Origin of the sequence: Cellulomonas chitinilytica, from assembly GCF_016862675.1 — a bacterium.
In the GTDB taxonomy this organism is placed as follows: domain Bacteria; phylum Actinomycetota; class Actinomycetes; order Actinomycetales; family Cellulomonadaceae; genus Cellulomonas; species Cellulomonas chitinilytica.
On the sequence record NZ_BONK01000002.1, the window covers coordinates 398,356 to 455,694 of the forward strand.

The window sequence follows — 57,339 nt, forward strand, 5'->3', positions numbered from 1 at the left end:
CTCGCGCGTCTCCTCGAACTGCGAGATCTCGTCGGCGTGCTGCAGCGTCAGGCCGATGTCGTCGAGCCCCTCGAGCAGGCGCCAGCGCGTGTAGTCGTCGACCTGGAACGGCACGACCACGTCGTCGCACGTGATCGTGCGCGCCTCGAGGTCGACCGTGACCTCGGTGCCCGGCCGGGTCTCGAGGATCTTCCAGATGAGCTCGATGTCCTCCTGCGACGCCTGCGCGGCGAGCAGCCCCTGCTTGCCGGAGTTGCCGCGGAAGATGTCCGCGAACCGCGCCGAGATGACGACCTTGAACCCGTAGTCCTTGAGCGCCCACACGGCGTGCTCGCGCGACGAGCCGGTGCCGAAGTCGGGGCCGGCCACGAGGACGGAGCCCGCCGAGTACGCCTCCTGGTTGAGGACGAACGTCGGGTCACCGCGCCAGGCGGCGAACAGCGCGTCCTCGAACCCGGTGCGCGTCACGCGCTTGAGGTAGACGGCCGGGATGATCTGGTCCGTGTCGACGTTGCTGCGCCGCAGCGGGACGCCGACGCCGGTGTGCTGGGTGAACTTCTCCATCAGTCTTCTCGCTTCCTTGGTCAGACCGTCTGGAGGTCGGTGAGCGGGCTGCCGTCGGGGGCGACGACGTCGGGGCCCAGGTCGGCGACCGACGAGAGCGTGCCGCGGATGGCCGTCGCGGCCGCGACGAGCGGCGAGACGAGGTGCGTGCGTCCGCCCTTGCCCTGCCGGCCCTCGAAGTTGCGGTTCGACGTCGAGGCGGACCGCTCCCCCGGCGCGAGCTGGTCGGGGTTCATGCCCAGACACATCGAGCAGCCGGCGTTGCGCCACTCGGCACCGAAGTCGAGGAAGATCTTGTCGAGCCCCTCGGCCTCGGCCTGCAGGCGGACCCGCGCGGACGCGGGCACCACGAGCACGCGCACCTCGTCGGCCTTGTGCTTGCCCTGGACGAGCTTGGCGACCGAGCGCAGGTCCTCGATGCGGCCGTTGGTGCACGAGCCGATGAAGACCGTGTCGACCTTGATCTCGCGCAGCGGCTGGCCGGGCGTGAGGCCCATGTACTCGATGGCGCGCTCGGCGGCGACGCGCTCGTTCGCGTCGGCGATCTCCTCGGGCACCGGGACGGACCCGGACAGCGGCAGGCCCTGGCCCGGGTTGGTGCCCCACGTGACGAACGGCTCGAGGTCCGACGCCTCGAGGACGACCTCGACGTCGAACTGCGCGTCGTCGTCGGAGCGCAGCGTCTTCCAGTACTCGACGGCGGCGTCCCAGTCGGCACCCTCGGGCGCGTGCGGGCGGCCCTTCAGGTAGTCGAACGTGGTCTGGTCCGGCGCGATCATGCCGGCGCGCGCGCCCGCCTCGATCGACATGTTGCAGACCGTCATGCGGGCTTCCATGGACAGCGCCCGGATGGCCTCGCCGCGGTACTCGAGCACGTAGCCCTGGCCGCCCCCGGTGCCGATCTTGGCGATGATCGCCAGGATGATGTCCTTGCTGGTCGCACCCGAGGGCAGCTCGCCGTCCACGGTGATCGCCATCGTCTTGAACGGCGCGAGCGGCAGCGTCTGGGTGGCGAGCACGTGCTCGACCTCGCTGGTGCCGATGCCGAACGCGAGCGCACCGAACGCGCCGTGGGTCGACGTGTGCGAGTCGCCGCAGACGACCGTCAGGCCCGGCTGGGTCAGGCCGAGCTGCGGGCCGACCTGGTGGACGATGCCCTGGTCGGCGTCGCCGAGCGAGTGGATCCGGACGCCGAACTCCGCGGCGTTGCGGCGCAGCGTCTCGATCTGGGTGCGGCTCGTCGTGTCGGCGATCGGCCGGTCGATGTCGAGCGTGGGGGTGTTGTGGTCCTCGGTCGCGAGCGTGAGGTCCGGGCGGCGCACGGGGCGGCCCGCGAGCCGCAGACCCTCGAACGCCTGCGGGCTCGTCACCTCGTGGACGAGGTGGAGATCGATGTAGAGAAGGTCCGGCACACCGTCCGTGCCACGGCGCACGACATGTGCGTCCCAGACCTTCTCCGCCAACGTGCCGGCCATGTTCTCGGTCCTGTTCTCCTAGTCCGGGAGGGGGTAGTTCCCGGGTTCGTAGGCCGACCTGCTTGCATCTCAGCCTTCGAGACGCCAATATCGACCTATGGACAACTCTAGCGGAGTCGGCGTCCTGGACAAGGCCGCGTCGGTTCTCAGTGCGCTCGAGGCCGGTCCGGCCACGCTTGCGCAGCTCGTCACCGCCACCCATCTTGCTCGCCCGACAGCCCATCGGCTGGCGGTCGCGCTCGAGCACCACCGTCTCGTCGCCCGCGACATGCAGGGCCGGTTCGTGCTCGGGCCCCGCCTGTCGGAGCTCGCGACCGCCGCCGGCGAGGACCGTCTCCTCGCCGCCGCCGGGCCCGTGCTCGCGGCGCTGCGCGACCACACCGGCGAGAGCGCCCAGCTCTACCGCCGCCAGGGTGACCTGCGCATCTGTGTGGCCGCGGCGGAGCGGCCGATCGGTCTGCGCGACTCCATCCCGGTGGGCGCGACCCTGACCATGCAGGCCGGCTCCGCCGCGCAGATCCTGCTCGCCTGGGAGGAGCCCGACCGGCTCCACCGCGGCCTGCAGGGCGCCAAGTTCACGGCGACGATCCTGTCCGGCGTCCGTCGCCGGGGCTGGGCGCAGTCCGTGTCGGAGCGCGAGGTCGGCGTCGCGTCCGTGTCCGCGCCCGTGCGTGGGCCGTCGGGACGCGTCGTCGCCGCCGTCTCGGTCTCCGGACCGCTCGAGCGCCTCTCGCGGCAGCCCGGCCGCCTGCACGCGTCCGCCGTCGTGTCCGCCGCGAACCGGCTCACCGAGGTCCTGCGCCGCACCGCGGACTGATCTCGTCCCGCGCCGCGGTCGCCTGCCGGTCCAGTCGGCGGCGACCGCGGCGGCGGCGGGCCGTCGTCTCGCCGTGGGCGCCGGTCGACACGCTTCACCCGTCCGGCCTACGGGCCGGCCTCCGCGCCGGCCCGTGGTTCACCCGGGGCATGGGGCCCGGAACCGGCGCGGCACCGGGCACATCGGCACGGGCCGCGCGGGCGGCATGGAACGCACTGGCCGCACGACATGCACGGAGGAACGACGAAGGCCCGGTCACCGTGGTGACCGGGCCTTCTTCTGTACCCCCGACCGGATTCGAACCGGCGCTACCGCCGTGAGAGGGCGGCGTGCTAGGCCGCTACACAACGGGGGCCTATCAGCCGCGAGACCCGTAGGCCTCGCTTACCGAGTGAACACTTTACCCGATGCTCCGAGGGACTCGGACCGCGGGTCAGCGGTGCTCGCGCTGGGGTACCAGGACTCGAACCTAGACTAACTGAACCAGAATCAGTCGTGCTGCCAATTACACCATACCCCATGGGGGTATGACCTCCGGTGCTCGTCGGACGCCTCACGAGGCCATCCGCCGCCCACCCGGACGTCGTACCGGCGGTGAACACTACCCGAGCGTGACGGCAGCGGTCCAACTGGGAGCGCCCACGGCCGCCATTCGTGACGAACACCACCCGCTCCCGCACGTCCCCGAGCAGCCGGGCACCCGTGCGGCGCTCACGTCAGCGCGGGATCCGGCCGAGCTCCGACGCGTCGTACCAGAGCAGGTCACGCTCGTCGAGAGCGTCCAGGGCCGCCTCGTCGCCGTCCGCGGCACGGCGCACGTCCTCCCGAGCCGCGGGCTCGTCGACGTGCACGCACGCCACGTCGTCGCGGCCGAGATCGTCGAGCAGGTCCACCGCACTCGGGACCACGTCCTCGTCCACGACCGTGACCACCGCGCGCTCGGGCACGTCCACCGAGACGACGACCCGCAGTCGCGGTGCGTCCGGGCGGTCCGCGAGCAGCACCAGCGAGTCGTCCGCCGCCGCCAGCTGCGCGAGGAACTCCAGGCCCTCGTCGTCCTCGTCGGGTATCGCCGCACGCAAGGCGGGTGTCACGGCGTGCGCACGACGGGCAGCCAGCGTGAACGTCGCGGACCCGAGCTCGTCGAGCGTGGCGGGGAGGTAGATGCGCACGGTCCCCAGTCTGCCCGGTCGAGCACGCCCGCGACGTCGGGACCCCGCCGGACGCGCCGCGCAGCCGGTCGGAGCCGCACCGTGGCGGCCGTCGTCATCCTGCCGGCGCACCCACCGGTGCCAGCGCATGCTCGACACGCGCCGCCACGACGGCCAGTGCACGCCGCGCCGGCGACCCGGGGACCGCCTCACGCAGCGTCCGCGCCTCCAGCAGGGCCGCGTCCAGCGCTGGGCGGTCCTCGGCCACCAGGCACGCGTCCGTCACCCCCGCGTACCGGGCGAGCGCCTGCGCGACGGCCTCCGCGGGGCGCGGTCCCGCGACCGACGCACGGACCCGGTTGACGACCACGAGCCGCGACGTGCCGAGCCCCAGGTCGGTGAGCTCCCCCAGGCCGCGGACGAGCCGCTGGATCCCGACGGGATCGCCCGTCCCGACCACCACGACCAGGTCCGCCGCCTCCAGGGCGCTGAGGGTCGCGGCGTTCCGCCGGGGCGCGCGGGTGTCGTAGCTGAGGACCTCGTCCTGCTCCAGGCAGAAGCCGCAGTCGACGACCGTCCACCGGGCGAGCGACCGGGCCACCGACCACACGGGCTCGAGCGACGACGACGGCAGCTCCGGCCAGCGGTCGGCACGCGAGATGCCCGACAGGACGCGCAGCCCGGGTGCGATCGACGGCGAGAGCCGGGCCAGGGTCGTCAGGTCGAGCGTGCCCTGACCGGCGGCGCGGGCGGCCGCCGCGAGCCCGGGAGCCTCGTCGAGCATCCCCACCACCTGGGCGACGCAGCCGCCGTACGTGTCGGCGTCCACAAGGAGCGTCGGCGCCCCCGCCGCGAGCTCCGTCGCCACGTTCACCGCGACGGTCGTCCGGCCCGGCGCTCCCGTGGGACCCCACACGGCGACGACCGAGCCCCGCTCCGGCAAGGGCACGGGGGCGGCGGCCGGGCCTGCAGCCTGCAGCACCGGCAGCTCACGGGTGCGGTCGTCGACGGCCGCGTCCAGGACCCGCAGGGCGTCGCGGACGACCCCCGACGCACCCACCTCGTCACCCGGCGCATCGACGACGAGGTCCGCGCCGAACGACGTCAGCCGCTCGGCGAGCCACGGCCTGGCCGGGTCCGCCACGCCCACGACCCGCACGCCGGCACGGTGCAGCAGCTCGACCGACTCGCGGTCGAGCTCGTCGAGGTCCACGGAGACGACCGCCAGCGTGCCGAGACCGGCCTCCGCCGCCGCAAGGAGCTCGGTGAGGTCGGCGCAGCGTCGCGTGACGCTCAGCCGCCCTCCCGAGCCTTCCATCGCCTGGACCAGGATCGACTCCGCGACGCCCTGGACGGCGCACAGCACCCCGACGGCCACGTCAGCCGCCCGACCCGGGCAGCGGGACGACGTCGACGGTACCGTCCGCGGACAGCGCCGCGAGCACCCCGGGCAGCGCGTCCGTCGGGACCAGGACCTGCACCGTCGCGGCACCGGTCGCGGCGAAGCCTCCGTCGGGACGCGTGACCTCGGCGACCGTGAGCCCTGTCGCGAGCGGGTGCGGTCGTGCGCTGTCGGCCGCCTCGGCGTCGGCGGCGTCCACCGCTGCGTCGTCCACCGGCTCGTCGCCCGCCCCGGCGGAGTCCGACGGCGTGAACCACAGGTCGACGAGCGCCCCCACCGTCACCGCCTTCGCCGGGGGCCGCACGAGACCGATCGCGACCGGCCTGACGTCGACGTCCGCCGCGTCACCGATCGCCGCCCGCGGGACGAGCTCCCCCGCGCCGACCGTCCGCAGGGCGGTGCCGTCGGTGGGCAGGGGCTCCTCGGCGGACAGGTAGCGCCCGACGTCGACCGAGCCCAGCCGCACGTCGACGACCGCGAGCGCACCGGCCTCGACCCGCTGGCCCGCCACGATCGCGTCGCGGGCCACGTACACCGGTACCGTCCGCTGCGCCGTCCGTACCGCCCAGGAACCCAGCACCACCGACGCGGCCACCATGGCGACGCCCGCGAGCAGGCGCGGGTCTCGCCAGCCGGGTCGGCGCAGCCGGGGCGCGACCGGCGCCGGCAGGTCGAGCACGCTGGTGTTCATCTGGTCCCCCGTCGTCCCGAGCACCGCCGCAGAGTCCCGCGACGTGCGCCATCCTGCCCGGACGAACCGGGGCGCTGCGGAAGCATTGTGGACAACCCGGGCACCGCGCCATCGCGTGCCACACTGCGGGCATGGCCTCGAGGTTCCTCACGCTCGCCGACGTCACCGAGATCCTCAACATCTCGGCACCGCAGGCGTACGCGCTCGTGCGCTCGGGCGAGCTGCCCGCGATCCAGATCGGCGGCCGCGGCATCTGGCGCGTCGAGTCGGCCGAGCTGGAGAACTACATCCAGCGGATGTACGAGCAGACCCGGGAGCGCGCGGCGTCGCAGACGGACGCACGGGACCACGCGTCCTGAGGCGCGTCGCATGATCCGGCGCGATGCGGCGCGGGTCAGCCTGAGCGGACGGCGGCGAGCGTCGCGAACGGCATCGTCCACAGCCGCCCGGCGTGCTCCTGCGTCGCGCCGACCTCCAGGTGGTCCGACCAGACGCGCTCGATCCGGCCGACGACCTCGGCCCCCCGCGCGCTGACGCGCACCGTCACCCGGTCCCGCGCGAGCGCCCGGAGCGCGTGACCGAGCCCGAGCCTGCGCTCCGCGGCGCCCACCGGTGGTGCCCCGTGCGCGACGAGGCCGCTCACGGCAGCGACCGCGCCGACCGGCACCAGCACCTGCTGGACAGGCGAGGGAGCGACCAGCAGCCACTCGGTTGCGCTGTCGACGAGCTCGCCCTCGATGCCCTCGCCCGTCTGCACGAGCAGCCGGACCCGGGATCCGCGTGAGGCCCGGACGCGATCGGCGAGCCCGACCGTCGCTCGCTCGGCCCGCGTGAGCTCGGCGACCTGGACGTGCCGCTCCGCGGCGCGAGCCGCGTCGAGCTGGGCCTCCATGTCCGCGAACACCGCCTCCCACCGCACCCCGACACCGTAGGGGCTGGCAGGGCCGGAGGCGGAGGCGTCCACAGACGCCCCGTGGGGCGCCGGCGCGTGCCGGGTCTCCCTCCACGGCTGGGACGGGGTGGACATCGAACCGGACATTCCGGTACACCTAGCAACGCCAAGTTTCATCAAACTGCATCAAACGACACAGGGGGCCATCGAAATGCGCCAACAGCACCACGAGGCGGTTCGGACGCCAGCGAGGTCCTCCTGGCGATCCGTGGGCCTCCTCACCACCGCGGTCGGCCTGTGCGGCGCCCTCGCGGTCGTGCTCGTGGCGCACCTGACCGAGGTCCTGTCCGCGGCCCGCGGGCCCTGGCGCGTCGACACGCTCGTCGACCTGGGCGTGTCCGCGACAGGGGCCGTCGTGGTCGTCTGGCTCGGGGGATCCACGCTCCTCGCGCTGGCGTGCCTCACGGCGCGGGCAGCGGGTGCGACGTGGCGCTCCGGCGAGCGGGTCGTCCTGCGGTGCGCGCCGACCGTCGTCCGCCGTGCGCTCGTCCTCGCGGTCGGCGCAGGTCTCGGGCTCGGCGTCAGCACGACCGCCATGGCGGCCGAGCCGACCTCGGGGCCCCCGACCGCGACATCCGTCTCGGCGTCCGCAGGGACCGATCTCGACCTCGGCTGGACCGTCACCGCCCCGGACGGCGCAGCCGGGCCGACCGCCACGGGCTCCTCCGAGCCTGCCGGGGCCCGGTCCGGGGCCGCGCCGGCCGCCGTCGACAGCGGCACCGCTGCTCCCTCGCCGACCGGCGCGCCCGACCAGCCCTCTCCCGAGCCCGCCCGCGACGTCGAGCCGCCCTCGGCCCCGTCGGCATCGGCCGCCGCCGGCGCACCGGCGCCCGCGCCGACCCCCACCACGCACCTGCTCACGACGCCCGTCCGCCCGACCGCCGACGCGGGGCCCGGCACGGTCGTCGTCGTCCGGGGGGACAGCCTCTGGCGGATCGCCGCACGGCACCTGTCGCCCGGAGCGGACGACGCGCAGGTCGCCGCCGCCTGGCCCACGTGGTACGCGGCCAACGCCGACGTCATCGGCCCCGACCCCGGGGCGCTGCTCCCCGGCCAGGTCCTCGTCGTGCCGGCGACCCCCACGGCGGACGGGGCGCACGCATGACCGCCCTCGTGCTCGAGCCCGAGACCGCCGCCGAGGAGCTCTTCGCCAGGGTCGGCCTGCTCGCGCCCGTCGCCGTCGACGCGGTCGACGACGTCTGCACCGCCACGCGCCCCGCCCCGGTCCCCAGCCCGACGGTCCGGCTCGTGCCGCTCCCGCCCGCGGCGTCCGGGCTCGAGGCGGACGGCCCGGCGCACACCGTCCCGCCGTCGCTCGGCCGACGTCTGCGGATCCTCCGCGCGACCGACCGGTCACCCGTGCTCGACGCGGCCGACGAGGAACGCGGCGCGAGCCCGCGCGGCGACGTCACGGCCCTCGCCGGACTGATCGCGCAGGCCACCGTCGAGGTCCTGGGCGGTCGCCGCTCCCCCGGGCAGCTCGCACGCTGGGTCACACCGGGCGTCTACGAGTCCGTGCACCAGCGCGCCGCGCTGACGGTCCGCGTCCTCGGACCCCGGGGGGCCGCTCGACCTCCGGTGGTGCGGCGCGTGCGGGTCTGCACGATCGACCCGCACGTCCACGAGGCGTCCGTCGTCGTCGAGGACGGCGCGCAGGTCCGCGCCGTCGCGCTGCGCATCGAGTCGCACCGTGGCGCCTGGCGCGCCACCGCCGTCGAGGTCGGCTGATCGGCGACCTCGACGGCGGGGCGGGGCGTCAGTGCTTGCGCTGCTGCTTGGCTGCCCTGCGGCGGGCCTCACGGTTCGCACCGTCGACAGGCGCGTCCTCGGCCGCCCCGTCCGCCGGACCCGTCACGCGGGACGCATCCCCGTCGACGGACGGTGCCGAGTACTGGAGCGGCACGCGCTCCTGCGGCCCGTCGATGCCCTTGGCCACCAGCCGCGGTCCGTCCTGGACCCCGCGCGGCGCGGCTGCCGTGGCACCCGCGCTCGCCGCGGCCGCGGCGGCCGAGTCGGCCGTGACCGCAGGCGCCTCGGGCTCCGCGACCTGGACCTCGAGGTTGTACAGGTAGCCGACCGTCTCCTCCTTGATGGCGTCGGTCATGGCGTTGAACAGCTGGTAGCCCTCGCGCTGGTACTCGATGAGCGGGTCACGCTGGGCCATCGCCCGCAGACCGATGCCCTCCTTGAGGTAGTCCATCTCGTAGAGGTGCTCACGCCACTTGCGGTCCAGCACCGAGAGCGTGACGCGCCGCTCGAGCTGGCGCATGTTGTCCGACCCGATCGTCTCCTCGCGCTCCGCGTACGCGTGCTCGGCGTCGGAGAGGATCTCGCGCTCGATCAGCTCCGCCGACAGCCGCGTCGCGCCGCCGGCCTGCTCGACGACCTCGTCGGGCGTGATCGTCACCGGGTACACCGCCTTGAGCGCGGTCCACAGGGCGTCGAGGTCCCAGTCCTCCGGGCGCCCCTCGGCGGCCGCACCCGTGATGTACGCGGTCAGCACGTCCCGGCGGAAGTGGCCGACCTGCTCGTGCAGGTCCTCCCCCTCCAGGACGCGGCGCCGCTGCTCGTAGATGACCTCGCGCTGACGGGACATCACGTCGTCGTACTTCAGGACGTTCTTGCGGATCTCGAAGTTGCGGGACTCGACCTGCGCCTGCGCCGACTGGATGCCGCGCGTGACGATCTTCGACTCGAGCGGCATGTCCTCCGGGAACCCGGCGCGCGTCATCATCGACTCGGCCAGGCCGGAGTTGAACAGGCGCATGAGGTCGTCCTGCATCGACAGGTAGAAACGGGACTCGCCCGGGTCACCCTGCCGGCCGGACCGACCGCGCAGCTGGTTGTCGATGCGCCGCGACTCGTGACGCTCCGTGCCGAGCACGTACAGGCCGCCCAGCTCGGTCACCTCGTCGTGCTCGGCCGCCACCGCGGCCTTGGCCTTGTCGAGCGCCGACGGCCATGCGGCCTCGTACTCCTCGGCGTTCTCCGCGGGGTCCAGGCCCCGCGCGGCGAGGTCGGCGACCGCCATGAACTCGGCGTTGCCGCCGAGCATGATGTCCGTGCCACGGCCGGCCATGTTCGTCGCGACCGTGACCGCACCCTTGCGTCCGGCCTGCGCGACGATCGACGCCTCACGCGCGTGCTGCTTGGCGTTCAGGACCTCGTGCGGGACGCCCTGCTTCTTGAGCTTCGAGCTGAGCAGCTCGCTCTTCTCGACGCTGGTGGTGCCGACCAGGACGGGCTGGCCCTTCGCGTGCCGCTCGACGATGTCGGCGACGACCGCGTCGAACTTGCCGTCCTCGCTCTTGTAGACGAAGTCGCGCTGGTCGATGCGCTGCATCGGCCGGTTGGTGGGGATCGGGACGACGCCGAGCTTGTACGTGCCCTGGAACTCGGCGGCCTCGGTCTCGGCCGTACCCGTCATCCCGGCGAGCTTCTCGTAGAGGCGGAAGTAGTTCTGCAGCGTGATCGTGGCGAGCGTCTGATTCTCCGCCTTGATCGCGACACCCTCCTTCGCCTCGATCGCCTGGTGCATGCCCTCGTTGTAGCGACGGCCCGGCAGGATGCGGCCGGTGTGCTCGTCGACGATGAGGACCTCGCCCTGCATCACGACGTAGTCCTTGTCCCGCTTGAACAGCTCCTTCGCCTTGATGGCGTTGTTGAGGAACCCGATGAGCGGGGTGTTGAGGGACTCGTACAGGTTGTCGATGCCGAGGTAGTCCTCGACCCGCTCGATGCCCGGCTCCAGGACGCCGACGGTGCGCTTCTTCTCGTCGACCTCGTAGTCACGCTCGGGCTGCAGCCGGCGGACGACCTTCGCGAACTCGGCGTACCACCGGTTCGTGTCACCCGACGCGGGGCCGGAGATGATGAGCGGCGTGCGCGCCTCGTCGATGAGGATCGAGTCGACCTCGTCGACGATCGCGAAGTTGTGGCCCCGCTGGACGAGCTCGTCGGTGCTCCACGCCATGTTGTCGCGCAGGTAGTCGAACCCGAACTCGTTGTTCGTGCCGTACGTGATGTCGGCGGCGTACTGCTGCCGCCGCTCGGCGGGGGTCTGGTTGCTCAGGATGACGCCGCTCGACAGACCGAGGAACCGGTAGACCCGGCCCATCAGCTCGGCCTGGTACCCGGCCAGGTAGTCGTTGACCGTGACGACGTGCACGCCCTTGCCGGACAGCGCGTTGAGGTAGGCCGGTGCCGTGGCGACGAGGGTCTTGCCCTCACCGGTCTTCATCTCGGCGATGTTGCCGAGGTGCAGCGCGGCGCCGCCCATGAGCTGCACGTCGAAGTGCCGCTGCCCGAGGGTGCGGCGGGACGCCTCGCGGACGGCGGCGAACGCCTCCGGCAGCAGGTCGTCGAGCGACTCCCCGTCGGCCAGCCGGGCGCGGAACCGGTCGGTCTCCTCCCGCAGCTCCGCGTCGGACAGCGACTCGAAGCTGTCCTCCAGGGCGTTGACCTGCTGGGCGATGCCCGACAGCTTCTTGACGATCCGGCCTTCACCGAGGCGCAGGACCTTCTCGAGGATCGCTGGCACGCATGACTCCCGACGTGTTCGCACCCCGGGCGCGCACGGCGTCGGAGCGGCTGGTGTCACCGGCCGCGCGGCCGGGCCCGACCATCGTAGGCGAGCGGCGGGTGCGTGGGCGAAGAACGACCACGGCAGCTGCGAGCAGCACCGCCCCCACCAGCCCGGCCAGGCCGAGCCGCTCGTCGAGCAGCAGCACCGCGCCGACCGTCGCGGTGAGCGGCTCGAGGAGCGCGAGGAGAGCAGCGCTGGTCGCGGGAACGGTGTGCAGACCGCGGAAGTACGCCCCGTACGCGGCCGCGGTGGGGACGAGCGCCAGGTACGTGACCAACGCCCAGCCGCGGGTCGTGCCGGGGACCTGGACCCCCGGGCCGACGACCGCGGACACCGCCACGAGCACGATTCCGCCGAGCGTGAACGCGAGCGCCGTCAGCGGCAGCGCACCCAGCCCGGGCGTGCCGCCGCGGTTGATCGCGGTCATCGTCGCGAACGCCCCGGCGGCCACCAGGGCGAGGAGGACGCCACCCGTGCGGCCCGAGCCCGAGCCCGTCCCCGCGGCCGTCGAGGTGCCCACGAGACACACCAGACCCGTCAGGGCGAGCACCAGCGCGAGGACGGTCCGGCCCGACGGGAGCCGGCGGCCCAGCACCGCGGCGCCCACCGCCACGAGCACGGGCGCCGCACCGAGCGCGACGAGCGTCGCGGTCGCGACCCCGGCGCGCGCCACCGCGGAGAAGTAGGCGGCCTGGTACGCCGCGGCCAGCAGCCCGGTCACCACGACCCGACCGAGCACGACGCGCGTCCGAGGCACCCGTCGCAGCGCACCGGTCAGCACCAGCGCGACGAGCAGCAGGCCGCCACCACCCAGCAGGCGCCACGCGGCGACCGCCGAGGCGGGCAGGTGCTCGGCATCGGCCAGCGCCGCCCCGGCGAGCCCGCCGGTGCCCCACAGCACCCCGGCGAGGGCGACGAGCGCGAAGTCGCGTCGTGCGGTCACGCGGCGGCCGTCGCAGCCTGCAGCGGCGACGCCAGGTCCCCGCGCAGCGACCCGTCGGCCGCCCCCACGGCCACCTTGTCGAGACCCAGCCACCGGGCCAGCAGGTCGAGCTCGGCGGTGAGCGCGGGGAGCAGGACGTCGTCCGCCGGCACGCCCGGGACCGCCGTCCGGTGCGCCGCGTGCACCCGCAGCACCCCGGCGCGTCGGTCCGCCTTGAGGTCCAGCAGCGCCGGGACCGACTCCCCCAGCAGGAACGGCAGCACGTAGTAGCCCCATACGCGCTTCGGCTCGGGCACGTAGATCTCGATCCGGTAGCGCAGCCCGAACACCGCCTCGAGCCGTTGCCGCTCGAACACCAGCGGGTCGAACGGGCTGAGCAGGGCGGCGCCCGTCGCCCACCGGGGCATCGTCGCGTCGCGGTGCCGGTACGCGGGCCGACCACCCCACCCCTCGACGTCGACGGGCACCAGCACGCCGTCCTCGACGAGCGAGGCGATCGCGGGCAGCACCCGGCGCTGCGGGATGCGGAAGTAGTCGGCGAGGCCGCGCACGGTGCCGACGCCGTGCGCGCGTGCCGAGATCTCGACGAGCGCGCGCACCGCGTCCTCGTCGGACTGCGCCGGCTGCGCCAGGACGTCCGCCGGGAGCACCCGCGACGTGAGGTCGTACCGGCGCTCGAACGCCGGGTTGCGTCCCGCGGAGGTGACCTCGCCGGTGAAGAAGAGGAACTCCAGGACGCGCTTCGCGACCGTCCAGTTCCAGCCCCACTCGGTCCGCGTCGTCGGGTGCTCGGCCTCGAACCGGACCTGCACCTCGCGCGCGGTGAGCGGACCCTGCTCGGCGATGAGCTGGCGCACCTCGTCGACCACGGGCGCGTGCTGCAGCGGCACCTCGGCGATCGCGCCCCACGCCTCGTTGAGGTAGTCGCGCTGGCGCCACTCGAGCAGCCGGAACGTCTCCGGCGGGACGAACGACGCCATGTGCGCCCACGCCTCGACCAGCCGACGGGGACGCTGCCCCGCCGCACGGTCCAGGAGCGTCGTGTCGTACGGCCCGACCCTGCTGAACACGGGCATGAGGTGCGCGCGCGCCAGGACGTTCACGGAGTCGATCTGCAGCAGCCCCAACCGGTCGACGACCTGCTGGAGCCCGCGGGCGTCGACGGGACCGCGCACCTCCCGGCGGGGACGGTCCAGGCCCTGGGCGCGCAGCGCGACACGGCGTGCCTGCGACAGGGAGAGCTGCTCGGGAGCACTGGCCATGACGACATCCTGCCGTGCACCGCCGACACGACGACGCCCGACCCCGAGGGGCCGGGCGTCGTCGTGCGTGCCGGTCGGTGCCTGTCAGCCGGCGACGGCCGCTCCCTGGCCGACCGCGGCGCCCGCGACGGGCATGTCGAGCTTGATCACGCCGTAGCTCCAGCCCCGTCGCCGGTACGCGACCGCCGGCTGCGCCGTCTCCACGTCGACGAACAGGTAGAAGTCGTGGCCGACGAGCTCCATCTCGTAGAGCGCGTCGTCCACCGTCATCGGCGACGCCTCGTGGACCTTCTCGCGGATCACGACGGGCGAGTCACCCAGCGTGGTCTCGACGGCACCGTCCTCGCCGACCGTCGGTACGTCGGCGACGGTGTCGGACAGGTCGTCGGGCGGACGCACGTCCACGGGCGCGATCGGAGTGTGGTTGCGGTGGTCCTTGCGCCGGTCACGGGTGCGACGCAGGCGCTCGAGCAGCTTCGCCAGTGCGAGGTCGAGCGCGGCGTACCGGTCGTCGGCACACGCCTCTGCGCGGATCACGGGACCCTTGTCGACGACCGTGAGCTCGACGCGCTCACGGCTGCCCGACTGGCGAGGGTTCGTCTCGTGCGACACGAGGACGTCGATCCGCTGGGCGCGGGGGGCCAGCTGCTCGACCTTCGCGAGCTTCTGCTCGAGATGGACCCGGTACTTCGGGAGCACCTCGGTGTGCCGGCCTGCAACCACGATCTCCATGTGAGCCTCCTGGGGAGGTCAGGGGCGGCGTCAGCGCCGCCCGGACGACATGCACTGTGTATTGCCCCGACGGGGCAATCAGGCGGCACCACCTCCTCCGCAGGCCGGGCCGTGCGACCCCCGGAGGGGCGCTGCCCGACACCGTCGGCTCTGACCACCACGGTAAGCCCGGCCGTCGCACAGAATCCAATCAACGCGGCGGAGTCACCCGGCCGCATCGTCACCGGGACGTCCCCCCGGCCCCGGCGCGGGGGTCGAGGAGAGCGTCAGGCACCCGACGACCTCGGCACCGGCGTCCTCCAGGGCCGTCCGGCACGCGGCGACGGTCGCCCCGGTGGTCAGCACGTCGTCGACGAGCAGCACCGTGGCGCCGTCGACCCTCGGGCGGTCGCGCGTGCGCACGACGACCTGACCGTGCAGGTTCCGGGCACGCTCCCGGACACCGAGCCCCACCTGGTCGCCGCCGCGACGTCGGGCGAGGACAGCCGCGAGCCGGACGTCCGCACCGGCGGCTCCCGTCCCGTCGACGACGCCCCTGGCCAGGTCGGCGACGAGGTCCGCGCCACGGTGGCGCCGTGCGGCCGCGGTCGACGGAGCGGGCACGACCAGCAGCGGCGTCCCCGGTCGCCGAGGCCAGGTCGGGCCGGTCGAGAACGCCGCGGCCGCCAGGGCCGACCGGAACCACGGCGTCAGGTCCGTCCGCCCCCGGTCCTTCCAGGCCACGACCGCGCGCCGCACCGGACCCGCGAAGTCCGCGAGCGTCCAGACCGGGAGCACTGCCCGCCCGTCGAGCCGGTCGAGGCGCCCGGCGCGGTGCTCGCACCGCCACGGCGTACCGGCGACGAGGTGTGCGCACGCGGCGCACCACGGCACGTCGTCGGTGCCGCAGCCGGCGCACTCGACCGGCAGGACGAGCGCGAGCAGCGCCCGGGCGAGGTCAGGTCCCATCCGCGGATCCTCCACCCGGCCTGCCCGCCCGTCGGACGATCGTCGGCCGGATGGTGGACAGCGTCGCGTGCCGCGCAGTCTGTGGGCGGCTCGTCAGCCCGGGTAGGACGGGTCGGAGACGCCCTCGACGCCCGGGACGCGCACCCACGACGACTGCCCGACGAGGCGCCACAGCTCACCGTCGGCCGTGCTCACGTACGGCACCTTCCCGCCCGCGACGTCGACGAGGTCGCCCACCACCTCGGGGAGCGCCTCCGTCGGCCCGGCGACCGGAACCAGGTGCAGAGCCGTGGTCCCCGCGCTCGAACCCAGGACACCGAGCGTCGACTCGTCGAGCCACACCACCGCCGACGCGTCGACGAGCGGCACACCGACCCGCACCGGTGCCCCCACCCGCTGCGGGATGCCCGACGCGTCGCGGTTGACGGCCACGACCTCGACCGCCACGCCGTCCGCGCCGTGCGACACGACCGCGACCCGGGCGCCGTCGCGCGACACCCGCACCGCGGTGAGCGCACGCCCCTCCGCCCACTCGGGCGACAGCCTGACGGCCTGCTCGCCGGCCTTGCCCGCGAGCAGCTCACCGGCCGCGTCGCCGGTCCACGCCCAGCCGAACCGGTCGACGGACGGCGCCGCGAGGTTCGCCCCGGTCAGGAGCGTCTCGGCCGGGGTCTCGCCGGTCGGCATCGTCACCAGCGCGCCGCTCCCCGAGAGCAGCACCCGCACGGAGCCGTCGTCGTTGCGCGCCGGGCTGCGCGGGTCGAGGTCGGTGAGCGGGGCGACGCCCTGCACCGGGACCACGTCGTTGGTGCCGAGCTGCACGAGCCGGCCGGCCTGCAGCATCTCGACGGCACCGCCCGGCGGCGCGGCCCTCTGCAGGGTCGCCGCACCCTCGTCGGCGTCGAGCGGCACACCGCCCACCTGCAGCTGCACCTTGCCGACCTCCGGCACCTGCCGCAGCGTCGCCTCGATCTGGGCGAGGAGCAGGGGCCGGTCGGCGTCGAGCACCGCCGACGCCCTCGCCGCGTCGAGCCCGACCGTCGCCACCCCGCTGTCGTCGACGGTCACCGACTGCGGCTTCAGCTGGACGCCCTCGGGCACCGCCGTGCGGACCGCGTCGCGCAGCCACGGCGACGGGCCGGCGAGCAGCGCCCGCACCGCCGACGTTGCGAGGTTCCACGCCGGGAGCCAGCGCACCTCGGGCACGAGGTACTGGCTGTCCGGCGACAGGAAGTACAACGACGTCGCCCGGAACAGGCTCGCGAAGTCGAGCTCGGACACGATCAGCCCGGGCGGCGCGCTCGAGATGCGCCACTGGCCCTCGTCGTCCTGCACGAGCTGGAACGTCATCGACTCCCGCGCGCCCGCGGCCGACTCCGAGTACCGGCCGTCCGCGTCGACGCGGGCGACCACCGGGACGTCGACCTGGACCGTGGAGTCGCCGATCGCGGTGATGGCCGGCGACCCGGCGACGACGACACCCGCGAGCGGGTTCCACGAGTCGCTGGCCTCCCCCGCGAGGTAGAGCCGGCCGACCGCGAACTGCTCACGGAAGTCCAGCGGCGCGTTGATGAGGAAGCTCTCGACGAGCTCGACGGGCTTCGCGCCGGGACGCGGGCCCTCCGCGAGCGCGACGATCCCCGCCGGTTCGACGACCTCCGAGTGGCCCTCCTGCACGGGGCCCGAGGTCGGGATCGCGACGCACCCCGCGAGCGCGAGCACCGTCAGCGCGCCGACGAGGAGGGCGCGCGCGCGACCACGGACGGTCGTCATCGGACCTCCTGCGGCTGGTCGGCGGGCGTGCGGGGCTGCTCGTCCGGGTCGGTGTCGTGGTCGTCGTGCCCTCCCTCGAGGTCGGGCAGCGCCGCGGGATCCGTCCGCGGGCGGGTCACGGGGAAGCGGACGGGGTCGGGCGGCGGGGGCTCGTCGGGGACGAGCGGCAGGGGTGAGCCGGTGAGCCTGATGCCCGCGCGGCGCGGCAGCGTCAGGCGGAAGCTCGCGCCCCGTCCCGGGCGGCCCCACGCCTCGAGCCACCCACCGTGCAGGTGCGCGTCCTCGAGCGAGATCGCCAGGCCGAGACCCGTGCCGCCCGTGGTCCGGGCGCGCGCCGGGTCGGCACGCCAGAAGCGGTCGAACACGTGCGCGACCTCGTCGGGCGTCATGCCCACGCCGTAGTCCCGGACGGTCACCGCGACGGCCTGGTCGTCGGCGGCGACGGTCACCTCGACGGCGCTGCCGTCGGCGTGCTCCACCGCGTTGACCAGCAGGTTGCGCAGCACGCGCTCGACCCGGCGCGGGTCCACGTCGGCGACGCACCGGGTCTCCGGCAGCCGCACGCTCAGCCAGGAGCCCCGGCGCTCGGCGAGCGGCGCGGTGTGGTCGACGGCGTTCGTGACGACGTCGCGCAGGTCGCGCCCCTCGGCGTCGAGCACCGCGGCCCCCGCGTCGAACCGGCTGATCTCGAGCAGGTCCGCGAGCAGGTCCTCGAACCGGTCGAGCTGGGTCTGCAGGAGCTCCGCCGAGCGCTTCGCGGCCGGGTCGAAGTCCTCCCGTGACGCGTGGATGACCTCGCCGGCCATCCGGATCGTGGTGAGCGGGGTGCGCAGCTCGTGCGACACGTCGGAGACGAACCGGCGCTGCACGGCCGAGAGCTCCTCCATGCGCCGGATCTGGTCCTGCAGGCTCGCGGCCATCTCGTTGAACGAGCGTGCCAGCGTGGCCATCTCGTCCTCGCCGCGCTCCGGCATGCGCTCGGCGAGGTGCCCGTCCGCGAGCCGCTCCGCCACCTCGGCGGCCCGGCGGACCGGGTTGACGGTCTGCCGCGTCACGAGCCACGTCATGCTGCCGAGCAGGATCACGAGCGCCACCCCCGCGAGCGCGAGCGTGCGCTGGAGGAAGTCGAGACGGTCCTGCTCGGACTGCAAGGTGTAGAGGAAGAAGAGCTGGAACGTGCCGACGACGGGCACCTCGACGTCCTGGCCGACGAGCACCGCGGGGACGACGCCGCCCCCGTCCAGCGGGAGCGCCACGGACTGCCAGTGCTGGCCGCCGTCCACCGTCGCGTTCCGCAGCTCGGCGCTGACGAGCGGGACGAGCGACGGGTCGGACGCGGGCGGCGCGACGGAGACGGCCGACTTCTGGCCGGGAGCCCGGAGCAGGAACACCTCCCGCTCGCCGAGGCCCCCGGTGCGCTGCGCGGACACGACGTCCTTCAGCAGCTGCTGGACCTGGTTGCCCGTCGACGCGTCCGACGACTTGAACGTGTCCTGGGCCTGGCGTGTGCTGCGGGCGCTCTCCTGGAGCACCTGCTCGATGCGGGCGTTGAACAGGCCGTCCCGCATCCGCTCGCCCACGTAGAGCCCGACGACCCCGAGGGCGACCAGACCGATCGCGAGGGTCGACGCGATGACACGGACCTGCAGGGAGGAGCGCCACAGCCGCGGCCACTCCCGCAGCCGTCGCCGGGTCCGCGCCCGGACCAGCCGCCAGGCGCTGCTCACCCGCACCACGGCACGGTCCCGTCGTCCGTCACGTCGAGGTCACGCCCGCCTTGTAGCCGACGCCACGCACGGTCACGACGATCTCGGGCTGCTCCGGGTCGTTCTCGATCTTCGACCGCAGCCGCTGCACGTGGACGTTGACGAGGCGGGTGTCGGCGGCGTGCCGGTAGCCCCAGACCTTCTCGAGCAGGACCTCGCGGGTGAACACCTGCCACGGCTTGCGGGCGAGGGCGACGAGCAGGTCGAACTCGAGCGGCGTCAGCGAGACGGGTCGGCCGGCCCGGGCGACCCGGTGCCCGGGCACGTCGATCGTGACGTCGCCGATGGACAGGTGCTCGGGCGCGGGCTCGTCGCTGCGGCGCAGCCGGGCGCGGACGCGCGCGACGAGCTCCTTCGGCTTGAACGGCTTGGAGATGTAGTCGTCGGCGCCGGACTCGAGGCCCAGCACGACGTCGACCGTGTCGCTCTTGGCGGTGAGCATCACGATGGGCACGCCCGACTCGGCGCGGATCTGCCGGCACACCTCGGTGCCGTCCCTGCCGGGCAGCATGAGGTCGAGCAGCACGAGGTCGGGCTGCGTCGCCCGGAACGCCCCGAGCGCCTCGTCGCCGTCCTCGCAGAACACCGGGTCGAAGCCCTCGGACCGCAGCACGATCCCGATCATCTCGGCCAGCGCGGTGTCGTCGTCGACCACCAGCACGCGTCCTCTCATGGGCGCATTCTCGCACCGTCACCCTGGCAGTCCGTCCAGGTTCGGCCCCCTCGTCCACAGATCACCCGGCGGAGCCTGCGACGCGTCCCGCGTCTGTGGACGGACGGCGCCTCCGGCGCGAGGCCCCGTGGCACGATGGGCATCTCCCCGGCCGAGCACGCTGGCAGCACGATGGCAGCACGGTGACGTGCGCGCGGACCTGGGACGACAGGCACGACGACAGCACGACGACAGCCGAGGGAGCCGCGCTCGCATGACGAGCCCGCACGACGACGCGCCCCGCCCACCCGCGTGGGTGTCCCCGACGGGGGCGCCGCCCGCCGCCCCGCCACCCCCCACCGGCCCTGTGCCGCCCAGCTCGTGGGGCCAGCCCGTGGGTCCGCCCGTCGGTCAGTCGGGCACCGGGTGGGGGCCGGCCGTGCCGCCGCCCGTCGCCCCGTCCGGGGGCCCGTGGCGACCGCCCGCCCTCCAGCCGGGCATCATCCCGCTGCGCCCGCTCGGCCTCGGCGAGATCCTCGACGGCGCGTTCCGCGCGGTCCGGGCGAACCCGCGCGTCATGTTCGGGCTGGCCGCCGCGGTCGTGACGGTCGCCGTCGCCCTCCAGCAGGTCACCCGGTGGTACGTGCAGGGGCTGCTCACCGACTCCATGAACCGCCTGCTCCAGGAGTCCGACCCGACCGGTGAGCTCGGGATGGCCGACCAGATGGGCGCGCTCGTCGGCAGCGTCGTGAGCCTGCCCTTCACGCAGATCGCGACGACCGTCCTCACGGGTCTGGTGATCCTGTCGGTGAGCCGGTCGGTGCTCGGGCAGAGCATCACGATCGGCCAGGCGCTGCGCACGTCCCGCGTCTGGTGGGTCCTGGGCTTCACCGTGCTCGCGGGAGCGGCTCAGCTGGCCGTCGCCGCGGCCCTGGCCGGCGGTGTCGTGCTGCTGGTGTCGCAGGACCAGGTCGCCGCCGCCGTCGTCGTGGGTCTGCTGGGCGCCGTCGCGCTGTTCGTGGCTCTCGTGTGGTTCGCGGTGCGGACGCTGCTGGTGCCGCCCGCGCTGATGCTCGAGGGGAAGGCCTTCTGGCGGTCGGTCGGCCGCGCCTGGCGCCTCACGCGGGGAAGCTTCTGGCGGCTGCTCGGCACGTACCTCCTGGTCAGCTTCATCGTGGGCTTCGTCAGCAACGTGATCGTGTTCCCGGTCTCGATGTTCACCGCGCTGGTCCTGCAGGACCCGGCCGGGACGTCGTTCGCGAGCATCGTGCTCGTCGGCATCGCCAACGTCGTCGCGCTCACTCTCGCGACCACCTACCTCGCCGCCGTCGTCGCGCTCCTCTACATCGACGTCCGCATGCGCCGCGAAGGACTCGACATCGAGCTTGCTCGGGCCGCCCAGGCCGACGGGTGACCCACGCGGTGTGGGCGGCGCACCTCGGCGCCCGGACGAGCGGGCTCCGGCTCGAGGTCCCTGTCGAGCCCGACGCGGCGACCGCCCGGCGCTGGGCGGAGCAGGAGCTGGCCGACCCGGTCTACCACCAGTCGCGCTCGCTCCTCGACCGGCTGCTGGACTGGGTGCTCGACCTGCTGGACGGCATCCCCGCGCCCGTCGTCTCCCCCGGCGTCTCCCTCGCCGTCGTGATCGGCGTGGTCGTCCTGGTCGCAGCCGTCGTGCTGTGGGCCGCGGGGCCGATCCGGCGGTCGCGTGCCGCCGCCGGTCGGGACGGACGGTCGGTGCTGGGTGACGACGACCAACGGACCGCCGACCAGCTGCGGTCCGCGGCCGACGCCGCCGCGTCGACGGGTGACTGGTCGCTGGCCGTCGTCGAGCGGTTCCGCGCCGTCGTGCGGGGGCTGGAGGAGCGGACCGTCCTCGACGCGCGCCTCGGCCGCACCGCGCACGAGGCGACGGTCGACGCGAGCGTCCGCCTGCCGTCCCTGGGCGCCGCGCTCGGCGTCGGCGGACGGCTCTTCGACGACGTCGCGTACGGGCACGTCACCGCGACGAGCGACGACGACCGCGCGCTGCGGGACCTCGACCGGCGTGTGCGCGAGACGCGCCCGGTCGCCCCCGGTGACCGCTCCGAGCAGGCCGTGGCGGCCCCCCGATGACCGCGACCACCGCGCCCACCGTGGCCGCCCAGCCCGTCGTCGGCGACGGCACGTCGACCCGCACCCGCGCGTCAGCGCGGTGGCGCCGGTTCCGGGCGCCGCTCGCGATCCTCGGGCTGCTCGCGCTCGTCGGGCTCCTCGCGGCCCTGCCCGAGCCCCGCACGTCGACCACCGCGGTGGCGCCCGACAACCCCGGACCGACCGGTGCGCGGGCCGCGGCGCGGATCCTCGAGGACCAGGGCGTCGACGTCCGGTACGTGCGGCGGGTCGCCGACGCCGTCGCACAGGCGGCGCCGGACAGCACGCTGCTCGTGGTCGGGGGGATGTTCCTCGACGGCGAGCAGCTCGACGCCCTCGACGGCACCGGCGCGGACCTCGTGCTGGTCGGCTACACCGGGATCGCCGAGCAGCTCAGCGACGGCCTGCTGGTGGGCGGCACCGACGGGGGGCCCGCCGTGCGGGACGCGGGGTGCGACGACCCCGACGCCGTCGCGGCGGGCACGGCCACCGTGTCGGGATCGCTGCGTGCGACCGGCCCCGGTGCGACCGTCTGCTTCGCGGGCGACGACCCCGAGAGCGGCGCGTACGCCGTGGTCGGTGGGCAACGGCCGCTGACCGCGCTGACCGACACCGCGCCCCTGACGAACGAGCACCTCGCCGAGGAGGGCAACGCCGCGCTCGTGCTGCGGATGCTCGGCAAGAACGAGCGGCTCGTCTGGTTCGTCCCGTCGCTCGACGACCTCAGCACGACCGGCGGCGACGGCGGGCCCGCGCTCGGCGACCTGGTGCCGCCACGCGTCCGGCTCGTCGGCCTCATGCTCGTCCTCGTCGTCGTGGTCGCCGCGCTCTGGCGCGGGCGACGCCTCGGACGTCTCGTGACCGAGCCGCTGCCCGTCGTGGTCCGGGCCGGCGAGACCACCCGTGGTCGCGGACGCCTGTACCGACGCTCCCGCGCCTACGGGCACGCCGCCGCAGCCCTGCGCGCCGGTGCGGCGAGCCGGTGCGCGACCCGGCTCGGCCTGCCCCGGTCCGCCGGCGCGGTCCAGCTCGTCGACGCCGTGTCGCGTGCCACCGGACGGGACGCCGCTGCCGTCGAGCACCTGTTGTACGGTCCCCCACCGCGGGACGACGCCGGCCTGGCACGGCTGGCCCTGGACCTGGACCACCTGGAGAGCGAGGTTCACCGAACGTGACCGAGGAGACCCCCGGCATGCCCACGCCCGAGCACGTCCCCGCACCGGCGACCCCGCCCGGCGGCGCACCGGCACCCGCCCCCGCGCCCTCCGCGCCCCCTGCGCCCTCCGCGCCCACGGCACCGGCCTGGCCCGGGGTCCCTGCTGCTGCGCCCGCGCCCACCGGCTCCCCGGCTCCTGCCGGACCGCCCGCGCCGCCCACGAGCTCCCCTGCGCCGGCCTGGCCTGCCGCGCCGCCGAACGCCCCCGCGCCCGCCGGTCCACCCGCACCCGCCGGTCCGCCCGCGCCCGCCGGACCGCCCGCACCCCAGCACGCCGCGCCGCCGCAGGTGCCCGCCCCTGCACCCGCACCGCCCGTCGGAGCCGCCCCCGCGCCGTTCCCGGCGCCCGCCCACCAGCCGTCCGCGCCCTCGCACGAGCTGCGCGCGGCGCTCGCCGGCGTGCGGAGCGAGGTCGCCAAGGCCGTCGTCGGGCAGGACGCCGCCGTGAGCGGTCTCGTCATCGCGCTCCTGTGCCGGGGCCACGTGCTCCTCGAGGGCGTCCCGGGCGTCGCGAAGACCCTCCTCGTCCGCTCGCTGTCGGCCGCGCTGGACCTCGGCACCAAGCGGGTCCAGTTCACGCCGGACCTGATGCCCGGCGACATCACCGGCTCGCTCGTGTACGACGCCCGGACGGCCGAGTTCTCCTTCCGCGAGGGACCGGTGTTCACGAACCTCCTGCTCGCCGACGAGATCAACCGGACGCCCCCCAAGACGCAGGCGTCCCTGCTCGAGGCGATGGAGGAGCGGCAGGTGTCGGTCGACGGGACCCCGCGCCCGCTGCCGGACCCGTTCCTCGTGATCGCGACGCAGAACCCCGTCGAGTACGAGGGCACCTACCCGCTGCCGGAGGCGCAGCTCGACCGGTTCCTGCTCAAGCTGACGCTGCCGCTGCCGGAGCGGGACGACGAGGTCGAGGTGCTCGCGAGGCACGCGGCAGGCTTCGACCCGCGCGACCTGGCCGCGGCAGGCATCCGGCCCGTCGCGGACGCGGCGCTGCTCGCCCGCGCACGTGCCGAGGTCGCGCAGGTGCAGGTGTCGCGGGAGGTGCTCGGGTACGCGGTCGACGTGTGCCGTGCGACGCGACGCTCGCCGTCCCTGTCGCTCGGCGTCTCGCCCCGTGGTGCGACGGCGCTGCTCGCGACGTCCCGCGCCTGGGCGTGGCTGTCCGGGCGTGGGTACGTGACGCCCGACGACGTCAAGGCGCTCGCGCACCCGACGCTGCGGCACCGCGTGCAGCTGCGGCCCGAGGCCGAGCTCGAGGGCGTGAACGCGGAGGTCGTCCTCGACACGGTGCTGGGGTCCGTCCCCGTCCCCCGCTGAGCGCGTCGTGACCTTCACGTGGCGGGCGGTGGTGCTCGCGGCGCTCGGCGTCCCGGTGGTCCTCGTGCTGCCGGCGGCGGGCACGGTCCTCGTCTGGACGCTCGTCGTCGCCGCGGTGTGCGTCGTGGACGCCGCGCTCGCCGCGTCACCCCGGCAGGTCGCCGTCGAGCGGGACGTGCCGGTCTCGGTCCGGCTGACGGAGCCGGCCGACTCGACGCTCGTCGTGACGAACGTCGGTCGCCGCCGGCTGCGCGCGGTCGTGCGGGACGCGTGGCCTCCCTCGGCCTCGGCGCAGACCGACCGGCACGCGGTGGACGTGCCACCCGGTGAGGGCCGTCGGCTACGGACGACGCTCGTGCCGACCCGACGCGGCGACGCGCACGCGGACCGGGTGACGATCCGGACGTCCGGTCCGCTCGGGGTGTCCGGCCGGCAGGCGTCCCTGACGGTGCCCGGGCGGCTGCGCGTGCTCCCCGAGTTCGCGTCGCGCCGGCACCTGCCGAGCAGGCTCGCCCGGCTGCGGGAGCTCGACGGGCGCGCGGCGGTGCAGGTGCGCGGGCCGGGCACGGAGTTCGACTCGTTGCGCGAGTACGTGATCGGCGACGACGTGCGGGCCATCGACTGGCGCGCCACCGCCCGCCGCGGCGACGTCGTCGTGCGGACGTGGCGCCCCGAACGGGACCGTCGCGTGATGATCGTGCTCGACTCCGCGCGGACCTCGGCGGTCCGCGTGCTCGACGCGCCCCGGATCGACGCGTCGATCGAGGCGGCGCTGCTGCTCTCGGCGCTCGCGGGCCGGGCGGGCGACCGGGTGGAGCTCCTCGCCTTCGACCGGCGGGTCCGTGCCCGGGCGGCGGGGGTGTCGGGCGCGCGTCTCATGCCGGCGCTCGCGGACGCGCTCGCGAACGTCCATCCCGAGCTCGTCGAGACGGACTGGGCGGGTGTGGTGGGCGACGTGCGCCGCCGGATGAGCCAGCGTGCTCTCGTCGTGCTGCTCACCGCGCTCGAGCCGGCGGCGGTGGAGCAGGGCCTGCTCGGCGTGGTCGGCCAGCTCACGGAGCGTCACCAGGTGGTCCTCGCGTCGGTGCAGGACCCCGAGGTGGACGCCCTGCGCGCGGGCCGCGGCGACGCCGCGGCGGTCTTCGACGCCGCGGCGGCGGAGCGGGCCGGTCTCGAACGTGCCGCGGTCGCCCAGCGGCTGCGGCAGCGCGGCGTCGAGGTGCTCGAGGCGCTGCCCGACGAGCTCGCGCCGCGGCTGGCCGACACGTACCTGGCGCTCAAGGCGGCCGGTCGCCTCTGACGGCGGACCGGTGCGCCGGGTCGCCCGCGGCTTCGGGACGCCCCGACGCACCTGCCGGCCGGGTGTGCCCGGCGGCACGCCCGCGGCCTGCGACGATCGCCCGCCCACCGCGTGTCGGCCAGTGCCGATACCGTGCGAGCGTGCCCGTGGACCCGCCGCTGACCACCGCCGAGCTCAACCGTGCGCTCCTCGCACGTCAGCACCTCCTGGACCGGGCGGACGTCCCGGTGACCGCGATGGTGGACCACCTGGTCGGCCTGCAGGCGCAGAACGCGTGGTCGCCGTACGTCGGCCTGTGGAGCCGCGTGTCGTCGTTCTCCCACGGCGACCTCGGCGGGACGCTCCTGGAGCGTTCCACGGCACGCATCGCCGTCATGCGCGGCACGATCCACCTCGTCACGGCACCGGACGCGCTGCTGCTGCCGGCCCTGATCGCGCCGCTGTTCCGCAAGGACCTGCTCGTCAACGCGGCGCACGCCGCGGCCCTGCGCACGCTCGACGTCGACGAGCTGACCGCGCGGGCCCGCGCACTTGTCGAGGAGCGGCCGCGGGTGACGACGGACCTGGGCGCCCTGCTCGGCGAACGCTGGCCGGACGTCGCACCGGCGACGCTCGCGTACGGCGCGCGGGGCACGCTCCCGCTGGTCCAGGTGCCTCCCCGGGGCGTCTGGGGGCGGTCCGGTGCGACGACGTGGACGACGGCCTGGTCCTGGCTCGGACCGCAGGCCACGGCGGCCGCTCCCGACGTCACCGACCCCGACGTGCTCGCCGCCGAGCTCGAGCGACTGGTGCTGCGCTACCTCGCGGCGTTCGGGCCGGCGACGGTCGCCGACCTGCAGGCGTGGTCGGGGCTGACGGGTCTGCGGCCGGTCGTCGACGGGCTCGGCGACCGGGTGCTGCGGTTCTCGGCACCACCCCCGCCCGGCGGGGTCCGCCCCCGCACCGTCGTCGACGTGCCCGACGCGCCACGCCCGGCCGGTGACGTGCCGGCCCCGGTGCGGTTCCTGCCCGACCTCGACAACGTGCTGCTCAGCCACGCGGACCGCAGCCGCATCGTGAGCGACGAGCGCCGACGCAGCCTGCAGACCCGCAACGGCGTCATCCCGGGAACTGTCCTGGTCGACGGCCGGGTCGGGGCGACGTGGGTCGTCCGGCGCACGCGACTCGACGACGGTGGTCGCAGCCGGCGTGAGCTGGCGACGCTCGAGGTCACGTCCCTCGACCCGCTCGACACCGCCCGGCGTCGCGCGCTCGAGGACGAGGGGTCGCGATTCGTGCGCTTCTTCGCCGACGACGCGGCCGAGCATGCGGTCGTCGTCGCCGCGACCTGAGATCAGCCCGCGGTCGCGAGCGTGTAACCACCGCGGTCGGCCGTCACGTCGCCGGTCTCGCCCGCCCGCACGGCCCGGCGACCCAGGACGAGCGTGTACGCCCAGAACGCGGAGACGGCGATCACCCCGGCAGCGATCTTCACGGCCCACGGCAGGTCGGACCCGTTGAGGAACCCCTCGATCACCCCGGAGATCGCGAGCGTGCCGACGAGCCCGATCGCGACGGTGAACAGGGCGCGAGCCTCCTCCGCGAGCGCCCGGCCCCGGGGGCGGGGCCCCGGGTCGATCCACGTCCAGAAGATCCGCAGACCGGCCGCTCCCGCGACGAACACCGACGTGAGCTCCAGGAGCCCGTGGGGTGCGATGAGCTGGAAGAACACGTCCAGACGACCGTGCGCCGCCATGAGCCCGCCCGCCGCACCGGCGCCGATGGCGTTCGCCACGAGGAAGTAGACGGGGAGGAAGCCGGTGATGCCGGACCCGATGCAGACCGCGGTCAGCCACGCGTTGTTCGTCCACACGTGCAGCGCGAAGCCGGCGCCCGGGTCGTAGTAGTCGGAGAACTCGTGCTCCACGTACTGCTGCTGCTGGCTGGGCGTGCCCATCGCCGCCTGGGCGTCCGGCTGCGTCGCGACCCAGACGCCGCTCGCCACGGCGACGAGCACGAACCCCACCGTGACGGCGACCGTCCACCACCGGATCCGGTAGAGCGCGGCAGGCAGGGACACGCCGAGGAAGACCGCGACGTCCCGCCAGCTCGGCTCGTGCGCCCCGGCGATCGCGGCACGGGACCGGCCGAGCTGCTGCGACAGCCGGCTCACCAGCTCGGGGTCCGGCGCCGCGGAGCGGATCACGGAGAGGTCGGTGGCGGTCGCCTGGTAGAGGCGCACGAGCTCGTCCGCCTCCGCACCCGTCCGCCGTCGGGTGCGGGTCAGGCGGTCCAGCCGCTGCCACGCGCCGGCGCGGGCCGCCTGGTAGGCGTCGAGATCCATGCGCACAGCCTGCCATCCCGCCGGGCCGCTCAGCGGCTAGTCTCCCCAGGCAGGGCGCGCGCCCCGCGCGGAGACGGGAGGAGGGCACATGGCCGGCGTCGTCATCGGCGAGGGGGTGCTGCTCGACTCGCAGCCCGCGTCGCCGATCTCCCGGGTCCTGGCCGCTCTCCTGGACCTGCTGGTCATCGTGGTCGGGGTGTTCGTGCTGCTCTTCCTCGTGGGGCTCACGGGAGCGGCCGACTCCGAGGACGGCGCGGCGATCCTGGGCGTCGTGATCGTCGCGACGATCACCGTCGTCGTCCCCACGACGGTCGAGACCCTGACCCGCGGACGCTCGGTCGGCAAGCTCGCGGTGGGGATCCGGGTGGTCCGCGACGACGGCGGTCCGCTCGTGCTCCGTCAGGCGCTCGTCCGTGCTCTCGTGGGGTTCGTCGAGCTGTGGGCCACGTTCGGCTCGGTGGCGCTCATCTGCTCGATCGTGCACCCGCAGGGCAAGCGCGTCGGCGACATCCTGGCCGGCACGTACGCGCTGCGCGTCCGGGGCGCGACGGCGCTGCGCACGGCCGCGCCGATGCCGCCGTGGCTCGCCGGCTGGGCCGCGCGGGCCGACGTCGCCCGCCTGCCAGACGGGCTCGCCCTGTCGGTGCGCCAGTTCCTCGTCCGGGCTGCGAAGCTGCACCCGGCCTCCCGGGTGCAGCTCGGCGAGCAGCTCACCTCCGAGGTGCAGCGCTACGTGCACCCCCTGCCACCGCCGGGCACCCACCCGGAGGCGTTCCTCGCCGCCGTGCTCGCCGAGCGGCGCGAGCGGGAGCTGCGGACCCGCCTCGCGGCCGCCCACCGGGACGCCGTCGAGGCCGACCTGCTGCACCGGCTCCCCTACGGGGTCCCCGACCCCGCCCAGTGAGCCCGCGCCCGCCGCACCCGACGGGCCCAGCACCTCAGTAGCGGTAGTGGTCCGGCTTGTACGGACCGTCGACGTCGACCCCGAGGTACTCCGCCTGGCTCTTCGTGAGCTCGGTGAGCCGCACGCCGAGCGCGTCGAGGTGCAGGCGGGCGACCTTCTCGTCGAGCACCTTCGGCAGCCGGTACACCTGCCGCTCGTAGGCGTCCTGCCGGGTGAACAGCTCGACCTGCGCGATCACCTGGTTCGAGAACGAGTTGCTCATGACGAACGACGGGTGCCCGGTCGCGTTGCCGAGGTTCAGCAGCCGCCCTTCCGAGAGGACGATGATCGACCGCCCCGGCCTGTCGTCGGCCGCCGGGAACGTCCACTCGTGCACCTGCGGCTTGATCTCGGTCCGCACGACACCCGGCACCGCGGCGAGACCGGCCATGTCGATCTCGTTGTCGAAGTGCCCGATGTTCCCGACGACCGCCTTGTCCTTGAGCGCGACGAGGTCGGCGACCGTCACGACGTCCTTGTTGCCCGTCGTCGTGATCACGAAGTCGACCTCGCCGACGACGTCCGCGAGCCGGGTCACCTGGAACCCGTCCATCGCCGCCTGCAGCGCGCAGATCGGGTCGACCTCGGAGACGATCACCCGGGCCCCCTGCCCGCGGAACGCCTCGGCGGCTCCCTTGCCGACGTCGCCGTACCCGCACACGAACGCGACCTTGCCGCCCATGAGCACGTCGGTCGCACGGTTGATGCCGTCGGGAAGCGAGTGCCGGATGCCGTACTTGTTGTCGAACTTCGACTTGGTGACCGAGTCGTTCACGTTGATCGCGGGGAACAGCAGGCGGCCGGCGTCGGCGAGCTGGTAGAGCCGGTGCACACCCGTGGTCGTCTCCTCGCTCACGCCGACGATCCCCTTGGCGACACGCGTCCACCGCTGCGGGTCGGCGTCCAGCGACCGGCGCAGCACCCCGAGGACGACCGTGAGCTCCTCGGACCACCCGGGGTCGCCGGGCTTCGGGTCGTCCGGGACCGCACCCGCCGCCTCGTGCTGCACGCCCTGGTGGACGAGCAGCGTCGCGTCGCCGCCGTCGTCGAGGATGAGGTTCGGGCCTTCGTCGTCCGGCCAGAGCAGGACCTGCTCGGTGCACTCCCAGTACTCCTCGAGCGACTCGCCCTTCCACGCGAACACCGGGACCCCCGCGGGTGCGTCGACGGTGCCGTGCGGTCCGACGGCGACCGCGGCCGCGGCCTCGTCCTGCGTGGAGAAGATGTTGCACGACGCCCACCGCACCTGGGCGCCGAGCGCCACGAGCGTCTCGATGAGCACCGCGGTCTGCACGGTCATGTGCAGCGAGCCGGCGATCCGGGCGCCGGCGAGCGGCTGCTGCGGGCCGAGCTCCGCCCGCAGCGCCATGAGTCCAGGCATCTCGTGCTCCGCGAGCCGGATCTGATGCCGCCCGGCCTCCGCCAGGCTCAGGTCGCGCACCTTGAGACGGCCGGGGATCTCGCTGAACACGCTCATGTCACTCCTCGCTCACGGTCGGGTGTGCCTCGTTCGTGGTGCGTCGTGCGTCGTGCGGGTCGGGCCCGTGCCCGGGCGGTCGATGGGGTCAGGTGTGCCGTCGCAGGTCCGGCTCCAGGTAGATGACGGTGGCGATCGGGACGGCGGCCCGGACGCGCCGCTCGGCGGCGTCGATCGCGGCGGCGACCTCGGCGGCGCTCTCGGTCGCCGAGACCTCGATCTTCGCGCCGACCAGGAGCTCGTCCGGCCCGAGGTGCATGGTGCGCAGGTGGATCACGGACGGCACGCCGTCGCCGACGAGCGCCGTCTCGATGCGGGCGACGTCGGCCCCGGTCGCCGACTCCCCCAGCAGGAGCGACTTCGTCTCGACGGCCAGCACGGCGGCGATGAGCACCAGGAGCACGCCGATCCCGGCGGTCCCCGCGGCGTCCCACCGGCCGTCGCCCGTCAGGAGCGTGAGCCCGACGCCGAACATCGCCAGGACGAGGCCGATGAGGGCCCCGAAGTCCTCGAGCAGCACGACCGGGATCTCGGGCGCCTTGGCGGTCCGCACGTACTGCGCCCACGACTGCCCGCCGCGCGTGTGGTTCGCCTCCCCGACGGCGGTCCGGAAGGAGAGACCCTCCATGACCATCGACGCAGCGAGCACGGCGAGCGGCACCCACCACCAGCGCCCCTCGATCGGGTGCGGCTCCTGCCACTTGTGCCACGCCTCGTACAGCGCGAACAGGCCGCCGAGGGAGAACAGCACGATCGAGACGATGAACGCGTAGACGTACCGTTCCCGCCCGTAGCCGAACGGGTGGCTCGGGTCGGCGTCACGCCGTGCGCGCCGGCCGCCGAGGAGCAGGAGCAGCTGGTTGCCGGAGTCGGCGAGCGAGTGGACGGACTCCGCGAGCATCGAGCTCGACAGCGTCAGCAGGTACGCGACGAACTTCGTCACCGCGATCCCGAGGTTCGCCGCGAGGGCCGCGAGGATCGTGCGCGTCCCGCCGCCGTGCGCCATCCGCAGGTCCCCCGTCCGTGAGGCTGCGCCCGGCACCACCGGGCAGCCGCAGCCTAGGCGACGGCGGCGACCGGCGGGACGAATCGCCCGCAGCGCGTCAGCGGGAGGTCAGGCCGAGACCGTGCGCGCCTCGTCGGCGAGGAGCACCGGGATGCCGTCCCGCACCGGGTACGCGAGCGGGTTCTCCGGGTCCGTCGAGACGAGCTCCGGGGTCCCGTCGGGCCCGACGCCGTCGACGAGCGTCGCACCCGTGACCGGGCAGCGCAGCAGGTCGCGTGCCCACTGCTCGAGCGGGTGTGCCGGTGTGGTCTCGTCGTCCATCACGCCTCCTGACGCACGAGCGCGAGCACGTCGTCGCGCACCTTCTCCATGATGTCCTGGTCGGCCGCCTCGACGTTGAGCCGCAGCAGCGGCTCGGTGTTCGAGGCCCGCAGGTTGAACCACCACTGGGGCTGGCCGTCCCAGTGCGACACGGTCAGCCCGTCGAGCTCGTCGACGGTCACCGGACCGGCGCCCTGCTGCGTGACGTACGCCTCGACGACGCGGGCGCGCGCCTCCTCGACGGACGTGACGCGCGAGTTGATCTCCCCGCTCGCGACGTACGGCTGGTACTGCTCGGCGAGCGCCGACAGCGGGTGCGGCTGACCCCCGAGCGCGGCGAGGACGTGCAGCGCAGCGAGCATGCCGGTGTCCGCGAAGAAGAACTCGCGGAAGTAGTAGTGCGCGCTGTGCTCGCCGCCGAACACGGCCTCATGCTCGGCCATCTGGGCCTTGATGAACGAGTGCCCCACACGGGTGCGCACCGTGCGGGCGCCCGCAGCCGTCAGCAGGTCGGGCACGACCTGCGACGTGATGAGGTTGTGGATCACCGTCGGCGTGCGCCCGGCGGCCTGCTCGCGGGCCACCTCGCGCAGGCCGACGAGCGCGGTGATCGCCGACGGCGACACCGGGTCGCCGTTCTCGTCCACCACGAAGCACCGGTCGGCGTCGCCGTCGAACGCGAGACCGATGTCCGCGCCGTGCTCGACGACCGCGCGCTGCAGGTCGCGCAGGTTCTCCGGCTCGAGCGGGTTCGCCTCGTGGTTGGGGAACGTCCCGTCGAGCTCGAAGTACAGCGGGACGACGTCGAGCGGCAGCGCCGGCAGGCCCGCCTCGGTGCCGAGGACGGCGGGCGCGGTGTACCCGCCCATGCCGTTGCCCGCGTCCACGACGACCTTGAGCGGGCGGATCGCCGAGAGGTCGACCAGCGAGCGCAGGAACCCGGCGTAGTCGCCCAGCATGTCCGCGTCGCTGATCGTCCCCCGCTCGTCCTGCGCCACGTCCTGCGGCAGCCCGCCGGCGAGGTAGTCACCCGCGAGCTCACGGACACGCGTGAGGCCAGAGTCCTGCCCGACGGGGCGCGCGCCGGCCCGGCTCAGCTTGATGCCGTTGTACTGGGCGGGGTTGTGGCTGGCGGTGAACATCGCCCCCGGGATGTCCAGGGCGCCGGACGCGTAGTAGAGCCCGTCCGTCGAGGCGAGGCCGATGCGGAGCACGTCGACGCCGCGACCCGTGAGCCCCTCGGCGAACGCCGCGACGAGCTCCGGACCCGACGGGCGCATGTCGTGCGCGACGACGACGCGCGGCCGGCCCTGCGCCTCGGGCACGACGACGACCTCGGCGAACGCGGCGCCGATGGCGCGCGCGACCTCCGGGTTCAGCTCCTGCGGCACGACGCCGCGGACGTCGTAGGCCTTGATGAGGGCGGACAGGTCGACCCGGTCGGGAGAAGGTGAGGTCACCCGGGCATCGTAGTGGGATCGGCCCGCGCCACCTCGACCGCGCCCGGCCGGTGGTCGAGCCCACGATCGGTCCACCCGGCGGTCCGGCGTCGCGCGAGGGTCACCCGCCGGTGTCGCCGCCGATGTCCCCGCGGCCGAGCGGTGAGCCGTCACCGTCCACGGCGAACCAGTTCGTCTGCTCGCACGACGGGCACGACACGAACACGGCGAGCCGGCCACCGACCAGCGTCATGCGGATCCGCGTGAGGTCCCGCTCGCCGCACCGCTGGCACGCCTCGGTGCCGGGGATGACCGGACCCGAGGCCTGGCTGAGCGAGCCGAGCGGCTCGGCATTCTGCGCCGCGCGGGCCCGCGCGGCGTCCCCCCGCCGGCGTGCCACGGTCTCAGCCGCCCTCTCCGCGCAGCACCCGCAGGTGACCGCGTCGCGGCGCCTCGGCGAGTGCCGCTCCGACCGCGTCCGGGACCGGTGCCGGCTCCGGTGCGCGTCCCCGGCCCGCCTCCCGCACCGCGTCGGCCAGCGCGAGCAGGTCGTCGCGGCTGGGGGTGGCCGGTCCCAGGTCGGGGGTCAGCCGTACGACCTCCCAGCCCCGGGGGGCGGTGAGGCGCTCGGCGTGCTGGACGCACAGGTCGTACGAGTGAGGCTCGGCGTGCTGCGCGAGCGGACCGAGCACCGCCGTCGAGTCGGCGTACACGTAGGTCAGGGTGGCGACGGCGGCACGGCCGCACGCGGTGCGCGAGCACTGCCGGACGGATCTCACGGGGCGACCGTACCCCGGGGTGCCGACGCCGCGCGTCGGCCACGCCGGATTACAGTGCTGAGGTGACCTCGAACCCCTCCCCGCACGGCCACCGGCCGGTGCTGGGCCGGCGGATGGGCGCTGCGGCGGCCCGCACGGCCGGCGGCGCGGTGGTGCAGCCGATCCGCCGGCGCGACCGTCGCGGACGCGGTCCGCGGGGCCCGCTCATGCCGACGACGATGCCCGCCTACCGGACCCGCGCGGAGCGGTTCGACGACCTCGTGCTCGACGCCGTGGAGCGGCTCGAGCGCCGCTGGGCACGCCAGCTCGACGGCACCGAGTTCGCGGTCGAGGACGTCCCGCCGTCGAACCCCGCACCGTGGGAGCGCGGCGGCGTGCCCCTCGGCCGGTACTTCCCCGCGGACGCGGGCCTGCCCGCACGGATCGTCGTGTACCGCCGGCCGGTGGAGTCCCGGGCGTCCGATCCGGTCGATCTCGCCGACCTGGTCCGCGACGTGGTCGTCGAGCAGGTCGCGCACATGCTCGGACGGTCGCCCGAGGACGTGGACCCGGACTACGGCGAGGCCCACTAACCTGTCCGGACGATGAGCACCGCCACCTCCGCCAACGTCCGCGTCGTCTGCGTCGTCTACCACCCCGGGCCCGAGCTCGACCGGTTCGCCGAGACCCTCGCCGCCGCGACCAGCTCCCCCGTCGAGCTGGTGCTCGTCGACAACGGCGACGACCACACCGTCGCGCGGGACGTCGCGCAGCGGTACGGGGCGCGCCTGGTCGTGCCCGGCGCCAACCTCGGGTACGGAGGTGCGGCCAACCGCGGCGCCGACGGCGCGACCGGGCCGTGGGTCGTCGTCGCGAACTCCGACATCGAGTGGGAGCCCGGCGCGCTGGACACCCTCCTGGAGGCCGGGGCGGCCGAGACCCGGGCGGGCGCGCTCGGCCCCGCGCTGCTCAACGTGGACGGCACCGTCTACCCGTCGGCCCGTGCCCTGCCGTCCCTGACGCACGGTGCCGGGCACGCGCTGCTCGTGCGGGTGTGGCCCGGCAACCCGTGGACGCGGGCCTACCGGGCGGCCCAGCAGCACACGGGCGAGCGGCGCGCCGCAGGATGGCTGTCCGGTGCGTGCCTGCTGCTGCGCCGGGAAGCGTTCACCCAGGTGGGGGGCTTCGACGAGAGCTACTTCATGTTCTTCGAGGACGTCGACCTCGGCGAGCGGCTCGGCCGGGCCGGCTGGACGAACCTGTACGTGCCGTCCGCGCGCGTGACGCACGTCGGTGGGACGTCGTGGCGCGAGCGGCCCGCCTCGATGATCTCCGCGCACCACGCGAGCGCGGCCCGCTACGTCGCACGGCGCTACCCGCACTGGTACCAGTGGCCGGTCCGCACGCTCACGACGCTCGGCCTGCGCGTCCGCGAACGGGCGGAGCTGCGGGCGGCCCGCTGAGCGGGTCGAGCGGTCCCGCGACGACGGGTCAGCGGGTGCCGAGCCGGGGGTCCTCGCGGACCGCGACGCTCGGCGCCCCGGCCCGCACCGGGACCGGGTCGAGCACGGAGACCAGCACGCCGTCGGGACGGTCCACCTCCGCCACGAGCGCCCACGACAGGCGCACGGTCACGCCCGAGCCGGTCACGAGGTCGACCGCCCGCACGCCGCCCGCGGTCGGCGGCTCGACGCCGGCGGGCTCCCCCGTCGTGACCGGCACGACCGGGCCCGAGCCCTGCAGGAGCGAGTCGAGCGACCACGCGCCGGTCGTCCCGGCCGGGACGCTCACCGGCCGCTCCGCGAGCACCTCGCCGTCCGCACCGAGCAGCCGCAGCGTCCCGGTCGCCTCGCCGTCCGTGCCGTCGTCGTCCTCGTCCGGGACGGCCCCGACGACCAGCGTGCCGCGCGCGCCCGAGGGCAGGACGGCGACACCTCCCTGACCGGGGGTGACGGACGCGGCCCACGCGCGCTCGGTCGAGGGCGTGTCGTCGAGGTCGCCGGGGCTGCCCGGGCGGCTCACCACCGAGGAGGCCACGACGGGCTCGGACGCGCTGACGAGCACGGTGTAGGACCCGGCGGCGAGCCCGCCCAGGGGCACGTCGGTGACCTCGCCGGGAGCGAGGTCGACGCTCTCCGCGCCGGGCAGCTGCGCCGGTCCGGTCGGCCCGAGCAGCGTCACGTGCGCGGTGGTGCCGACATCGCCGGGCACGAGCAGTCGGAGCGCCGGTGCGTGCGGGTCGTCGACCGTCGAGGCGACCACGGACACGCCCGGGACGACCTGCCGGCGGGAGGGCGCCGCCCCGGGGACGACGAGGTCGGTCCCGGCGGGGGTGAACCCGTCGAGGACCGAGTCCTGCACGTGCACCCCCACCCGGCCTCCGGTCGCGCTGACGTGGAGCGCGACCCGGCGCTGCTCCGCCGCGATGCCACCGAGCACGACCACGCGCTCCGCACCCGGGGCGACGAGGTACCGCTCGCCGGACAGGTCGACGCGACCCGAGGGACCCCACAGGTCGAGCGTGACCTCCGCCGGGGTCGACCCGGCGTTGTCGAGCACGAGCTGCGCGGTGCTCGTCAGGTCCGTCGCGCCACCGACGAGCCACGCGTCGGCGACCGGCTGGGCGCACGACGCGGCGGCCAGGCCGCGCAGGTCCCCGGCGGTGACGAGGCCGCTGCTCACGGCGCCGACGCGGGCCGGCTCGGTCCCGGGCTGGGCGTACACCGCGAGCGGCGCACCGGCCGGCGACACGCTCGTCCCGGACCCGCCGGCCTCCAGGGTCGCTCCCGTCGGCACCCCGTCGAGCGTCGTCACCGTGCCGGCGGCGACACCGTCGCCGCCGCCGGCGGGCACCGAGGTGACCGCCGTGACGGACGTGACCGGGTCGACGGGTGTCGGGTCGAACTCCGCGTCGCCGCGGCCGGTGTCGTCGGGCAGGATCAGCGGCCCGGCGCACACGAGCGTCGTCGCGGAGGGCGGCACGGCGACCTCGGCCGGAGGCACGGCCTGCGCGGCGGCGTTCCCCTGCACGGGCCACTGCCCGAGCGCGACCACGCCGGCCACGGCGCCGAGCACGGCGATCCCGCTGGCGCCGCGGGCGAGGCGTCCACGCCACACGCCCGGCGTCCGCGCACCCTCGCGCGCCTCGTCCGCGTCCATCCCGTCCGTCCCTGTCGTCGTCATGCGCGTGCCGCCCGGCGTCGTCGGACGGGCACCGCGAGCAGCACCGTGACCAGCGCCACGAGCCCCTGGGCGCCGAGCCACAGCCGCGTGTCGGGGGCGTCGAACCGGACGACCAGCCGCCCGCCGGACTCCGGGAGCTCGAACCCCTGGCGCCACCCGGCGTCCACCGCGCGCAACGGCCGGCCGTCCAGCCAGGCGTGCCAGTGCGCGTCGGCGCGCTCCGCCAGGACGACGTGCCGCACACCGGGACCGGCCGGCACCGTGGTGTCGACGGCGCGGTCGCCGGACGGCAGCGCGAGCGCCGCCGTGGCCGGGTCCGTGATGTCCGCCGCACCGTCGACGACACGCGCCCACGCGGGCACCGCGGCCGTGTCCGCGGACGTCGCACGGACCCGCCACAGCGTCCCGGCCGCGTTCTGCGTGACGCGCTCGAGCCCCGCCGTCGCGTCGAGCCGGCTGACGAGCTCGTCGCGGGCTGCCTCCGCGTCACCCGAGTCGGCGGTGTCGGCGGGCAGCGCGGGCACCAGCACGTCAGCCACCGCGAGTGCCGCCAGGGGCCCCGCGACGTCGCCGCTCGCCCCGGAGGCGAGGCGTGCCACGAGCTCCTGCACCTCGCCGGTCGCGTCGTCGGCACCGCGCACGGTCGGGGCGGTGAGGTCCCCTCCGAGGGAGCGGGTGCTCACGGCGGCGGCGCCGTCGACGAGGAGCGGGCCGTCGCCGCGCATGAGCTGCCAGGAGACGGCGTCGGTCCCGACCGCCAGGGCGAGGATCCGGGAGCGCATCGGGGAGAGCTGCGCCTGCTGCCCGACCGCCGGCACGACCGGCCCGGTGACGGTGTGCAGCGCGACGCCGGCGCCCGTGCGCGCCTCCCAGGCCCACGCGCCGAGGCCCGCGAGCGGGACGACGACGGCGACGGCCGTGAGCAGCGCGACCAGCGGCTGCCGCCACCCGAACGACCGTCGCGCCAGACGCTCCCGGACCCGGTCGGCACCCAGCAGCGCGGCGGCGACGAGGCCGGCCCACGCCAGCGACAGGCCGGGCCCCGCCCAGCCGTGCACGACGATGCCGTCGGCGACGCCGACGGGGACCGCGACCGCGACCGTCGCCGTCGCGAGGCCGAGCAGCGCCACGACCCAGGCGGTCCGGACGGCCCGGGCCACGGGTGCGCCGCGCAGCAGGGCGAGTACGGCGAGGAGGAGCACGACAGCGCCGAGCGCGAACGGCCACCCGGTCGCGAGCACGCCGGAGATCCCGTCGGGGACGAGGCCGGACGCGTCCGACGGGACACCGAGCAGCCTGCTCAGCGGGTCGGAGCCGGTCCAGGCGGTCGGCAGCCCCGGCCCGGCGAGCAGCAGCCGCCAGCCGCCGAGCCCGCGCCGCGCCGCCTCGACGAGCGTCGGGGCGAGCAGCACGAGACCGGGGACGGCGACGAGCAGCAGACGCCCGCGGCGACGACGCGCTCCGAGCACCGTGACGAGCAGAGCGAGCACGCCGGGGACCAGCAGCGACGGTGCCCCCGCGACGACCACGGCGAACGCGAGCGCCGCGCCGGCCGCCGCGGAGATCGACCCGGTCGGGTCGGGCGCACCGACGAGCACCGGGGTCGCCTCGTCCGGCAGGGTGAGGTCGTCCGACACGCGCTGCGTCGGCACCGTGGGGACCCCGCGGACGGGGGTCACCACGGCGGCCTGCGCCTGGGCGTCGTCGAGGACGTCGTCGGGCTCGTCGTCGTGGATCCGCCGGGCGGTCGCGAGCCCCGAGAGCACCTGGTCGACGCGCTGCACCCCCAGGGCACGCGCCACGCCGAGCGCGACCCACGGCAGCGCGGCGTGCGCGACGACCGGTCCCAGCCGCCCCCCGGTGACGCCGAGGAGCAGCACCGGGGCGGACGCCCACACGACGGCCGCCCACGCGCGCGAGACGGTCGACCGCGTCGCGGCCCCGGCGGCCGCCCACGCACCGACCCCGGACAGCAGGACCGCACCCAGGACGAGCACCGCGACCGCGGTGCCCAGGGACCCCGCGGCGACCGCCGTCGGCCCGACGAGCACCGTCAGGAGCGCGTCGGCCGGACCGGGGCCGCCCAGCTCGCCGGCGACCCATCCCGAGGTCGCCGCCGCCCACAGGTCCCCCAGCTCGGACACCGCCGGCAGGAGCGCACCGCCCACGAGACGCGCACCGCCCGCCACCGGGCCCACGAGCGCGCCGAGCGCCACGGCCGTCGCGGCGGCGAGCAGCACCACGACGACGCCGAGCGTCGTCCGCCGCCGGGTCGCGAGCGCGGCGAGCTCCCGCAGCTCCAGCTCGCTCGGCGCCTGCACGACCTTGCGCGCGGCGGCCCGGGCGAGGCGCCGGTCGCGCGCCTGCGTCCACACCTCACGCCAGCCGGCCTGCAGCGGGTGCAGCGTCCGGCGCGGCAGCCGGCGGGTCCGTCGCGCCCGGGCGCGGGCCCCGACGACGGCGTGCGGCCGCAGCAGCGCGACGAGCGGTGCGACGAGCTCGTCGACGGCGAGGCCGGGCTGCTTCACCGCGAGCTGAACGAAGGTCCGCAGGACGCCACCCACGAGCGCGAGCAGCGCGACGGCGGGGACCAGCGGCAGCGGTGCCGCCACGAGGCGCGCGTGCACGGCGGCGCGGCGGCGCTCGCGGAAGGACCGGCGCGGGTCGGCGCGGTCGTCCATGCCGTCGCCGTCGAGGTCCACCGGCTCGTCCGGGCCGGGACCCGACGCGGTGCCGCGACGCAGCCCGAGGTACGACGCCTGGGCGTGGCGGACCACGGCGGAGGGCACCACGACGACGCGGTGACCGGCGAGCCTGGCGCGGCGGGACAGGTCGGCACCGTCGCCGAACGGGCCCAGCACCGGGTCGGGGCCGCCGAGGTCGTCCCACACGTCCCGGCGGACCAGCGCACCGGCCGTCCCGACGGAGAGCACGTCGACCCGGCCGTCGTGCTGACCCTGGTCCAGCTCGCCGGGCTCGACGTCCGTCATCCGCCGCCCGGCGGGTGAGGTCCGCACGCCGACCTCGAGCAGCCGCTCCGGGTCGGTCCACGTCCGCTGCTTGGCGCCCGCGACCGCGACGGACCGGGCGTGCCCGACGACGCGGACGAGCTCGCCGAGCGCCGCCGGAGCCGGGGCGCTGTCGTCGTGCAGCAGCCAGAGCCACGGCGTGGCCGGGCCGTCGGAGGCGACCGCCGGGTCGCTCAGCGCCGTGCGCACCGCGTGGCCGAACGTCCGGGCGCCGGGTGCCGCGACGCTCCGCAGCTGCGGGCGCGGCGAGCCGGCGACGGCGGCGAAGGCGCGTTCGAGCGCGATCGGCACACCCGCGTCGGGCCGGTCGCCGGCGTCGACGACGAGCACGCGCAGCGGGCGCCGGTGGGAGGCCGCCAGAGCCTCGAGCGTCGTACCGAGGTAGCGGGTGACGCCGCGGGTGACGACCACCGCGGTCACCGGTGTCGTCACCGGTGTCGCGGCAGTCGTCGTGGGCAGGTCCACGGGCGGGAGGGTCTCAGTCATGCTGCCGTCATCATGCCGTCCGGGATCGCCAGGCCCGGGACCGACACTCGTCAGACGACGCGTCGCTTGAGCTTGCGGCGCTCACGCTCGGACAGACCGCCCCAGATGCCGAAGCGCTCGTCGTTCGCCAGCGCGTACTCGAGGCACTCGGAGCGGACGTCGCAGCCCGTGCAGACCTTCTTGGCCTCGCGGGTCGAGCCGCCCTTCTCCGGGAAGAAGGCCTCAGGGTCGGTCTGCGCGCACAGTGCGCGCTCCTGCCACCCCATCGGACCGTCGTCCTCCGGGGCGCCGAAAAGGGGCAGGACGTTCGAGCGCTGCTGCGGTGCAGCGCTCTGCGCGTCGGAGGGGAAGACCTCGTCCTCGTCGTCGAGCAGGTTCCACATTGCGTGCCTCCGTGCGGGTCCTTCGTCTGATCAAGCTGCGGTGCAAGGCTCGGCTGGTGCGGTCCGCCGGGAAGCCGGCCGACGCGTCGTGGTGCTCGCGCTCTCGTGAATCCGTTCTAAGGAATTACACGCGTGTCGTTACCGGTCGTCAAGCGGAGCCGTGGTAGTTGCCCGGATATGTCGGGGTGATCTTGCGGCGGACGGGTGAACACGGCGTGTCGCCCTACCCTGAGGGCGTGCCCGAGACGACGATCGCCGACCTGCTCACCCTGCTGACCCGCGAGCCGGGGCGGCCCCGGATCACCTGGTACGGCGACGACGGGGAGCGCGTGGAGCTCTCCGGCGCGGTGCTCGAGAACTGGGTGAACAAGACGGCCAACCTGCTCGTCGAGGAGTTCGACGCCGGGCCCGGCACGCGCGTCCTGCTCGACCTGCCGGGCCACTGGCGGACCGTGGTGTGGGCGCTGGCAGTGTGGCGCGTCGGGGCGTGCGTCGTCCTGCCCGACGACGCGGCCGACCACGTCCCGTCCGACGTCGTCGTCACCGACCGGCCCGGCGCGCACCACGACCGCGGGCACCAGGTCGTCGCGGTCGCGCTGCCCGCCCTCGCCCGCAGCTTCGACGGCGAGCGCCCGGCCGGGTCGCTCGACGCCGCCGGTGCCGTGATGACCTACGCGGACGTGCTGCAGTGGGCTCCCGCGGTGCAGCCCGACGAGCCCGGGCTCGACGACGGCACGGTCGTCCCGCACGCCTCGCTGCGCGACGAGGCCCTCCTTGCCTCCGGCACGACCGGTCGCGCGCTGCGCACCGCCCGCCCCCGCGGGGACCGCCGGGCGCTCCTCGAGCCTCTCGGTGACCTCGCGACCGACGGGTCGTCCGTCCTCGCGTCACCCGCCACGTCCGAGGCGCTGCGTGCCGACGACGCACGCCGTCAGCGGCTCGTCGACTCCGAGCGGATCACGGCCGACCTGGTGTCCTGAGCGCGGCCGCTTTCGTCCCGGCCATGTCGATGGGCCAGACTGTCGGCCATGCGAGGAATCATCCTGGCCGGCGGCTCGGGGACGCGACTGCACCCCATCACGCTCGGCGTCAGCAAGCAGCTGGTCCCGGTGTACGACAAGCCGATGATCTACTACCCGTTGTCCACGCTGATCCTCGCGGGCATCCGCGACGTGCTGGTGATCACGACACCGCACGACGCCGACCAGTTCCGGCGCCTGCTCGGGGACGGGTCCCAGTTCGGCATCTCGATCAGCTACACGGTCCAGGCCGAGCCGAACGGGCTCGCCCAGGCGTTCGTGCTCGGCGCCGAGTTCGTCGGCGACGAGCCCGTCGCGCTCGTCCTGGGCGACAACATCTTCTACGGCCCCGGGCTCGGGGCGCGCCTGCAGCGCTTCGAGCAGATCGACGGAGGCGCCGTGTTCGCGTACCGGGTGGCCGATCCGACGGCGTACGGCGTCGTGGAGTTCGACGAGTCCGGACGGGCTCTCTCCCTCGAGGAGAAGCCGGCGCATCCCAAGAGCAGCTACGCGGTACCGGGCCTGTACTTCTACGACAACGACGTCGTCGCGATCGCCCGCGACCTCAAGCCGTCGGAGCGGGGCGAGTACGAGATCACGGACGTCAACCGCGAGTACCTCCGTGCGGGACGCCTCCAGGTCGACGTGCTGCCACGCGGCACCGCATGGCTCGACACCGGCACGTTCGACTCCCTGCTGGAGGCGTCCGACTACGTGCGGACGATCGAGCATCGCCAGGGGCTCAAGGTCGGGGCGCCGGAGGAGGTCGCCTGGCGACGCGGGTTCCTGTCCGACGACGAGCTGCGCGACCGCGCCGAGAAGCTCGTCAAGTCCGGCTACGGCACCTATCTGCTCGGCCTGCTCGGGGGTCCGCGCTGAACGCGGAACCGCCGCCGTTCCCGCAGCGCACGCGGCTGGCCCACGCGCTGGTCGTGGTCACCGTCGCGACGATGTTCGCGAACGCCGCGGCGTACGGGATGTCGCTCGTCGCGGCACGCCTCCTGCCACCCGCCGAGTTCGGCAGCTTCGGTGCACTGCTCTCGCTGTCGATCGTCGCGTCCACCGTCGCGATCGCCTGCCAGACCGTCGCCGCACGTCGGGTGGCCGCCCACCCGGGCGCGACAGCCGCGCACGAGGGCGAGGTCCGCACCCTCGGGCTGGCGTCGTCCGGCGTCCTGCTCGCCGTCGCCCTGGTGCTCACGCCCCCCTCGAGCATCCTCCTGCACGTCTCCGGGCTCGCCGCCGGGGCCGTGCTCACCAGCGTCGCGGTCTCCGTGACCGGGTTCACGGCGCTCGGCGTGCTCCAAGGGCGCCAGTCCTACGTGCGGTTCGGTGTCGCCTACAGCGCCCTGGCCGGCCTGCGGGCCGTGGGCACGATCGTGGGCGCTGCCGTCACGCCGACCGTCGAGGCGGCAGCCGTCGGCATGCTCGCGGGTACGGTCGTCGGCACGGTGGCCGCGGTCGCGTGCGGGCGGCGGGCAGCGCCGCGGCGACGCCCACCCGGCGACGCCGTCCGGGAGCTGGGACGCAATGTCGGCTCGATGCTCGGCCTGTACGTCTTCATCAACCTCGACGTCGTGCTCGCCCGCGTCTACCTCGCTCCTCACGCCTCGGGGACGTACGCGGTCGGCTCGCTCGTCTCGAAGATCGCGTTCTTCCTGCCGATGTCGGTCATCACCGTGCTCTTCCCGCGCATGGCGGCCAGCGCCACGCACGGCTACCGGCGTCTCGCGATCACCGCGACGGCGGCGATCGGCCTGGTGTTCACGGCCGTGTGCGCGCTCGGGGCCGGTATCGTGCTCGACCTCGCTGGCGGGGACGCCTACGCGCCGTTGCGCCCGCACCTGTGGATGTTCGCGCTCCAGGGCAGCATCTTCGCCGTGGCCCAGGCCGCGATGCTCACACGGCTGGCGTCACGTCGGGCGCGTGCCGCCCTGCCTGTGTGGTTGACCACTGTGGCGCTCGCTCTCGGCGTCACACTGTTCTGGCACGGTTCGGTCGTCGAGATCGTCACGGTGTCTCTCGTCGCAGCCACGGTGCTGGTCGCCGCGCTCGCGTCCGACAGAGGCGCACGCGAGACGACACCGTCGGACGACGGCACGCCGGTCGCCGAGCACCCGTCCTCGCGCACGTGACCACCGCCTCGCGTCCATGAGCACGAGCCGGCCCGGTTATCCTGTGTGACCGCCACAAGACAAGCGCAGCGGCGCACAACGGACCAGCAGCGACACACCTGAGCGGACGGCTGCCGGAGGAGAGGTACGTCCCATCGTGGGTGAAGCACAACCGATCGACGCAGAGGTCGTGGACGACCGTCGCGCACTCTGGCCGCGGTCCACGACCTTTCTTCTGGGGGTCGTCGGGCTCGTGCTCGCCACCGTGGCGTTCGTCGCGGTCATGTCCATGCCCGACCTCGTGTGGCACCCGGCACGCGACTTCGAGCTGCAGTCGACGTACGACGCCTACCGCGAGACGGGCGTGCCGCTCGTCAAGGAGAACGGCACCGGCTCCTGGTACACGCAGGTCGCAGGGCCCGACGGGTACACGCCCGCGGCCTGGGACGACGACCCGGGCGTCTACATGATCGCGTCGTTCATGTCGCACGTGACCGGTTCGGAGTCGCCGTACCCCGGCCTGCGGGTCGTGATGGCGCTGCTCTGCGCCCTGCCGCTGACCGTCCTGCCGTTCGCGGTCGCGCGGGTGTTCGGCCGGGCTCGCGCGGGCTACGTGCTCCTCGCGCTCCCGGCACTCACCTGGCTCGTCAACGGGGGCACGGTCCTGCTCGGCACGGAGTACGGCCTCTCCGACGAGTCCTCGCCCCTGCGCGTGTACGCGCTCTACGGCGTCACCGGGTCGCTCGTCTTCGCGTCGCTGACCCTCGTCCTGCTCCTGAGCACCGCCCGGTTGCGCACCCGGGGGCTCGTCCTCGCCACCGTGGGCATCGGCCTGCTCGCCGGCGTCGGCAACCTCGTGCGCTCGATGTCAGGCGTCGGTGTGGCCCTGTCGGTCGGTGTGCTCTGGTGGCTGGCGACGCGCCGACGGTGGCGCTGGTGGGCGGCAGTCGGTGGCGCAGTCGTCGCCGTCACCCTGTCGTTCGTGGTCCCCACCGGGGTCATGAAGGCGGTCCAGCACCAGCAGGCGGAAGTCACCGGCATCGCGTCGAGCGACCTTCCTGCCGCGCACGCGCTGTGGCACTCCGCCTACCTCGGCCTCTCGTACCCGGAGCCCGTCAACGGCGAGCCGTCCCCGTTCGGGATCCCGTGGAGCGACGAGTTCGGGTGGCAGCAGGCTCGGGCGGTCGACCCCGACGTGGTGATCGCGAGCACCGAGTACGACGAGATCATGAAGCAGCTCTATCTCGACAAGGTCGAGTCGATGCCCGTCGCCGCCGCCCGCCTGTACGTCGACAAGGCACTGTTCACGGTCAAGCACTTCGGCGCCATGATCGTCGTCATCGTGATCGGCATCGGTCTTGCCCTGCGGCGCTCCGGGCCCCATCGCCGCCGCCTGTGGGGCGCCGTGGCACTGACCGTACCGACGGTCCTCATCGGCTTGCTGCCGGCGGTCCTCGTGATGCCGCTCCTGTATTACTACTCCGAGCTCTCGGGTGCGCTCGGGCTGCTCACCGCCGTCGGACTGGGCGGCTTCGCCTGGGTCGTCACGTCGATGCCCTCGCAGGTGCGTGCCGCCGAGCGCGGCAAGATCGCGGCCCGGCTCCACGAGCTCACGCCTGCGCACGCGCCCGGCTCGCTGGCAGTTGTCGTCCCCACGCGCAACGGGGAAGCGACCGTCGCGGCCACGGTCGAGTCGCTCGCCGGTGCACTCGGTCATGCGGACGAGATCGTCGTCGTGGAGAACGGTTCGAACGACCGGACCACGGAGATCCTCGACGCGCTCGCCGCAGGCTGGTCCCACGAGTGCCGACTGTCGGTGCTGCACAGCGAGCGCGGTCTCGGTGTGGCACTGCGCACGGGCGTGCTGGCCTCACGCAGCGACCGGCTGCTCCTCACTGCCGACGACCTGCCGTTCGGGATGGGCGACCTCGAGGAGTTCCGCCGGCTGCCGTCCGACACCGTCGTCGCCATCGGGTCCAAGGCGCACCCCGGCTCGGACGTCCACCGGTCCACCCGGCGGACCCTCCAGTCGCGCGTCTTCCGGCACATGCGCGAGGCCCTCTTGCACTCCCGCGTCGGCGACAGCCAGGGGACCTTTTGGGTCGACGGCTCCTGGGCCAGGATGTTCGCGGCCTTCTCCCGCGAGCCGGGTCTGATGTGGACCACGGAGCTCGTCATGGCGGCGGAGATCCAGGGGATCCCCGTGACGGAGGTGCCGGTCAGCCTGACCGAGAGCCACGACACCGTCACGAGTCGGTTCTCGTTCGGCGACGCCGTACGCGGCCTACGGGGCATCGTGCGCCTCGCGCTGCAGAAGGACGACTACCTGCAGGACGACTGGGTCCCGCGCGAGAGCGCGCACGAGCCAGCCCTGCGCTGAGGCGGCCCGGAGCCGTCCCGTCCGCACCGGACACTGGTAGGAAGGGACGGCTCTGGTCCATCGGCTCCGTGACAGCACCCGCGTCCGGTCGCGGCAGCCTCCGTGCCGACCGGTGCAGCGTCAGCCGCCGACGTCAGGACCTGCCGAGCTTCGTCACACCGCGAGGTGCCTCAGGGCGCCGAAGCTCGTGCTCCCCTGCCCCGAGACGCGAACGGGTCTGCCGGAGGCGATCCTCCGACAGACCCGTTCGCTCACGGCCTGCAGATCGGTGGGCGGCGCTGCGCGCCGCCGCGGGCGTCACACCCGCACGGTCTGCCCTGCGCGCGCCGACTCCAGCACAGCCTCGGCGACCCGGACCGTCCGTGCACCCTCCACGAGGCTGACGACGTCCGACCCGACCCCCAGGACGGCGTCCCGGAAGGCCTCGTGCTCGACGAGCAGCGGCTCGCGCTTGCCCAAGGCGAAGCGCACGACATCGCCCTCGCTGACCCCCCGGAAGCCGGCCAGGGACTCCCAGGTCGTCTCCACGATGCCGTTCGCGTAGTAGGTGAGGTCGGCGGTCACCGTGTCGGCGACGAACGTGCCGCGCTCACCCGACACCACGGTTGTCCGCTCCTTGAACGGCGACAGCCAGTTCACGAGGTGATTCGTCAGCACGCCGCTGTCGAGCGTCCCGACGAAGGCGACGAGGTCCTCGTGGCTGCGGCCGCTCTTGTGCGCGACGTGCGCCGTGACACCGGTGAAGGCGGCCTGCGTGATCCACGCCGTGAGGTCGATGTCGTGCGTGGCGAGGTCCTTGACGACACCGACGTCGGCGATGCGCGCCGGGAACGGACCCTGCCGGCGGGTGGCGACCTGGTAGACGTCACCGAGGTCTCCGCTCTCGATCCGTCGACGCAGGCTCTGCAGAGCAGGGTTGTACCGCTCGATGTGACCGACCGCGCCCACGAGGCCGGCGCCTGCGAACGCGTCGACGATACGTACCGCCGCGTCGGTGCTGGGAGCGAGCGGCTTCTCGATCAGCGCGTGCACGCCGGCGTCGGCGAGCGCGAGCGCCACGTCCTCGTGGAACTGGGTCGGCGCCGCGACGACCGCGTAGTCGACCCCTGCGTCCACCAAGGCCTGCACGGAGTCACCGACCGGGAGCCCGGCGGCGACGCCGTGCGGGTCGCCACCCGGATCGGCCACCGCCACGAGCTCGACGCCCGCCAGGGAGCGCAGCACGCGCGCGTGGTGGCGCCCCATCATGCCGAGGCCGAGGAGCCCGGCGCGCAGCGCGGCGGCCATCAGGCGCCGGCCTTCGCCACGGCGTTGACCGCAGCGGCGACACGCTCGAGGTCGTCCGGAGTCAGGGCCGGGTGCACCGGCAGCGAGAGGACCTCGTCGCACGCGGAACGGGTCTGCGGCAGGTCGAGCGTCAGACCGAACGACGGCAGCTCGTGGTTGGGGATCGGGTAGTAGACCCCCGACCCGACCCCGTGCTCCGTCAGCAGCGCGGCTGCGAACGCGTCGCGGTCGCCCTCGACGCGGATCGTGTACTGGTGCCACACGTGCTCGGCGCCGTCGGCGACGAACGGCACGACGACGTTCTCGAGGTGCTCGGACAGGAAGCGGGCGTTCGCGCGGCGCTGCTCGGTCCAGGCGTCGAGCTTGCCGAGCTGCACGCGCCCGATCGCGGCGTGCACGTCCGTCATGCGCGCGTTGAACCCGACGACCTCGTTCTCGTACCGGCGCTCCATGCCCTGGTTGCGCAGCAGCTGCACGGAGCGAACGATCTCGGGCGTCGCGCACGAGACCATGCCGCCCTCGCCTGACGTCATGTTCTTCGTCGGGTAGAGGCTGAACATGGCGAAGGTGCCGAACGTGCCGACACGACGACCCTGCCAGCGCGCACCGTGCGCCTGCGCAGCGTCCTCGAACAGCTGCACGCCGCGCCGGTCGGCGAGCTCCGCGAGCGCGGTCATGTCCGCCGGGTGGCCGTAGAGGTGCACCGGCATGATGGCCGCGGTGCGCTCGGTGAGGACCGACTCGACGGACGCGGGGTCGAGGCAGAACGTCCGCGGGTCGATGTCGGCGAACACGGGCGTGGCACCCGTGAGTGCGACGGAGTTCGCGGTCGCGGCGAACGTGAACGACGGGACGACGACCTCGTCGCCGGGGCCGATCCCCGCGGCGAGCAGACCGAGGTGCAGGCCGGTCGTCCCGGAGCTCACGGCGACGCACGACCGGCCTTCGACGAGGTGGTCGGCGAACTCGCCCTCGAAGGCCGCGACCTCGGGGCCCTGGGCGATCACACCGGTGCGCATCACCCGGTCGACGGCCGCTCGCTCGTCATCCCCGATGAGGGGCTTGGCGGCGGGAATCACGTGCGTGCTCATGCCTGCTCTCTTTCGTCCGGCCGAGCGTCGAGCTCGAGCCCAGTGTGTGTCTCGCGGTACATGTCCTGCGTGACCGGGCAACGCCACCGGCCGTCCCCGCTCGCCTCGAGGCGCGCCCCGGAGCGCCCGACCCAGCCCACCTGCCGGGCGGGGACCCCCAGCACGAGCGCGTGGTCCGGGACGTCGCGGGTGACGACGGCGCCCGCGCCCACGGTCGCCCAACGCCCCACCACGACCGGCGCGACGCAGACAGCCCGCGCACCGATCGACGCCCCGGTCCGGACCGTCACACCGGTCGCCTCCCAGTCGGACGCGCTCTTCAGGGTGCCGTCCGGGTTGACCGCGCGAGGGAAGGTGTCGTTCGTGAACACGACCGCGGGGCCGACGAAGACGCCGTCCTCCAGGAGCGCCGGTTCGTAGACGAGCGCGTAGTTCTGGATCTTGCAGCGTGCCCCGACCTGCACGCCGCTGCCGATGTAGGCGCCGCGCCCGACGATGCAGTCCTGCCCGATCGAGGCGCGGTCGCGGATCTGCGCGAGGTGCCAGATGGCGGAGCCGTCGCCCACCGTCGCGGTCGGGTCGACGTCGGCCGATTCGGCGATACGAACGTTCACAGGTCTCCTCGTCGTACGACGGTGCAGCCGGATGGACGTGCACAGGTCAGCATCTCGGTCCGAGCAGGGTGCCTCACGGGACCAACGGCCTCAGCGGCGTCGCCGCTCCATGCCACAGCCCGGTCGGGGCTCGTGGGCGAGGGACCGCACTCAGCCATCGACCCGCTCGACGATGTCGGCGATCACCTTGCTGGGGTGGAAGTCGTCGAGCGTCGCCGCCGTCCGGTAGCGCTCCGGGTTCTCGAGGAACTCGGAGAGCACCTTCGAGCTGAACCTCGTCAGCACCATCTGCACGCCCTCGCCGGCAGGACGCTCGGTCTTCTCGCGGTGCACCGCGCACGGGATGCCGAAGTGCGCGGACTCCTCCTGGAGGCCCCCGCTGTCGGTCACCACGAACTGGGCACGAGCCAGCACCGGCAGGAAGCGGACGTAGCTGAGCTTCTCCTCGATCCGGAACCTGTCGTCGTCGAACAGGTGGAGCAGCCCGTAGCTCTCGAGCCGCGCACGCTCCGAGGCGCCGCAGTAGTAGATGATCGGCACGTCCACGGTGGCGTGCTCGCGGATCACCTCGAGCGAGCGCCGGTACAGGCTCTCGTTGCGGACGAGCTCGAAGCGGTGCAGCGTGGCGACGCCGAAGCGCTCCGGGATCTCGATGTCGTCCGCGACCCCCTTCGCGAGCGCGAAACGCACCGCGTCCACGACGGTGTTGGCACCCGTCGTCACGACGGCCCCTCGCCGGCGCCGCAGGTTCTCGGCCTGCTCGTGCGTCGGCGTGAAGTGCAGGTCGACGAAGTACGCGACGAGCCTGCGGTTCAGCTCCTCGGGGAAGGGGTGCACGAGGCTCCCGCTGCGCATGCCGGCCTCGACGTGCCCGACGCGCGCGCCGAGCAGGCGGCCCACGAGCGCGCCGATGGGCGCGGTGAAGGTGTCGCCGTGCACCAGGACGACGGGCGGCCGCCCGTCCGAGCGCAGCCGTCGGCGCAGCTCGCGTCGACGACGCCACACCGTGCGCGCCACCCCGAAGGCCCACGCGGGGACCTGCGCCGGGCGGGACAGGTTGTGCGACGGGCCGCCGGCGACGAGCCACTCCGTCGGAGCGGGCAGGTCGAGGTCCTCGAGGGTCGACTCCAGCTCCGCCACGTGCTGGGCGGTGTACCAGATCTCGCAGCTGCGCCCCCGCGCGACGAGCTCGTGATAGACCGGCGCCACCTTGATGAGCTCGGCTGTGGTGCCGACGATCAGAGCGATCACAGGGCAAGGCCTCCTTGGGTGGGACGCGCATCCGGGTGCCCGATGGCGGCGGATCGCGCGTCGGTCGTCATGGGCTGGTCCGTGGGACGCGCCCGCCGGGTGGACGGCACGGCTGCGGCGCCTACGGCTGGGACGCCCAGTCGACCTCGTCGACGAGGTGGCCGCCACCGCGCTCGAGCGCCGCGACGTCGTGGTCGACCATGATGCGCGCCAGCTCGGGCGTCGTCACCGTGGGCCGCCAGCCGAGCTCACGCTCCGCGAGCCCGTAGTCGCCGATCAGCGCGTCGACCTCGGTGGGCCGCAGGTAGCGCTCGTCGAACTTGACGTACTTCTGCCAGTCGAGGCCGACGCGCTCGAACGAGAGCTCGAGGAAGTCGCGCACCGTGTGCGCAGTGTTGGTCGCGACCACGTAGTCCATCGGGGTGTCGTGCTGCAGCATCCGCCACATCGCCTCGACGTACTCCGGGGCGTAGCCCCAGTCGCGCACCGCGTCCAGGTTGCCCATGTAGAGCTCGTCCTGCACGCCCGCCGCGATCCGCGCGGCCGCCCGCGTGATCTTGCGCGTCACGAACGTCTCGCCGCGGCGGGGCGACTCGTGGTTGAAGAGGATGCCGTTGACGGCGAACAGGCCGAACGCCTCGCGGTAGTTCTTGGTGATCCAGTACGAGTAGACCTTGGCGGCGCCGTACGGCGAGCGCGGGTAGAACGGCGTCGACTCGTCCTGCGGAGGCGGGGTCGCGCCGAACATCTCGGAGCTGCTCGCCTGGTAGTAGCGGCACTGCACACCGGCGAGCCGCACGGCCTCGAGCAGCCGGACGCTGCCGAGGCCCGTCGTGTCGCCCGTGAACTCGGGCTCGTCGAAGCTGACCCGGACGTGGGACTGGGCGGCGAGGTTGTACACCTCGTGCGGCTGGATCGCGTCGAGCAGCGTGACCAGCCGGGAGCCGTCCGTGAGGTCGCCGTAGTGCAGGGTCAGGTGGCTGCCCGGCGTGTGCGGGTCGGCGAACAAGTGGTCGACGCGCGCGGTGTTGAACGTGGACGCACGACGGATGAGGCCGTGGACCTCGTACCCCTTCGCGAGCAGGAGCTCCGCGAGGTAGCTCCCGTCCTGTCCCGTGATACCGGTCACGAACGCGCGCTTCGGACTCGTGTCAACCATTGCTTGTCGCTCTCCGTGTGTCTGGGTGTGGCACGCGACGGCAGCGCCGCGGCCATCGTATCGATGTGGGTCCGGGACCTTGGTCAGAGTGAGTCGAGGACCTCGGCCAGGAGGTCGAGCTCGGCCGGGATCGGGTAGTGGTGGTTCCCGACGAACAGGCCGTCCGTGTGGATCTCGTCGGCGACCGGGAGCCGGTCCGGCACCACGGCGTCGAGGTGCGCCATCACGGGGTTGCGCGTGAAGTTCCCGGCCACGATGGGCCGCGACTCGATGCCGCGGGCGGACAGCGCGGACACGACCTCGCGCCGGCGACCCGTCAGGCGACCCTGGAGGACGAACGAGAACCCGAACCAGCTGCTCTGGCCGTTCTCGCGCTGGATCCGGACGTCGTCGCGCCCACCGAAGATCTCGACGAACCGCGCGGCGTTCTCGCGCCGGCCCGCGACCAGCCCGGGCAGCTTGATGAGCTGCTCACGGCCGAGCGCGCCCGACATCTCGAGCGGCCGCACGTTGTACCCGGGCAGCACGAAGCGGAACAGGTCGTCGAACGCGTCGCCCGTCTTCGGGTGCACGAGGTTGTCGGTGGGGAGCTCGCGCGTCCACCCGTGCGCCCGGAGCGAGACCGACGCCTGGTACAGGTAGTCGTCGTCGGTGACGACGAGCCCACCCTCCATGGTCGAGATGTGGTGCGAGAAGAAGCTGCTGTAGGTGCCGAGCGCGCCGAACGTGCCGGCCTGGCGGCCGTCGATCGTGGCGCCGAGCGACTCGCAGTTGTCCTCGAGGAGGACGAGCCCGCGCTCCTCGGCCAGCGCCGAGAGCGCGACGAGATCGGCGGGGTTGCCGAGCAGGTTGACGGCGAGCACGGCCTTCGTCTTGTCCGTGACGGCTGCCGCGACCTGGTCGACGTCGAGGTTGAGCGTGTTCGGGTCGATGTCGACGAACCGCAGACGCAGGCCCAGCTGGTGCACGGGGTAGTACGTGGTCGCCCAGGACACCGCCGGCACGATGACCTCGTCGCCGGCGCGCAGGTCGACGTCGGGAGCGACGACCGCCGCGGCGAGCGCGATGAGGTTCGCGCTGCTGCCGGAGTTCACCATGACGGCGTGACGGACACCGAGGAAGGACGCGAACTCCTCCTCGAACGCGCGCACCTCGGGACCCATGGTGAAGCGCCCACCGGCGATCACCCGCTGCAGGGCCTCGTGCTCAGCCTCGTCCCAGGTCGACGTGGCCAGGGGGAATCGGGGGCTGCCAGTGTTCACGTTGCGCCGTTTCGTCGGGGGCTGTGTCGTCAGGAGAGCGTGTCGAGGTAGCGGGCGTACGCCGTCCGCATCCCGTCGTCGAGCGAGGTGCCGGGCGTCCACCCGTACGAGCGGGCGAGCGTCGAGTCCATCAGCTTCTGGTGCATCCCGGCCGGCTTGGACGGGTCGGGCACGAGCTCGCACTCGTAGCCCACCGTGCGCAGCGCCGCCCGGTAGTAGTCCAGGACGCTGTGGTCCTCGCCCTTGCCGACGTTCATCAGCACGGGCCACTGCGCCATCGTGGGCAGGTGCTCGACGACCCAGCCCGCGAGGTCCTCGACGTACGTGAACTCGCGGCGCGCCGAACCGTCGCCCCAGACGTCGATCGTGGCGGCTCCCGACGTCTTCGCGGCGTGCGCCTTCGCGATCGTCGCGGCCACGAGGTGGCCGTGCCCGAGCGAGTAGTCGTCGTTCGGTCCGTAGAGGTTCGACGGGATCACCACGCGGTAGGCGTGGCCGAACTGCTGCGACACGTACTCGCAGAACCGGGCGGAGGTGATCTTGGCGAGCGCGTAGCCCTCGTTGGTCGGCTCGAGCGGCGCCGCGAGCACGTCCTGCTCGACGAGCGGCTGCCGGTAGTCCCTCGGGTACATGCAGGACGAGCCGAAGTAGAGGAACCGCGTGACGCCGGACTGCAGCGACGCGTCGAGGACGTTCGCGTCCATCCGCAGGTTGTCCATGAGGAAGCCCGACGGGTCGGCGACGTTCGCGGCGATCCCGCCCACCTTCGCGGCCGCGTGGATCACGAGGTCCGGCTCGACCCGGGCGAACAGTGCGCGCACCTGGTCCTGCTCGCGCAGGTCGGCGTCCCGACGCGACACGGGGACCAGCTCGTCGGGCGAGTCCGCCGGCCACGCGGCGGCGATGCTCTTCGCAAGCATGCCGCCGGCACCAGTGAGCATCACGCGCATCTGTCTCGCTCCGTTCGTCACGACCGGGCCACCCCGGACAACCTGCCCGGCGGGTCGTGCCCGTGACCGGGCGGACCATCTGGACCGGCGCCAGAGTCTAGTCGCCCCGGGACGCTGCCGGGTCCGCGCCACCGGTGGGATAGCCTGCCGCGGATGAGAACGACCCGATCCCCGCGTGCCGGCGGCTTCCGCCAGCATGCGGCGAACCACGCGCTCCCGGTGCTGCTGATCGGCGTGGCCACCGTCGTGGGCGCGCTCGCGGCGCTCGCCTTCCAGATCCTGTCCGCGCGTGCCCTCGGGCCCTCCGAGTTCGGGCTCCTCGCGGCCTTCCTCGCCATCCTCAACGTCGCGGCGATCGCCAGCGCGGCCCTGCAGAACTCCGTGGCGGTCAGGACCGCCGAGCAGCTCGCCGCGCCGACCGTGGCCGCGGCGGACAAGGCGGGGCGACGGGTCAGCGACGCGACGATCCTCGGCGTCGGCGCCGCGCTCGTCGTGGCGCTGCTCACCCCGGCGCTCGCGCGCAGCCTCGACACCGACAGCGTCATCGTCCTGCTCGCGGCCCTCGCGATCCCGCTCAGCTTCTGGCTCGCCGAGGACGTCGGCGTCCTGCAGGGTTCCGGGAACGCCTTCGGCGCCGTCGCCTGGACGACGGTCTCCCTGATCGCCCGGGTCCTGCTCGTCCTCGTCTCGATGTGGGTGGGCTTCGGCATCGGGGGCGTCCTCGGCTCGGTGCTCGTCGCCACCGCGCTCGCGCTCGTCGGCGCCCGGATGACCACCCGCCGGATGCCGCATCCCCGCGCGAGCGTGTTCAACCCGTCCGGGCTGACCGTGCTGGCGCTGAGCGCCTCCATGGCGTGGCTGATCAACGCCGACGTGGTGATGGTCCGCGCGGGCGCGCCGGGCGACGTCGCGGGCAACTTCGCCTCGGCGGCGATCCTCGTCAAGGCGTCGTTCATGCTGCCGTCGACGCTGTCGCTCTACCTGCTGCCGAGGTTCGTGCGCAACCGGCACAACGTCTCGCTCGTGCGGACCGGCGAGATGCTGACCATCGGGATCACGGCCGCCTCGGGCCTCCTGCTGACCCTGGTGTTCTGGGTGGCGGGCGACTTCATCGCGAACCTCGTCTACGGGCCCGGCTTCGAGGACACCGGGACGTTCCTGGTGCCGCTGTCCCTCGTCTACCTGCCGTGGATGGTCGCCCAGGCCGTGCTCATCCGGCTCACCGCCGACGCCTCCCGGCCCGCGGCCGTCACCGTGCTGGTCGCGATCGCGGTCCAGGCCGTGGGCTTCACGCTCGCGCTGCCCGACGTCACGACGCTCATGTGGATCCAGGCCGCGGTCGGCGCCGCCGTCCTCGGGGCCTTCCTGCTGCTCGTCCGACGTGCCAACACGACAACCCCACCCCTTCAGGAGCGGACACTCACGTGAGAACGACGCGCGACGGAATCGTCGCCTACGTGGCGGGCGGCCTCGGCAACCAGCTCTTCATCCTCGGAGCCGGCTGGGAGCAGGCCCGCCGCCTCGACTGCCCCCTCTACCTCGACGTGTCGAACTTCACGGTGAACCACCTGCACCCGTATGGGCTCGACGCCGTGACGACACCGGGTCAGGTGCTGTCTCCGGAGCAGAGCCCGTGGCGCACCGTGCGGGTCCCCACGGGCCGCCACCTGCCGATCCCCCGCGAGCTGCCGGGCAAGGTCTTCGTCGAGCGCTCGGTCGAGCGGTACGCCCCGGCGATCCACCAGGTGGGGCGCGGGACGACGCTGCTGGGCTACTTCCAGTCGTCGCAGTACTTCCCCACGGTGCTCCCCGACCTCGTCGCGAGCCTGTGGGACAGCCCGGAGACGCCCGACGAGACGCGGATCATCGCCGAGATGCGCGCCAACCCGGCGATCACGCTGCACCTGCGCCGCGGTGACTACCTCCACGGGCCGGCCGTGTTCCTCGCGACCGTCGAGTACGCCCGTCGCGCGGTCGAACTCGTGCGGCGCACCGGGCTGGACCTGGGGGTCCGCGTGTTCACGGACTCCGTCGACGTCGTGCGTCGCGAGCTCGGCGACGCGTCGGCAGGTTTCGAGTTCGTCGAGCGCGACCTGCCGCTCGGGACCGTCGCGACGCTGAAGGCGATGGCCGCCGGTCAGGCCATGATCATGAGCAACTCGAGCTTCAGCTGGTGGGCCGCGACCCTGATGAGCAGCCAGGGCGGCGACCCGCTCGTCGTCGCGCCGCGGCCGTGGACGGCCGACGGCAGCGCACGCGCCGACATGCTCGAGCCCGGCTGGGTCACGCTCGACGCGCGCTGACCCACGCTCGGCCCGAGGCCGGCGCGCGGACCGCGACGCGCGGCGAGGAGCTCCGGCGCGGTGGAGTCGTCCTCGCCGCGCCGGGAACCCCTAGTCCGCCGCCTGCTCGTCCGGCGTCCCCCGCCCGGCGAACGCCGCGCGGTGCACCACCAGGCCCCGGCACAGCCCGGCCCAGAAGACCACGCCGAACACGGGCAGGTAGCACAGGAACGCGAGCACGGCCCGCGGCGGGCAGCCCCGCCTGAGCGCGACCGTCGCGGGCGTGAGCACGGCGACGGCCGCCAGGACGACGAGGGCGAGCAGCACCGGCCCCACGACGCCCGCGAGCGCGGCCCAGACGAGCGCAGCCAGGGCGACCAGAGGACTGGCCGCCAGGAGCACGAGGATGAGGTCGCGCAGCCGCGAGGTGCCGGCGTAGCTGCTCACGAAGAGCGTCCCCCGCACGAAGCTGTGCGACAGGAACCCCCGGACCGACTGCCGCGGCCGGTACTGGACGCTGAAGCCCGGGTCGATGCGGATCGGTGCGCTGCGCACGATGTGCCGCAGGATCTTCGTGTCGTCGGACACGAGGTGCGCGTGCTCCTGCGGCCAGGAGGCGAGGCTGGCCTCGATGTAGAGGGCGCGCGACACGACGAAGCACGTCGTGCCCTTCGGGACCTGGTCGAAGTTCTCGGGGGTGATGAGCATCGGACGCGGCCGGGCGCGGTACTCACCCCAGAACACGTACGTCGGCACCTCCCAGAAGAGGCCGACGAGCCCGGCGTCCGTGGCGGTCTCGGCGTGGGCGTTCCACGGCCCGGCGCCCTCGCCGCCGCGGCGGACGTCGAGCACGTGCCGCAGGGAGCCGGCGTCGACCAGCACCCGGGAGTCGAGGAGCAT

General features: G+C 74.1%; 51 protein-coding genes and 2 tRNA genes (2 of these 53 cut by a window edge). 19 read left to right on the forward strand and 34 right to left on the reverse strand.

Annotation, left to right across the window (positions count from 1 at the left end; all coding sequences use genetic code 11):
• Both leuD and leuC read right to left on the reverse strand, forming a co-directional pair.
• Positions 1-564, reverse strand: the 5' portion of a protein-coding gene (leuD, locus tag Cch01nite_RS04320) for a 3-isopropylmalate dehydratase small subunit (protein ID WP_203748998.1). The gene continues 96 nt to the left of window position 1, outside the view; 564 of the gene's 660 nt are visible here — the first part of the coding sequence; it begins with the start codon at positions 562-564; its stop codon lies off the left edge, out of view.
• A gap of 20 nt (positions 565-584) precedes the next feature.
• Positions 585-2,039, reverse strand: coding sequence for a 3-isopropylmalate dehydratase large subunit (gene leuC / locus Cch01nite_RS04325; protein WP_203749000.1), 1,455 nt, complete (start codon positions 2,037-2,039; stop codon positions 585-587).
• A 97-nt stretch (positions 2,040-2,136) separates the two neighbouring features.
• Between leuC and Cch01nite_RS04330 the strand changes: the two genes are divergently transcribed.
• On the forward strand, positions 2,137-2,856 hold the full coding sequence (locus Cch01nite_RS04330; protein WP_203749002.1) for an IclR family transcriptional regulator: 720 nt from the start codon (positions 2,137-2,139) through the stop codon (positions 2,854-2,856).
• A gap of 282 nt (positions 2,857-3,138) precedes the next feature.
• Here Cch01nite_RS04330 and Cch01nite_RS04335 read toward each other — a convergent pair.
• The 5 genes from Cch01nite_RS04335 to Cch01nite_RS04355 form a co-directional block, all read right to left on the reverse strand.
• A tRNA-Glu gene (locus Cch01nite_RS04335) sits at positions 3,139-3,211 on the reverse strand.
• 93 nt (positions 3,212-3,304) lie between these two features.
• A tRNA-Gln gene (locus tag Cch01nite_RS04340) sits at positions 3,305-3,376 on the reverse strand.
• A gap of 196 nt (positions 3,377-3,572) precedes the next feature.
• Entirely contained in the window at positions 3,573-4,028 is a 456-nt protein-coding gene (locus Cch01nite_RS04345) for a DUF6912 family protein (RefSeq protein WP_203749004.1), read from the reverse strand.
• Positions 4,029-4,122: 94 nt separating this feature from the next.
• Positions 4,123-5,385 carry a CpaE/TadZ family protein gene (locus tag Cch01nite_RS04350; protein ID WP_203749006.1) on the reverse strand — a complete coding sequence of 421 codons (1,263 nt, stop codon included), beginning with the start codon at positions 5,383-5,385 and terminating at the stop codon, positions 4,123-4,125.
• Between the two features lies 1 nt (position 5,386).
• Entirely contained in the window at positions 5,387-6,124 is a 738-nt protein-coding gene (locus Cch01nite_RS04355) for a hypothetical protein (protein ID WP_308439197.1), read from the reverse strand.
• A gap of 107 nt (positions 6,125-6,231) precedes the next feature.
• Between Cch01nite_RS04355 and Cch01nite_RS04360 the strand changes: the two genes are divergently transcribed.
• The gene (locus Cch01nite_RS04360) at positions 6,232-6,459 is read left to right on the forward strand and encodes a helix-turn-helix domain-containing protein (RefSeq protein ID WP_203749008.1); all 228 of its coding nucleotides are present in this window, start codon (positions 6,232-6,234) and stop codon (positions 6,457-6,459) included.
• Positions 6,460-6,494: 35 nt separating this feature from the next.
• On the opposite strand, the gene Cch01nite_RS04365 is transcribed toward Cch01nite_RS04360, so the two are convergent.
• Entirely contained in the window at positions 6,495-7,019 is a 525-nt protein-coding gene (locus Cch01nite_RS04365) for a hypothetical protein (protein WP_203749010.1), read from the reverse strand.
• 241 nt (positions 7,020-7,260) lie between these two features.
• Here Cch01nite_RS04365 and Cch01nite_RS22665 point away from each other — a divergent pair, with 241 nt between their 5' ends.
• Positions 7,261-8,157, forward strand: a complete 897-nt coding sequence (locus Cch01nite_RS22665; protein ID WP_239069859.1) for a LysM peptidoglycan-binding domain-containing protein — start codon at positions 7,261-7,263, stop codon at positions 8,155-8,157.
• The gene (locus tag Cch01nite_RS04375) at positions 8,154-8,780 is read left to right on the forward strand and encodes an Rv3235 family protein (RefSeq protein ID WP_203749012.1); all 627 of its coding nucleotides are present in this window, start codon (positions 8,154-8,156) and stop codon (positions 8,778-8,780) included. Before Cch01nite_RS22665 ends, Cch01nite_RS04375 begins: the two co-directional genes overlap by 4 nt.
• Positions 8,781-8,808: 28 nt before the next feature.
• Here Cch01nite_RS04375 and secA read toward each other — a convergent pair whose 3' ends face one another.
• The 8 genes from secA to mtrA all read right to left on the reverse strand — a co-directional run bounded on the left by secA (position 8,809) and on the right by mtrA (position 19,734).
• Positions 8,809-11,592 carry a preprotein translocase subunit SecA gene (secA, locus tag Cch01nite_RS04380; RefSeq protein WP_203749015.1) on the reverse strand — a complete coding sequence of 928 codons (2,784 nt, stop codon included), beginning with the start codon at positions 11,590-11,592 and terminating at the stop codon, positions 8,809-8,811.
• On the reverse strand, positions 11,555-12,580 hold the full coding sequence (locus tag Cch01nite_RS04385) for a DMT family transporter (RefSeq protein WP_203749018.1): 1,026 nt from the start codon (positions 12,578-12,580) through the stop codon (positions 11,555-11,557). The genes secA and Cch01nite_RS04385 overlap by 38 nt, the downstream gene beginning before the upstream one ends.
• Positions 12,577-13,842: a winged helix-turn-helix domain-containing protein gene (locus Cch01nite_RS04390; protein ID WP_203749021.1), complete on the reverse strand. Its 1,266-nt coding sequence runs from the start codon at positions 13,840-13,842 to the stop codon at positions 12,577-12,579. The genes Cch01nite_RS04385 and Cch01nite_RS04390 overlap by 4 nt, the downstream gene beginning before the upstream one ends.
• Positions 13,843-13,926: 84 nt before the next feature.
• Entirely contained in the window at positions 13,927-14,574 is a 648-nt protein-coding gene (gene hpf / locus Cch01nite_RS04395; protein ID WP_203749024.1) for a ribosome hibernation-promoting factor, HPF/YfiA family, read from the reverse strand.
• A gap of 204 nt (positions 14,575-14,778) precedes the next feature.
• Complete coding sequence (locus Cch01nite_RS04400; protein ID WP_203749026.1) at positions 14,779-15,522, reverse strand: ComF family protein; 744 nt, start codon at positions 15,520-15,522, stop codon at positions 14,779-14,781.
• 93 nt (positions 15,523-15,615) lie between these two features.
• Complete coding sequence (locus tag Cch01nite_RS04405; RefSeq protein WP_203749030.1) at positions 15,616-17,295, reverse strand: LpqB family beta-propeller domain-containing protein; 1,680 nt, start codon at positions 17,293-17,295, stop codon at positions 15,616-15,618.
• On the reverse strand, positions 17,292-19,031 hold the full coding sequence (mtrB, locus tag Cch01nite_RS04410) for an MtrAB system histidine kinase MtrB (protein ID WP_203749032.1): 1,740 nt from the start codon (positions 19,029-19,031) through the stop codon (positions 17,292-17,294). Before mtrB ends, Cch01nite_RS04405 begins: the two co-directional genes overlap by 4 nt.
• A 19-nt stretch (positions 19,032-19,050) precedes the next feature.
• Positions 19,051-19,734 (reverse strand): MtrAB system response regulator MtrA, encoded by a 684-nt coding sequence (gene mtrA / locus Cch01nite_RS04415; protein ID WP_203749034.1) that lies wholly within the window; start codon positions 19,732-19,734, stop codon positions 19,051-19,053.
• A 253-nt stretch (positions 19,735-19,987) separates the two neighbouring features.
• On the opposite strand from mtrA, the gene Cch01nite_RS04420 reads away from it, so the two are divergent.
• From Cch01nite_RS04420 to Cch01nite_RS04445, 6 genes are all read left to right on the forward strand, one after another.
• Positions 19,988-21,127: a glycerophosphoryl diester phosphodiesterase membrane domain-containing protein gene (locus Cch01nite_RS04420; protein WP_203749036.1), complete on the forward strand. Its 1,140-nt coding sequence runs from the start codon at positions 19,988-19,990 to the stop codon at positions 21,125-21,127.
• On the forward strand, positions 21,124-21,828 hold the full coding sequence (locus Cch01nite_RS04425; protein ID WP_239069866.1) for a DUF4129 domain-containing protein: 705 nt from the start codon (positions 21,124-21,126) through the stop codon (positions 21,826-21,828). Before Cch01nite_RS04420 ends, Cch01nite_RS04425 begins: the two co-directional genes overlap by 4 nt.
• A complete protein-coding gene (locus Cch01nite_RS04430; protein ID WP_203749038.1) occupies positions 21,825-23,021 on the forward strand; it encodes a DUF4350 domain-containing protein in 1,197 nt (398 codons plus the stop codon). Before Cch01nite_RS04425 ends, Cch01nite_RS04430 begins: the two co-directional genes overlap by 4 nt.
• Positions 23,022-23,350: 329 nt before the next feature.
• Complete coding sequence (locus Cch01nite_RS04435) at positions 23,351-24,382, forward strand: AAA family ATPase (RefSeq protein WP_203749225.1); 1,032 nt, start codon at positions 23,351-23,353, stop codon at positions 24,380-24,382.
• A 7-nt stretch (positions 24,383-24,389) separates the two neighbouring features.
• Complete coding sequence (locus tag Cch01nite_RS04440) at positions 24,390-25,682, forward strand: DUF58 domain-containing protein (RefSeq protein ID WP_203749040.1); 1,293 nt, start codon at positions 24,390-24,392, stop codon at positions 25,680-25,682.
• Positions 25,683-25,822: 140 nt separating this feature from the next.
• Positions 25,823-27,013: a winged helix DNA-binding domain-containing protein gene (locus Cch01nite_RS04445; RefSeq protein ID WP_239069867.1), complete on the forward strand. Its 1,191-nt coding sequence runs from the start codon at positions 25,823-25,825 to the stop codon at positions 27,011-27,013.
• Positions 27,014-27,015: 2 nt separating this feature from the next.
• Here Cch01nite_RS04445 and Cch01nite_RS04450 read toward each other — a convergent pair whose 3' ends face one another.
• Positions 27,016-28,005 (reverse strand): stage II sporulation protein M, encoded by a 990-nt coding sequence (locus tag Cch01nite_RS04450; protein ID WP_203749042.1) that lies wholly within the window; start codon positions 28,003-28,005, stop codon positions 27,016-27,018.
• A gap of 88 nt (positions 28,006-28,093) precedes the next feature.
• On the opposite strand from Cch01nite_RS04450, the gene Cch01nite_RS04455 reads away from it, so the two are divergent.
• Entirely contained in the window at positions 28,094-28,909 is an 816-nt protein-coding gene (locus Cch01nite_RS04455; protein ID WP_203749044.1) for an RDD family protein, read from the forward strand.
• Between the two features lie 34 nt (positions 28,910-28,943).
• Here the strand turns inward: Cch01nite_RS04455 and ahcY are convergent, their stop codons facing one another.
• From ahcY to Cch01nite_RS04485, 6 genes are all read right to left on the reverse strand, one after another.
• The gene (gene ahcY / locus Cch01nite_RS04460; RefSeq protein WP_203749046.1) at positions 28,944-30,425 is read right to left on the reverse strand and encodes an adenosylhomocysteinase; all 1,482 of its coding nucleotides are present in this window, start codon (positions 30,423-30,425) and stop codon (positions 28,944-28,946) included.
• An 88-nt stretch (positions 30,426-30,513) separates the two neighbouring features.
• A complete protein-coding gene (locus tag Cch01nite_RS04465; protein ID WP_203749048.1) occupies positions 30,514-31,431 on the reverse strand; it encodes a cation diffusion facilitator family transporter in 918 nt (305 codons plus the stop codon).
• A gap of 108 nt (positions 31,432-31,539) precedes the next feature.
• Positions 31,540-31,752 (reverse strand): Trm112 family protein, encoded by a 213-nt coding sequence (locus tag Cch01nite_RS04470; RefSeq protein ID WP_203749051.1) that lies wholly within the window; start codon positions 31,750-31,752, stop codon positions 31,540-31,542.
• On the reverse strand, positions 31,752-33,212 hold the full coding sequence (locus Cch01nite_RS04475; protein ID WP_203749053.1) for a phosphomannomutase/phosphoglucomutase: 1,461 nt from the start codon (positions 33,210-33,212) through the stop codon (positions 31,752-31,754). Before Cch01nite_RS04475 ends, Cch01nite_RS04470 begins: the two co-directional genes overlap by 1 nt.
• A 100-nt stretch (positions 33,213-33,312) precedes the next feature.
• A complete protein-coding gene (locus tag Cch01nite_RS04480; RefSeq protein ID WP_203749055.1) occupies positions 33,313-33,591 on the reverse strand; it encodes a hypothetical protein in 279 nt (92 codons plus the stop codon).
• A gap of 4 nt (positions 33,592-33,595) precedes the next feature.
• Positions 33,596-33,970: a DUF3499 domain-containing protein gene (locus tag Cch01nite_RS04485; RefSeq protein ID WP_203749057.1), complete on the reverse strand. Its 375-nt coding sequence runs from the start codon at positions 33,968-33,970 to the stop codon at positions 33,596-33,598.
• 62 nt (positions 33,971-34,032) lie between these two features.
• Here Cch01nite_RS04485 and Cch01nite_RS04490 point away from each other — a divergent pair, with 62 nt between their 5' ends.
• Positions 34,033-34,542, forward strand: coding sequence for a metallopeptidase family protein (locus Cch01nite_RS04490; protein ID WP_239069869.1), 510 nt, complete (start codon positions 34,033-34,035; stop codon positions 34,540-34,542).
• A 12-nt stretch (positions 34,543-34,554) separates the two neighbouring features.
• On the forward strand, positions 34,555-35,412 hold the full coding sequence (locus Cch01nite_RS04495; RefSeq protein ID WP_203749059.1) for a glycosyltransferase family 2 protein: 858 nt from the start codon (positions 34,555-34,557) through the stop codon (positions 35,410-35,412).
• A 28-nt stretch (positions 35,413-35,440) separates the two neighbouring features.
• On the opposite strand, the gene Cch01nite_RS04500 is transcribed toward Cch01nite_RS04495, so the two are convergent.
• The 3 genes from Cch01nite_RS04500 to Cch01nite_RS22900 are packed head-to-tail and all read right to left on the reverse strand — an operon-like array spanning position 35,441 to position 41,030.
• Entirely contained in the window at positions 35,441-37,132 is a 1,692-nt protein-coding gene (locus Cch01nite_RS04500; RefSeq protein ID WP_203749061.1) for a DUF5719 family protein, read from the reverse strand.
• The gene (locus Cch01nite_RS04505; protein WP_203749063.1) at positions 37,129-40,647 is read right to left on the reverse strand and encodes a glycosyltransferase; all 3,519 of its coding nucleotides are present in this window, start codon (positions 40,645-40,647) and stop codon (positions 37,129-37,131) included. Before Cch01nite_RS04505 ends, Cch01nite_RS04500 begins: the two co-directional genes overlap by 4 nt.
• A gap of 50 nt (positions 40,648-40,697) precedes the next feature.
• Positions 40,698-41,030: a WhiB family transcriptional regulator gene (locus Cch01nite_RS22900; RefSeq protein ID WP_275407165.1), complete on the reverse strand. Its 333-nt coding sequence runs from the start codon at positions 41,028-41,030 to the stop codon at positions 40,698-40,700.
• A gap of 236 nt (positions 41,031-41,266) precedes the next feature.
• Between Cch01nite_RS22900 and Cch01nite_RS04515 the strand changes: the two genes are divergently transcribed.
• The 4 genes from Cch01nite_RS04515 to Cch01nite_RS04530 all read left to right on the forward strand — a co-directional run bounded on the left by Cch01nite_RS04515 (position 41,267) and on the right by Cch01nite_RS04530 (position 46,543).
• A complete protein-coding gene (locus Cch01nite_RS04515) occupies positions 41,267-42,010 on the forward strand; it encodes a TIGR03089 family protein (protein WP_203749065.1) in 744 nt (247 codons plus the stop codon).
• A gap of 48 nt (positions 42,011-42,058) precedes the next feature.
• Positions 42,059-42,928 (forward strand): glucose-1-phosphate thymidylyltransferase RfbA, encoded by an 870-nt coding sequence (gene rfbA, locus Cch01nite_RS04520; RefSeq protein ID WP_203749068.1) that lies wholly within the window; start codon positions 42,059-42,061, stop codon positions 42,926-42,928.
• A gap of 71 nt (positions 42,929-42,999) precedes the next feature.
• Positions 43,000-44,184, forward strand: coding sequence for a lipopolysaccharide biosynthesis protein (locus tag Cch01nite_RS04525; protein ID WP_203749071.1), 1,185 nt, complete (start codon positions 43,000-43,002; stop codon positions 44,182-44,184).
• A gap of 169 nt (positions 44,185-44,353) precedes the next feature.
• On the forward strand, positions 44,354-46,543 hold the full coding sequence (locus tag Cch01nite_RS04530; RefSeq protein WP_203749074.1) for a glycosyltransferase: 2,190 nt from the start codon (positions 44,354-44,356) through the stop codon (positions 46,541-46,543).
• A gap of 297 nt (positions 46,544-46,840) precedes the next feature.
• On the opposite strand, the gene Cch01nite_RS04535 is transcribed toward Cch01nite_RS04530, so the two are convergent.
• From Cch01nite_RS04535 to Cch01nite_RS04565, 7 genes are all read right to left on the reverse strand, one after another.
• Positions 46,841-47,830: a Gfo/Idh/MocA family protein gene (locus Cch01nite_RS04535; RefSeq protein ID WP_203749077.1), complete on the reverse strand. Its 990-nt coding sequence runs from the start codon at positions 47,828-47,830 to the stop codon at positions 46,841-46,843.
• Positions 47,830-48,921: a DegT/DnrJ/EryC1/StrS family aminotransferase gene (locus Cch01nite_RS04540; RefSeq protein ID WP_203749080.1), complete on the reverse strand. Its 1,092-nt coding sequence runs from the start codon at positions 48,919-48,921 to the stop codon at positions 47,830-47,832. The genes Cch01nite_RS04535 and Cch01nite_RS04540 overlap by 1 nt, the downstream gene beginning before the upstream one ends.
• Positions 48,918-49,535 (reverse strand): acyltransferase, encoded by a 618-nt coding sequence (locus Cch01nite_RS04545; protein WP_203749082.1) that lies wholly within the window; start codon positions 49,533-49,535, stop codon positions 48,918-48,920. The genes Cch01nite_RS04540 and Cch01nite_RS04545 overlap by 4 nt, the downstream gene beginning before the upstream one ends.
• Positions 49,536-49,685: 150 nt before the next feature.
• The gene (locus tag Cch01nite_RS04550) at positions 49,686-50,786 is read right to left on the reverse strand and encodes a UDP-N-acetylglucosamine 2-epimerase (protein ID WP_203749085.1); all 1,101 of its coding nucleotides are present in this window, start codon (positions 50,784-50,786) and stop codon (positions 49,686-49,688) included.
• A 121-nt stretch (positions 50,787-50,907) separates the two neighbouring features.
• The gene (gmd, locus tag Cch01nite_RS04555) at positions 50,908-51,945 is read right to left on the reverse strand and encodes a GDP-mannose 4,6-dehydratase (protein ID WP_203749089.1); all 1,038 of its coding nucleotides are present in this window, start codon (positions 51,943-51,945) and stop codon (positions 50,908-50,910) included.
• An 83-nt stretch (positions 51,946-52,028) separates the two neighbouring features.
• A complete protein-coding gene (locus Cch01nite_RS04560; RefSeq protein ID WP_203749092.1) occupies positions 52,029-53,207 on the reverse strand; it encodes a DegT/DnrJ/EryC1/StrS family aminotransferase in 1,179 nt (392 codons plus the stop codon).
• A 29-nt stretch (positions 53,208-53,236) separates the two neighbouring features.
• Positions 53,237-54,355 (reverse strand): NAD-dependent epimerase/dehydratase family protein, encoded by a 1,119-nt coding sequence (locus tag Cch01nite_RS04565; RefSeq protein WP_308439198.1) that lies wholly within the window; start codon positions 54,353-54,355, stop codon positions 53,237-53,239.
• Between Cch01nite_RS04565 and Cch01nite_RS04570 the strand changes: the two genes are divergently transcribed.
• On the forward strand, positions 54,311-55,585 hold the full coding sequence (locus Cch01nite_RS04570) for an MATE family efflux transporter (RefSeq protein ID WP_203749098.1): 1,275 nt from the start codon (positions 54,311-54,313) through the stop codon (positions 55,583-55,585). The two genes, Cch01nite_RS04565 and Cch01nite_RS04570, sit on opposite strands and share 45 nt — an antisense overlap.
• The gene (locus tag Cch01nite_RS04575) at positions 55,582-56,460 is read left to right on the forward strand and encodes an alpha-1,2-fucosyltransferase (RefSeq protein WP_203749101.1); all 879 of its coding nucleotides are present in this window, start codon (positions 55,582-55,584) and stop codon (positions 56,458-56,460) included. Before Cch01nite_RS04570 ends, Cch01nite_RS04575 begins: the two co-directional genes overlap by 4 nt.
• 90 nt (positions 56,461-56,550) lie before the next feature.
• Here the strand turns inward: Cch01nite_RS04575 and Cch01nite_RS04580 are convergent, their stop codons facing one another.
• Positions 56,551-57,339: the 3' portion of a glycosyltransferase family A protein gene (locus Cch01nite_RS04580; RefSeq protein ID WP_203749104.1), read on the reverse strand. It continues 339 nt past the right edge of the window; only the last 789 of its 1,128 coding nucleotides appear in the window; its start codon lies beyond the right edge, outside the window; it ends in the stop codon at positions 56,551-56,553.

Coding starts and splice junctions, on each gene's coding strand:
- Cch01nite_RS04500 (WP_203749061.1), bottom strand. CDS start 37,132: ATGACGACGACAGGGACGGACGGGATGGACGCGGACGAGGCGCGCGAG.
- ahcY (WP_203749046.1), bottom strand. CDS start 30,425: ATGAGCGTGTTCAGCGAGATCCCCGGCCGTCTCAAGGTGCGCGACCTG.
- Cch01nite_RS04405 (WP_203749030.1), bottom strand. CDS start 17,295: ATGACGACCGTCCGTGGTCGCGCGCGCGCCCTCCTCGTCGGCGCGCTG.
- Cch01nite_RS04360 (WP_203749008.1), top strand. CDS start 6,232: ATGGCCTCGAGGTTCCTCACGCTCGCCGACGTCACCGAGATCCTCAAC.
- Cch01nite_RS04450 (WP_203749042.1), bottom strand. CDS start 28,005: ATGGATCTCGACGCCTACCAGGCGGCCCGCGCCGGCGCGTGGCAGCGG.
- hpf (WP_203749024.1), bottom strand. CDS start 14,574: ATGGAGATCGTGGTTGCAGGCCGGCACACCGAGGTGCTCCCGAAGTAC.
- Cch01nite_RS04465 (WP_203749048.1), bottom strand. CDS start 31,431: ATGGCGCACGGCGGCGGGACGCGCACGATCCTCGCGGCCCTCGCGGCG.
- Cch01nite_RS04420 (WP_203749036.1), top strand. CDS start 19,988: ATGACGAGCCCGCACGACGACGCGCCCCGCCCACCCGCGTGGGTGTCC.
- Cch01nite_RS04540 (WP_203749080.1), bottom strand. CDS start 48,921: ATGAGCACGCACGTGATTCCCGCCGCCAAGCCCCTCATCGGGGATGAC.
- gmd (WP_203749089.1), bottom strand. CDS start 51,945: ATGGTTGACACGAGTCCGAAGCGCGCGTTCGTGACCGGTATCACGGGA.
- Cch01nite_RS22900 (WP_275407165.1), bottom strand. CDS start 41,030: ATGTGGAACCTGCTCGACGACGAGGACGAGGTCTTCCCCTCCGACGCG.
- Cch01nite_RS04455 (WP_203749044.1), top strand. CDS start 28,094: ATGGCCGGCGTCGTCATCGGCGAGGGGGTGCTGCTCGACTCGCAGCCC.
- mtrA (WP_203749034.1), bottom strand. CDS start 19,734: ATGAGAGGACGCGTGCTGGTGGTCGACGACGACACCGCGCTGGCCGAG.
- Cch01nite_RS04565 (WP_308439198.1), bottom strand. CDS start 54,355: ATGCTGGCGGAAGCCGCCGGCACGCGGGGATCGGGTCGTTCTCATCCG.
- Cch01nite_RS04525 (WP_203749071.1), top strand. CDS start 43,000: ATGTTCGCGAACGCCGCGGCGTACGGGATGTCGCTCGTCGCGGCACGC.
- Cch01nite_RS04330 (WP_203749002.1), top strand. CDS start 2,137: ATGGACAACTCTAGCGGAGTCGGCGTCCTGGACAAGGCCGCGTCGGTT.
- Cch01nite_RS04505 (WP_203749063.1), bottom strand. CDS start 40,647: ATGACTGAGACCCTCCCGCCCGTGGACCTGCCCACGACGACTGCCGCG.
- Cch01nite_RS04430 (WP_203749038.1), top strand. CDS start 21,825: ATGACCGCGACCACCGCGCCCACCGTGGCCGCCCAGCCCGTCGTCGGC.
- Cch01nite_RS04495 (WP_203749059.1), top strand. CDS start 34,555: ATGAGCACCGCCACCTCCGCCAACGTCCGCGTCGTCTGCGTCGTCTAC.
- leuC (WP_203749000.1), bottom strand. CDS start 2,039: ATGGCCGGCACGTTGGCGGAGAAGGTCTGGGACGCACATGTCGTGCGC.
- Cch01nite_RS04400 (WP_203749026.1), bottom strand. CDS start 15,522: ATGGGACCTGACCTCGCCCGGGCGCTGCTCGCGCTCGTCCTGCCGGTC.
- rfbA (WP_203749068.1), top strand. CDS start 42,059: ATGCGAGGAATCATCCTGGCCGGCGGCTCGGGGACGCGACTGCACCCC.
- Cch01nite_RS04535 (WP_203749077.1), bottom strand. CDS start 47,830: ATGGCCGCCGCGCTGCGCGCCGGGCTCCTCGGCCTCGGCATGATGGGG.
- Cch01nite_RS04570 (WP_203749098.1), top strand. CDS start 54,311: ATGAGAACGACCCGATCCCCGCGTGCCGGCGGCTTCCGCCAGCATGCG.
- Cch01nite_RS04390 (WP_203749021.1), bottom strand. CDS start 13,842: ATGGCCAGTGCTCCCGAGCAGCTCTCCCTGTCGCAGGCACGCCGTGTC.
- Cch01nite_RS04375 (WP_203749012.1), top strand. CDS start 8,154: ATGACCGCCCTCGTGCTCGAGCCCGAGACCGCCGCCGAGGAGCTCTTC.
- Cch01nite_RS04470 (WP_203749051.1), bottom strand. CDS start 31,752: ATGGACGACGAGACCACACCGGCACACCCGCTCGAGCAGTGGGCACGC.